Source organism: Arthrobacter sp. EpRS71, assembly GCF_001512285.1.
Taxonomy (GTDB): Bacteria; Actinomycetota; Actinomycetes; order Actinomycetales; family Micrococcaceae; genus Arthrobacter.
Window position 1 is genome coordinate 466,591 of sequence record NZ_LNUV01000003.1, and the last position, 55,768, is coordinate 522,358.

The 55,768-nt window shown below is 62.3% G+C and carries 55 protein-coding genes and 2 pseudogenes (2 of these 57 running past the window's edge); 41 read left to right on the forward strand and 16 right to left on the reverse strand.

What is annotated here, in order from left to right:
- The 3 genes in view from AR689_RS04945 to AR689_RS04955 are tightly spaced (at most 51 nt apart) and all read left to right on the forward strand, a layout consistent with a single transcriptional unit that may run on beyond the window.
- Positions 1–230: the 3' portion of a molybdenum cofactor biosynthesis protein MoaE gene (locus tag AR689_RS04945; RefSeq protein ID WP_062067597.1), read on the forward strand. It extends 226 nt beyond the left edge of the window; only the last 230 of its 456 coding nucleotides appear in the window; its start codon lies beyond the left edge, outside the window; the stop codon is at positions 228–230.
- 51 nt (positions 231–281) lie between these two features.
- A complete protein-coding gene (dapB, locus tag AR689_RS04950; RefSeq protein ID WP_062067600.1) occupies positions 282–1,040 on the forward strand; it encodes a 4-hydroxy-tetrahydrodipicolinate reductase in 759 nt (252 codons plus the stop codon).
- 4 nt (positions 1,041–1,044) lie between these two features.
- Entirely contained in the window at positions 1,045–1,533 is a 489-nt protein-coding gene (locus AR689_RS04955) for a hypothetical protein (RefSeq protein ID WP_062067603.1), read from the forward strand.
- Here AR689_RS04955 and AR689_RS04960 read toward each other — a convergent pair.
- Entirely contained in the window at positions 1,509–2,744 is a 1,236-nt protein-coding gene (locus AR689_RS04960; protein WP_062067616.1) for a heparan-alpha-glucosaminide N-acetyltransferase domain-containing protein, read from the reverse strand. The two genes, AR689_RS04955 and AR689_RS04960, sit on opposite strands and share 25 nt — an antisense overlap.
- A 50-nt stretch (positions 2,745–2,794) precedes the next feature.
- On the opposite strand from AR689_RS04960, the gene AR689_RS04965 reads away from it, so the two are divergent.
- From AR689_RS04965 to AR689_RS05005, 9 genes are all read left to right on the forward strand, one after another.
- On the forward strand, positions 2,795–3,778 hold the full coding sequence (locus tag AR689_RS04965; protein ID WP_062067619.1) for a GDSL-type esterase/lipase family protein: 984 nt from the start codon (positions 2,795–2,797) through the stop codon (positions 3,776–3,778).
- Between the two features lie 58 nt (positions 3,779–3,836).
- Positions 3,837–4,172 (forward strand): hypothetical protein, encoded by a 336-nt coding sequence (locus tag AR689_RS04970; RefSeq protein ID WP_062067622.1) that lies wholly within the window; start codon positions 3,837–3,839, stop codon positions 4,170–4,172.
- Positions 4,173–4,195: 23 nt separating this feature from the next.
- The gene (locus AR689_RS04975; RefSeq protein ID WP_231745441.1) at positions 4,196–5,038 is read left to right on the forward strand and encodes a carbon-nitrogen hydrolase family protein; all 843 of its coding nucleotides are present in this window, start codon (positions 4,196–4,198) and stop codon (positions 5,036–5,038) included.
- Between the two features lie 71 nt (positions 5,039–5,109).
- Positions 5,110–6,042 carry a 4-hydroxy-tetrahydrodipicolinate synthase gene (gene dapA, locus AR689_RS04980; protein ID WP_062067625.1) on the forward strand — a complete coding sequence of 311 codons (933 nt, stop codon included), beginning with the start codon at positions 5,110–5,112 and terminating at the stop codon, positions 6,040–6,042.
- Between the two features lie 6 nt (positions 6,043–6,048).
- Positions 6,049–7,740 carry a ribonuclease J gene (locus AR689_RS04985; RefSeq protein WP_062067628.1) on the forward strand — a complete coding sequence of 564 codons (1,692 nt, stop codon included), beginning with the start codon at positions 6,049–6,051 and terminating at the stop codon, positions 7,738–7,740.
- A 75-nt stretch (positions 7,741–7,815) separates the two neighbouring features.
- Positions 7,816–10,683, forward strand: a complete 2,868-nt coding sequence (locus AR689_RS04990) for an FtsK/SpoIIIE family DNA translocase (RefSeq protein ID WP_062067632.1) — start codon at positions 7,816–7,818, stop codon at positions 10,681–10,683.
- Positions 10,684–10,706: 23 nt separating this feature from the next.
- Entirely contained in the window at positions 10,707–11,309 is a 603-nt protein-coding gene (gene pgsA, locus AR689_RS04995) for a CDP-diacylglycerol--glycerol-3-phosphate 3-phosphatidyltransferase (RefSeq protein ID WP_062067636.1), read from the forward strand.
- A complete protein-coding gene (locus tag AR689_RS05000; protein WP_062067638.1) occupies positions 11,306–11,818 on the forward strand; it encodes a CinA family protein in 513 nt (170 codons plus the stop codon). The genes pgsA and AR689_RS05000 overlap by 4 nt, the downstream gene beginning before the upstream one ends.
- A gap of 137 nt (positions 11,819–11,955) precedes the next feature.
- Positions 11,956–12,390 (forward strand): helix-turn-helix domain-containing protein, encoded by a 435-nt coding sequence (locus AR689_RS05005; protein ID WP_024820363.1) that lies wholly within the window; start codon positions 11,956–11,958, stop codon positions 12,388–12,390.
- A gap of 93 nt (positions 12,391–12,483) precedes the next feature.
- On the opposite strand, the gene AR689_RS05010 is transcribed toward AR689_RS05005, so the two are convergent.
- Positions 12,484–13,023 carry a MarR family winged helix-turn-helix transcriptional regulator gene (locus AR689_RS05010; RefSeq protein ID WP_062068625.1) on the reverse strand — a complete coding sequence of 180 codons (540 nt, stop codon included), beginning with the start codon at positions 13,021–13,023 and terminating at the stop codon, positions 12,484–12,486.
- A gap of 41 nt (positions 13,024–13,064) precedes the next feature.
- Between AR689_RS05010 and AR689_RS05015 the strand changes: the two genes are divergently transcribed.
- From AR689_RS05015 to dapF, 6 genes are all read left to right on the forward strand, one after another.
- Positions 13,065–13,289, forward strand: a complete 225-nt coding sequence (locus tag AR689_RS05015) for a DUF3046 domain-containing protein (RefSeq protein ID WP_082697807.1) — start codon at positions 13,065–13,067, stop codon at positions 13,287–13,289.
- A gap of 259 nt (positions 13,290–13,548) precedes the next feature.
- Complete coding sequence (gene recA, locus AR689_RS05020) at positions 13,549–14,592, forward strand: recombinase RecA (protein WP_062067643.1); 1,044 nt, start codon at positions 13,549–13,551, stop codon at positions 14,590–14,592.
- The gene (locus AR689_RS05025; protein WP_062067645.1) at positions 14,582–15,124 is read left to right on the forward strand and encodes a regulatory protein RecX; all 543 of its coding nucleotides are present in this window, start codon (positions 14,582–14,584) and stop codon (positions 15,122–15,124) included. The genes recA and AR689_RS05025 overlap by 11 nt, the downstream gene beginning before the upstream one ends.
- Positions 15,124–16,671, forward strand: a complete 1,548-nt coding sequence (gene miaB, locus AR689_RS05030) for a tRNA (N6-isopentenyl adenosine(37)-C2)-methylthiotransferase MiaB (protein WP_156424531.1) — start codon at positions 15,124–15,126, stop codon at positions 16,669–16,671. Before AR689_RS05025 ends, miaB begins: the two co-directional genes overlap by 1 nt.
- 17 nt (positions 16,672–16,688) lie before the next feature.
- Positions 16,689–17,615, forward strand: a complete 927-nt coding sequence (gene miaA / locus AR689_RS05035; RefSeq protein WP_062067649.1) for a tRNA (adenosine(37)-N6)-dimethylallyltransferase MiaA — start codon at positions 16,689–16,691, stop codon at positions 17,613–17,615.
- Positions 17,616–17,661: 46 nt separating this feature from the next.
- Positions 17,662–18,630 carry a diaminopimelate epimerase gene (dapF, locus tag AR689_RS05040; protein ID WP_062067651.1) on the forward strand — a complete coding sequence of 323 codons (969 nt, stop codon included), beginning with the start codon at positions 17,662–17,664 and terminating at the stop codon, positions 18,628–18,630.
- Here the strand turns inward: dapF and AR689_RS05045 are convergent.
- Positions 18,611–19,225 carry a class I SAM-dependent methyltransferase gene (locus AR689_RS05045; RefSeq protein ID WP_062067653.1) on the reverse strand — a complete coding sequence of 205 codons (615 nt, stop codon included), beginning with the start codon at positions 19,223–19,225 and terminating at the stop codon, positions 18,611–18,613. The two genes, dapF and AR689_RS05045, sit on opposite strands and share 20 nt — an antisense overlap.
- Before the next feature lie 518 nt (positions 19,226–19,743).
- Here AR689_RS05045 and hflX point away from each other — a divergent pair.
- Entirely contained in the window at positions 19,744–21,306 is a 1,563-nt protein-coding gene (hflX, locus tag AR689_RS05050; RefSeq protein ID WP_062067657.1) for a GTPase HflX, read from the forward strand.
- On the forward strand, positions 21,299–23,359 hold the full coding sequence (locus AR689_RS05055; RefSeq protein ID WP_062067660.1) for an ATP-dependent DNA helicase: 2,061 nt from the start codon (positions 21,299–21,301) through the stop codon (positions 23,357–23,359). Before hflX ends, AR689_RS05055 begins: the two co-directional genes overlap by 8 nt.
- Positions 23,360–23,428: 69 nt before the next feature.
- Here AR689_RS05055 and lexA read toward each other — a convergent pair whose 3' ends face one another.
- A complete protein-coding gene (gene lexA, locus AR689_RS05060; RefSeq protein ID WP_062067662.1) occupies positions 23,429–24,172 on the reverse strand; it encodes a transcriptional repressor LexA in 744 nt (247 codons plus the stop codon).
- A gap of 346 nt (positions 24,173–24,518) precedes the next feature.
- Between lexA and AR689_RS05065 the strand changes: the two genes are divergently transcribed.
- The 8 genes from AR689_RS05065 (at position 24,519) to AR689_RS05095 (ending at position 30,704) form a co-directional block, all read left to right on the forward strand.
- Positions 24,519–24,878, forward strand: coding sequence for a LysM peptidoglycan-binding domain-containing protein (locus AR689_RS05065; protein ID WP_024820374.1), 360 nt, complete (start codon positions 24,519–24,521; stop codon positions 24,876–24,878).
- Positions 24,879–24,956: 78 nt separating this feature from the next.
- Positions 24,957–26,075, forward strand: coding sequence for a histidinol-phosphate transaminase (locus AR689_RS05070; protein WP_062067665.1), 1,119 nt, complete (start codon positions 24,957–24,959; stop codon positions 26,073–26,075).
- Positions 26,076–26,121: 46 nt separating this feature from the next.
- Positions 26,122–26,748, forward strand: coding sequence for an imidazoleglycerol-phosphate dehydratase HisB (gene hisB / locus AR689_RS05075; RefSeq protein ID WP_024820376.1), 627 nt, complete (start codon positions 26,122–26,124; stop codon positions 26,746–26,748).
- A complete protein-coding gene (hisH, locus tag AR689_RS05080) occupies positions 26,745–27,488 on the forward strand; it encodes an imidazole glycerol phosphate synthase subunit HisH (protein WP_062067668.1) in 744 nt (247 codons plus the stop codon). The genes hisB and hisH overlap by 4 nt, the downstream gene beginning before the upstream one ends.
- A complete protein-coding gene (locus tag AR689_RS23285; RefSeq protein ID WP_502686007.1) occupies positions 27,489–27,647 on the forward strand; it encodes a CG2302 family histidine operon protein in 159 nt (52 codons plus the stop codon).
- Between the two features lie 47 nt (positions 27,648–27,694).
- Complete coding sequence (priA, locus tag AR689_RS05085; protein WP_062067671.1) at positions 27,695–28,438, forward strand: bifunctional 1-(5-phosphoribosyl)-5-((5-phosphoribosylamino)methylideneamino)imidazole-4-carboxamide isomerase/phosphoribosylanthranilate isomerase PriA; 744 nt, start codon at positions 27,695–27,697, stop codon at positions 28,436–28,438.
- The gene (locus AR689_RS05090) at positions 28,438–29,349 is read left to right on the forward strand and encodes an SseB family protein (protein ID WP_062067674.1); all 912 of its coding nucleotides are present in this window, start codon (positions 28,438–28,440) and stop codon (positions 29,347–29,349) included. Before priA ends, AR689_RS05090 begins: the two co-directional genes overlap by 1 nt.
- 50 nt (positions 29,350–29,399) lie before the next feature.
- On the forward strand, positions 29,400–30,704 hold the full coding sequence (locus AR689_RS05095; protein WP_062067676.1) for an MFS transporter: 1,305 nt from the start codon (positions 29,400–29,402) through the stop codon (positions 30,702–30,704).
- A 76-nt stretch (positions 30,705–30,780) separates the two neighbouring features.
- Here AR689_RS05095 and AR689_RS05100 read toward each other — a convergent pair whose 3' ends face one another.
- Entirely contained in the window at positions 30,781–31,179 is a 399-nt protein-coding gene (locus tag AR689_RS05100; protein WP_062067679.1) for a DUF1844 domain-containing protein, read from the reverse strand.
- Positions 31,180–31,572: 393 nt separating this feature from the next.
- Here AR689_RS05100 and infC point away from each other — a divergent pair, with 393 nt between their 5' ends.
- The 5 genes and pseudogenes from infC to AR689_RS23845 all read left to right on the forward strand — a co-directional run.
- Positions 31,573–32,589 carry a translation initiation factor IF-3 gene (gene infC / locus AR689_RS05105; protein WP_062067682.1) on the forward strand — a complete coding sequence of 339 codons (1,017 nt, stop codon included), beginning with the start codon at positions 31,573–31,575 and terminating at the stop codon, positions 32,587–32,589.
- A 117-nt stretch (positions 32,590–32,706) separates the two neighbouring features.
- A complete protein-coding gene (gene rpmI / locus AR689_RS05110; protein WP_011774324.1) occupies positions 32,707–32,901 on the forward strand; it encodes a 50S ribosomal protein L35 in 195 nt (64 codons plus the stop codon).
- Between the two features lie 119 nt (positions 32,902–33,020).
- Positions 33,021–33,707 carry a 50S ribosomal protein L20, sunset domain variant gene (rplT, locus tag AR689_RS05115; RefSeq protein ID WP_062067685.1) on the forward strand — a complete coding sequence of 229 codons (687 nt, stop codon included), beginning with the start codon at positions 33,021–33,023 and terminating at the stop codon, positions 33,705–33,707.
- A gap of 26 nt (positions 33,708–33,733) precedes the next feature.
- Positions 33,734–34,645: a TrmH family RNA methyltransferase gene (locus AR689_RS05120; RefSeq protein ID WP_062067688.1), complete on the forward strand. Its 912-nt coding sequence runs from the start codon at positions 33,734–33,736 to the stop codon at positions 34,643–34,645.
- 96 nt (positions 34,646–34,741) lie between these two features.
- A pseudogene (locus AR689_RS23845) lies at positions 34,742–34,846 on the forward strand (cation diffusion facilitator family transporter); the annotation flags it as partial.
- A gap of 88 nt (positions 34,847–34,934) precedes the next feature.
- Here the strand turns inward: AR689_RS23845 and AR689_RS05125 are convergent.
- Positions 34,935–36,143, reverse strand: coding sequence for an MFS transporter (locus tag AR689_RS05125; protein WP_062067691.1), 1,209 nt, complete (start codon positions 36,141–36,143; stop codon positions 34,935–34,937).
- 134 nt (positions 36,144–36,277) lie between these two features.
- Between AR689_RS05125 and AR689_RS05130 the strand changes: the two genes are divergently transcribed.
- Positions 36,278–36,712, forward strand: a complete 435-nt coding sequence (locus AR689_RS05130) for a (deoxy)nucleoside triphosphate pyrophosphohydrolase (protein ID WP_062067694.1) — start codon at positions 36,278–36,280, stop codon at positions 36,710–36,712.
- Between the two features lie 9 nt (positions 36,713–36,721).
- On the opposite strand, the gene AR689_RS05135 is transcribed toward AR689_RS05130, so the two are convergent.
- Positions 36,722–37,813 (reverse strand): Rv2578c family radical SAM protein, encoded by a 1,092-nt coding sequence (locus AR689_RS05135; protein WP_062068626.1) that lies wholly within the window; start codon positions 37,811–37,813, stop codon positions 36,722–36,724.
- A 90-nt stretch (positions 37,814–37,903) separates the two neighbouring features.
- On the opposite strand from AR689_RS05135, the gene pcp reads away from it, so the two are divergent.
- On the forward strand, positions 37,904–38,545 hold the full coding sequence (pcp, locus tag AR689_RS05140; RefSeq protein ID WP_062067697.1) for a pyroglutamyl-peptidase I: 642 nt from the start codon (positions 37,904–37,906) through the stop codon (positions 38,543–38,545).
- Here pcp and AR689_RS05145 read toward each other — a convergent pair.
- The gene (locus tag AR689_RS05145; protein ID WP_062067700.1) at positions 38,542–39,171 is read right to left on the reverse strand and encodes an SIMPL domain-containing protein; all 630 of its coding nucleotides are present in this window, start codon (positions 39,169–39,171) and stop codon (positions 38,542–38,544) included. The genes pcp and AR689_RS05145 overlap by 4 nt on opposite strands.
- The gene (locus AR689_RS05150; RefSeq protein ID WP_062067703.1) at positions 39,168–39,620 is read right to left on the reverse strand and encodes a hypothetical protein; all 453 of its coding nucleotides are present in this window, start codon (positions 39,618–39,620) and stop codon (positions 39,168–39,170) included. Before AR689_RS05150 ends, AR689_RS05145 begins: the two co-directional genes overlap by 4 nt.
- Positions 39,621–39,721: 101 nt before the next feature.
- Here AR689_RS05150 and AR689_RS05155 point away from each other — a divergent pair, with 101 nt between their 5' ends.
- From AR689_RS05155 to AR689_RS05170, 4 genes are all read left to right on the forward strand, one after another.
- Positions 39,722–40,675 carry an LppM family (lipo)protein gene (locus AR689_RS05155; RefSeq protein WP_062067706.1) on the forward strand — a complete coding sequence of 318 codons (954 nt, stop codon included), beginning with the start codon at positions 39,722–39,724 and terminating at the stop codon, positions 40,673–40,675.
- A gap of 204 nt (positions 40,676–40,879) precedes the next feature.
- A complete protein-coding gene (gene pheS / locus AR689_RS05160) occupies positions 40,880–41,941 on the forward strand; it encodes a phenylalanine--tRNA ligase subunit alpha (RefSeq protein WP_062067709.1) in 1,062 nt (353 codons plus the stop codon).
- Positions 41,942–41,943: 2 nt separating this feature from the next.
- Positions 41,944–44,487 (forward strand): phenylalanine--tRNA ligase subunit beta, encoded by a 2,544-nt coding sequence (pheT, locus tag AR689_RS05165; RefSeq protein ID WP_062067712.1) that lies wholly within the window; start codon positions 41,944–41,946, stop codon positions 44,485–44,487.
- Between the two features lie 183 nt (positions 44,488–44,670).
- Positions 44,671–45,537: a trypsin-like serine peptidase gene (locus AR689_RS05170; protein WP_062067715.1), complete on the forward strand. Its 867-nt coding sequence runs from the start codon at positions 44,671–44,673 to the stop codon at positions 45,535–45,537.
- A 564-nt stretch (positions 45,538–46,101) separates the two neighbouring features.
- Here AR689_RS05170 and AR689_RS05175 read toward each other — a convergent pair.
- Positions 46,102–46,620, reverse strand: a complete 519-nt coding sequence (locus AR689_RS05175) for a hypothetical protein (protein WP_062067718.1) — start codon at positions 46,618–46,620, stop codon at positions 46,102–46,104.
- Positions 46,617–48,638 carry an alpha/beta hydrolase gene (locus AR689_RS05180; RefSeq protein WP_062067721.1) on the reverse strand — a complete coding sequence of 674 codons (2,022 nt, stop codon included), beginning with the start codon at positions 48,636–48,638 and terminating at the stop codon, positions 46,617–46,619. Before AR689_RS05180 ends, AR689_RS05175 begins: the two co-directional genes overlap by 4 nt.
- A 126-nt stretch (positions 48,639–48,764) precedes the next feature.
- On the opposite strand from AR689_RS05180, the gene AR689_RS22625 reads away from it, so the two are divergent.
- Positions 48,765–48,914 (forward strand): helix-turn-helix domain-containing protein, encoded by a 150-nt coding sequence (locus AR689_RS22625; RefSeq protein WP_082697809.1) that lies wholly within the window; start codon positions 48,765–48,767, stop codon positions 48,912–48,914.
- 58 nt (positions 48,915–48,972) lie between these two features.
- Here AR689_RS22625 and AR689_RS23850 read toward each other — a convergent pair.
- Positions 48,973–49,026, reverse strand: a pseudogene (locus tag AR689_RS23850) (hypothetical protein); the annotation flags it as partial.
- Positions 49,027–49,132: 106 nt separating this feature from the next.
- Entirely contained in the window at positions 49,133–49,285 is a 153-nt protein-coding gene (locus AR689_RS22635) for an ankyrin repeat domain-containing protein (RefSeq protein ID WP_082697810.1), read from the reverse strand.
- A gap of 364 nt (positions 49,286–49,649) precedes the next feature.
- Between AR689_RS22635 and AR689_RS05190 the strand changes: the two genes are divergently transcribed.
- Positions 49,650–50,288, forward strand: coding sequence for a 4'-phosphopantetheinyl transferase family protein (locus AR689_RS05190; protein ID WP_062068627.1), 639 nt, complete (start codon positions 49,650–49,652; stop codon positions 50,286–50,288).
- Here AR689_RS05190 and AR689_RS05195 read toward each other — a convergent pair.
- The 3 genes from AR689_RS05195 to AR689_RS05205 form a co-directional block, all read right to left on the reverse strand.
- The gene (locus AR689_RS05195; protein WP_062067724.1) at positions 50,285–51,628 is read right to left on the reverse strand and encodes a M1 family metallopeptidase; all 1,344 of its coding nucleotides are present in this window, start codon (positions 51,626–51,628) and stop codon (positions 50,285–50,287) included. The two genes, AR689_RS05190 and AR689_RS05195, sit on opposite strands and share 4 nt — an antisense overlap.
- Positions 51,629–51,639: 11 nt before the next feature.
- Positions 51,640–55,551 carry a Pls/PosA family non-ribosomal peptide synthetase gene (locus tag AR689_RS05200; RefSeq protein ID WP_062067727.1) on the reverse strand — a complete coding sequence of 1,304 codons (3,912 nt, stop codon included), beginning with the start codon at positions 55,549–55,551 and terminating at the stop codon, positions 51,640–51,642.
- A 155-nt stretch (positions 55,552–55,706) separates the two neighbouring features.
- On the reverse strand, positions 55,707–55,768 hold the end of the coding sequence (locus AR689_RS05205; RefSeq protein WP_062067730.1) for a quinone oxidoreductase family protein. The gene runs 904 nt beyond the window's last position; the window shows 62 of its 966 coding nt (coding positions 905–966); the start codon falls outside the window, past its right edge; the stop codon is at positions 55,707–55,709.

The window sequence follows — 55,768 nt, forward strand, 5'->3', positions numbered from 1 at the left end:
CCGAGCACTCCGGAGAAGCTGCCCAACCTGTGCGGATCTGGGCAGCGCACCGGATCGGCATGCTGGAGATCGGGGACCCCGCCCTGGTGTGTGCGGTTGCTGCTGCCCACCGCGGTCAGGCGTTTGCTGTGTGCGCCGAGCTCGTGGACCGGGTCAAAGAGCAGGTCCCCATTTGGAAGGAACAGTTCTTCACGGACGGCACTGTGGAATGGGTGGGAGCAGGGGAGTAGGCCGGAGTAACGGTTCCTGCCGGGCTCCGGCCCGGCGGTAGGGTTAACGGCATGACCGAACAACTTGCTGTTGCAGTGCTGGGCGCCCACGGGCGCATGGGAATGGAAGCCGTTAAGGCTGTTGACGCAGCCGAAGACATGAAGCTGGTGGCCGCTTTGGGTCGCGGCGATTCCTTGGAGAAACTGCTCGACGCCGGTGCACAGTACGTTGTTGACCTGACCGTTCCGGACACCACCGAAACCAACGTCCGGTTCGCCGTCGAGCACGGGATCCACGCCGTGGTAGGTACCACTGGCTGGGATGCCCAACGCCTTGAATCCTTGCGTAGCCTCCTGGAGCAGAATCCGGCCACCGGTGTCCTGATCGCGCCGAACTTCGCCCTTGGTTCCGTGCTCGCGTCCGCCTTCGCGGCGAAGGCTTCGCAATACTTCGAGTCCGTGGAAATCATCGAACTGCACCACCCCAACAAGGTTGATGCTCCCTCCGGCACCGCTGTGCGCACAGCGCAGCTGATCGCCGAAGCCCGCCAGGATGCCGGCGTCCCGGCGAGCCCGGATGCCACTGAAACATCCTTGGACGGTGCCCGGGGCTGCGATGTGGACGGTGTCCGTGTACACAGTGTTCGCCTCCGTGGCCTGGTGGCCCACCAGGAGGTGCTTTTCGGTGGCCCCGGCGAGCAGCTGACGTTGCGGCACGACTCCTTCGACCGCGCCTCCTTCATGCCGGGTGTCCTCCTGGGGCTCCGCAAAGTTGCGGCCAACCCCGGCCTCACCGTGGGCTTGGATGGCTACCTGGACTTGGGGCTCTAAGACCATGGGTAATTTCTGGACGTCGCTCAAGAAGAACCGCACCAAAATCTGGGTAGGGGCCATTACCTTGCTGTTGGTGCTGTACCTGGTGGTTTCCGTACAGCGCTCGTTCCTTTTGCTTGGCGACCCCAATCTGGTTGCCAAGGGGATCGGGGCGGCCTATTTGGTCCTGCCCGTGGTTGGTGCGTGGGCGCTCATCCGTGAGCTGCTCTTTGGCGCCCGGACCGAGCAAATGGCCAAGGTCCTGGAGGCCGAGGGCGGCTTGCCGGTGGACGACCTTCCACGCACTCCGGGCGGCCGCATAGTCCGCGCGGCAGCTGACGCCGAGTTTGAGAAGTACCGCGTCGAGGCCGAGGCTGCTCCCGGGGATTGGCGCTCCTGGTTCCGTCTGAGCTGCGCCTATGATGCCTCAGGGGACCGCAAGCGTGCCCGCGCTGCCATGCGTGACGCCGTGAAACTTTTCCGTTCTCAGCCCACCGCCGCAGGCCGGTGACCGGCCAGGCGTGATGCAGTGTGGGCTACCCATTCCAGGGGGCCACGGCGACGGAGCACTGCAAAGAGTACCCCGATGGCAACGGCAGTGAGTGCTTGGGCCCAGTACATGCCTTCGTCAGTCCACCCGGAAGGCAGGGGCTGGTTGGTGAAGCCGGACACCACCCAGACGTGGGCTGAGTAGAGGCTTAAGGTCATGGCTCCCGGCCCGCTCAACAGGACCAGGAAATTGACCTTGATCCGTTCCGCCAGGGAGCCCAGCAGCAAGAACAAACCCACTACCGCCGCAGCAACGCCGCCGCTGTGCAGCAGGTCCAAGGTGGTCCCGGCGTGCGGGGCTGCCGTGGCCAGCCACCACCAGGAGCCCGTTTGTTCCAAGCCGGTGACGTTCACCTGAAGCATGCTTTCCAACGGATATCCGCGGGTGCCCGGGAGGACTGACAACGCGGTCCGTCCGCCCCACACCTCCATGGCCAGGATCCCGACCACTTTTGCGAGGCCGGCTACGGCAATCCCGCAACTCACCAGCAGCAGCTGAACTCTCGCCGTCGTCAGCGCCATACGGCCGATGACCAGTCCGATCAGCAGGTACGAGATCCACTGGAGCACGGGGTAATAGCCGGTGAAGAAGAGGTCGCCGAGGAGGCGGGCCGGGGTCCCTAGATCCTCCCAGTTGGGGTTGTGGCCCAACGCCAGCGGAGGGGTGGCATCCAGCAGGAGGGGGCGGACAAGGTAGGCCAACAACGGGGATAGCAGGACCCACCCGAGCGCCCAGAAGCAGAGTGCCTTGAGTCGGAGGCCGAGGAACGGCAGGATGCACAGGAACAGGACTGCGTAGTGAACCAGGATGATGGCAACGTTGACGTCAAGGCCTCCCAGCATCAGCCCGACGACGGCAATCACAAGGGCGCGCATGGCAACTCCACGCCGGGCAGCCCACAGGTCCGCGCCGCTGCGGGGCTCCTGCTTGCCTGTGCTGAGCGCCAGTCCGATGCCGGCCAGCACCGCGAAGAGGGCTGCCGAACGGCCTGAGAAGACCAGCCCTACAAACGTTGGTTCCCACTGCGGGGAAGGGCCGAACGTCGGCATCAAGTGGGTGGACATCATTCCCAGTAATGCCGCACCCCTGGCCGCATCGATTCCAGTGAGCCGAGAAGAGACCGTGTGTTCGCCGGAGGCTTTCCGCGGAGGCACAGTCCCTTGCGAAGTCATGCAGCGATCGTCTCATAATCAACCCCGTGCTGACGGTAGAGTTCCATGACATGGAATCTGTGAACGCCCAGTGGGCCGGTGCTTTCGAGGTGGTCCACGACTCCGATGGCTGGCAGCAGTTCAGGCGCCTTGACCCGGCGCTGTTCATGCCACCAGCCACAGATGGGCTGGAGGAGCGTGCCAGGATGTGCGCCGGGATCCACGCGACATGGACGGCAACATCGGGGCGTGTGGTGATCGAAGCCGAAGGCCCGGAGGATGGATCTCCCTTCGACGTCCTGGTGAACGGAGTCCTCCGGCATCGGGTCCCTGGGGCCGGACGCGTCAGCCATGATCTTGACCTTGGTGATATGCCGCCTCACTCCAGAGTCCAGGTGTGGCTGCCGCACTATGGCTTCCTGAGGGTGCTGGAGGTTTCCGTAAAAGGCCAAGACGTGAAGGTTGCCGCGGAAACCGGTAAGAGGTGGATCGCCTACGGAAGTTCCATCACCCAGTGCCGCACAGCACATGGTCCCTCTGAGGCGTGGCCGGCGTTGGTGGCCAGGGAACTCGGCTGGCGATTACAGTCGCTGGGCTTCGGCGGAGAATGCCAACTGGACCCTGCCGCCGAGAGCACCATCTCCCAACTCCCGGCAGATGTTATTTCCCTGTGCCTGGGCATCAACAGTTACAACGTCGCCGCCTTCTCGGGAAGGACGTTCGCGAGCCAGGTCCTTGGCTTTATCACCACTGTCCGCCGGGCACACCCGGGCGTGCCTATCGCGGTCATTTCTCCCGTGGTGTCAGTTCCCCGGGAAGATGTGCCCAACTCTGCGGGCTGGACACTCGCTGACTACAGGAAAGCAGTATCCGACGTCGTCCGGACGGTCCGCGAACGCGGGGATGCAGACGTTCACCTGCTCGATGGTGCCAGCGTCTTCACGCCGGAGGAGGCCGCTGCTTTGATGCCCGATACGTTGCACCCCAACAACGAGGGCTACCGGCTGATGGCTGAGAGGCTGGGGCCGCGCCTGGCAGCGGTAGCCACCGGCTGACCCGCTTGCTGGAGAACCAGCCCTTGTCTTCGAATATATGTTCGAATAGCATTGCTGCATGAGCGATGATCCCAAGCCGCCTGAAGGCCTCCAAGGACCCATGAAGGCGATGAGCCCCGGCGTGGTCGATTTCCTTTTCAGGCAACTCGTCGCCGGCGAGCCTCCGGAAGACACCCAGTGGCACCGCGAAGGTACTGCACTCGCTGACCAGGTGCCGGGTGCCGAACTCGCCCGCCGGTTATCGGAAACAGACGTGGCATCGCTGACACCCCTGGAACTCTTTGAGTATGTTCGCGCTTCCCAGCGCCTGGTGGCATGGGCGGAGCAACTCAAGGAGCGGGCCGTTGCGCACTATTGTGCGGAGGAGCCGGTGCGGGCACCCAAACCAGCGTGAGGGTCGCCGAATAGGATGGCAGCGTGACCTACGCATCGCAAGCGCCGCAAAGCCGCTTCCACACACCATCGGGCGAAGAAAGGCGGACTCCGGCCGATCTGCTGGCCGCCGTCGTGCAATACGAAGCGCTACCTGCTGAATGCGTGGGGGAGGCTGTCGCAGCAAACGTCGCAGCCCACGTTGGGTTAGTGGAGCGTGCCCGGGCTGAAGGGGCGCGCTTCGTGCTGTTTCCCGAGCTCTCGCTGACAGGCTATGAACTGAGCGCGCTTGCCGCAGCCGAATCGCCAGATCATCCAAGTCCCTGGCTGACGGAACATGATGCCAGGTTGCAGCCTCTTCGGGACGCTTGCGCCCGAACCGAAACAACAGCAGTCGTGGGTGCGCCGTGGCGGGAGGCAGACCACACGCCCCGGTTGGCTTCTCTCGTCATCGGGCCTGACGGGACAATTCGTGCCGTTTTCAAGACCCACCTGCACGGAGCCGAAGGCGAGCTGTTCGTTGCCGGCGCGGGACCCAGCATGATCACTGTTGACGGCTGGAGGACAGCGCTCGCAGTCTGCGCCGACGCCGCGTATCCCTCACACGCTGCCGCCGCGGCGCAGGCCCAAGCGGACGTGTACGCAGTTTCCGCCCTGTACACGCAGGGTGAGGAGCTCCGCCTTGGTCTTCATCTGGGTGCCCGATCAATGGACCACAGGCTGTTCGGGCTCCTGGCAAACCTGGGTGGAAAAACTCCGCTGGGCACCTCGTGCGGGCTCAGCGGCGCATGGGCCCCGGATGGGGCATCGATGGTCCAAGGGAAAGGCATCGGAACGGAAATTGTCATGGCAAAGTTGGAGTGGTCACGCCTCGATCACTACAGATAGCCGCGGTGAGTGAGGACCATCAGGCGGGACCCATTATTCCAACAAGCCTGTCACAGGGTAACGTTTTTCATATGTCTGACTTGCGCGCTAACGTTCCCGCCCTTGGTACCCTCCTGACCGCCATGGTCACCCCGTTCACTGAGGACGGCAAGGTGGACTATGACCAAGCCGCAGCGCTGGCAGAAAAGCTCGTACAAGATGGTTGCGATGGACTCGTGGTCACCGGTACCACTGGAGAGACCTCAACCCTGACGGACGACGAAAACCTTGGTATGTTCCGGGCAGTCAAAGAGGCTGTTGGCGGCAAGGCCGCCATCATTGCCGGGACCGGCACCAACGACACCGCCCACTCCGTGCACCTCTCGCAGCGCGCGGCGGAAGTCGGCGTTGATGGCCTCCTCATCGTCACCCCTTACTACAACAAGCCCAGCCAAGCGGGCGTTCGTGCACACTTTGAGACGATTGCGTCGGCCACGGATCTGCCCGTCATGCTCTACGACATTCCGGGCCGATCCTCCATTGCCATCGCTCCCGAAACCATGATTGCGCTGGCGAAGCACCAGAACATCGTGGCGGTGAAAGATGCCAAAGCGGACTTTGCAGCTGCAACGCGCGTGATGGCTGAGACGGACCTGGTCTTCTACTCCGGTGATGACGGATTGACCCTGCAGTGGATGGCGCTCGGCGCCGTCGGCCTGGTGGGCGTCACCACCCACGTCGCCACGCGCCGCTTCCGTGAGCTGATCGACGCCGTCAACGCCAGCGACCTCGCCACGGCCAGGGCCATCAATTTTGAACTGGAACCCGTCATTCGTGCAACCATGACGCGGGTCCAAGGCGCAGTAGCCGCCAAGCAGATTCTCAAGTGGCAGGGAGTCCTGCCCAACTCGGTTGTCCGTTTGCCCCTCGTGGAGCCGGACGCGACCGAGATCGAAATCATCCGCGGGGATTTGGCGGAAGCCGGAATGGACTTCGACGTCCAGGACGGTTCCGCCGGAAAGTAGCAAAACATGACCCAAACCGCCCTTCCCGGACTGGTTACTCCGCCGAAACTGCCCAAAGGCACGCTGCGGATTGTCCCGCTCGGTGGACTGGGAGAGATTGGCCGCAACATGGCGGTCTTCGAAATCGACGGCAAACTGCTGGTGGTTGACTGTGGTGTGCTCTTCCCCGAAGAGACCCAGCCCGGCGTCGACTTGATCCTGCCTGATTTCTCCTACATCGAGGACCGGCTGCAGGACATCGTAGGCGTCGTCCTGACCCATGGTCACGAGGACCATATTGGTGCGGTTCCCTACCTCCTCCGCCTCAAGGCTGACATCCCCCTGATTGGATCCCAGCTGACTCTTGCCCTGGTGGAGGCCAAGCTTCAGGAACACCGGATCAAGCCGTACACGCTGACCGTCACGGAGGGGCAGGTGGAGCAGTTCGGCCCGTTCGAGTGCGAGTTCGTGGCAGTCAACCACTCCATTCCCGATGCCCTGGCAGTATTCATCCGCACTGAAGGCGGAAATGTCCTTCACACGGGTGACTTCAAGATGGATCAGCTGCCCTTGGATGGCCGTATCACGGACCTCCGGCACTTCGCCCGTTTGGGCGAAGAGGGCGTGGACCTGTTCATGGCAGACTCCACCAACGCTGACGTGCCTGGATTCACCACAGCCGAGAAAGAAATCGGCCCCACCCTGGACCGGTTGTTCGGCCAAGCCAGGAAGCGCATCATCGTGGCTTCGTTCTCGTCCCACGTCCACCGTGTCCAGCAGGTGCTCGATGCCGCTGCCAAGCACCAGCGCAAGGTGGCCTTCGTAGGCCGTTCGATGGTCCGCAACATGGCCATCGCTGCCAAGCTCGGGTACCTGGATGTTCCGGAGGGCATCCTGGTGGACATCAAAAACATCGACAACATGCCGGACGACCGCGTAGTCCTCATGTCCACCGGTTCGCAGGGTGAGCCGATGGCAGCGCTCTCCCGGATGGCCAACGGTGACCACCGTGTGATCGTGGGCAAGGGCGATACCGTCATCCTGGCCTCCAGCCTGATCCCGGGCAATGAGAATGCCGTTTTCCGCATCATCAACGGCCTCCTGAAACTCGGCGCAGACGTGATCCACAAGGGCACTGCGAAAGTCCATGTGTCCGGACACGCGGCCGCTGGTGAACTGCTGTACTGCTACAACATCCTCGAGCCCCTCAATGCCATGCCTGTCCACGGCGAAACGCGCCACCTGATTGCCAATGGCAACATTGCGCTTGAATCCGGCGTTCCGTCCGAGGGCATCATCCTGAGCGATAACGGCACAGTCATCGACCTCAAGGATCACAAGGCAAAAGTGGTGGGTCAGGTGGAAGTGGGCTTTGTCTACGTGGACGGTTCCAGCGTGGGCGAGATCACCGACGCCGACCTCAAGGACCGTCGTGTCCTGGGGGACGAGGGCTTCATTTCCATTATCACGGTCATCAGCCGTACCACCGGCAAGATCGTGTCCGGCCCGGAGATCCACGCCCGTGGTGTAGCCGAGGATGATTCGGTGTTTGACGAGATCATCCCCAAGATCAACGCAGCGCTCGAAGAAGCTGTGCTTAATCACGCAGACCACACCAACCACCAGCTCCAGCAGGTGGTTCGCAGGATCATTGGCACGTGGGTCAACCGCAAGCTGCGGCGCCGTCCGATGATCATTCCGGTGGTCTTGGAGGCGTAGCCGCCCAGCAACATGAATGCCCGAGGGGGCCCGAAATCCGCGGATTTCGGGCCCCTTTGCGGTAGCGTGGCACTTATGGCGACCCGTACTACCTCCACGCCACGAGGCAGCTCCAGCACTAAATCCGGCGGCACAGGCCGGGGCTCGGCCGCGTCCAAAAGCAGCGCAGCCACTGCCAAAAGCGGTAGGGGCAGCGCTGCCCGCACCAAGCAAGCGGCCGCCGTCGAAACCCAAGCGCCGCTGCCGCTGCGCATGCTGTCAGGTTTCTGGCAGGGGATCGGCCATGTAGTAGGCGCCGGTGTCCGGCGAATCGGCTACGACGTCAGCGACCTCGACCCCGCCGACCGCCGGGATGGTGCGGCCCTGTTCAATTTGGTGCTGGGCATCGCGATCGCCACCTTTGCCTGGTGGGGTTGGACCGGCTGGCTGCCGGACATGGTTTACAGCGTCGTCAATGGCACGTTCGGTTGGATGTCCCTCGTGCTGCCGTTCATGCTGTTCGTCTGCGCTTTCCGTCTCTTCCGCAAGCCACAGGACGGCCGGGGCAACAACCGGGTAGGCATCGGCTTCATGATCATGACCCTGGCTGGCTCCGGACTGGCCCACGTCATCGGAGGTCTGCCCACGGTAGCGGACGGCTTCGATGGCTTGCGCAAGGCGGGCGGAATGCTCGGCTTCCTCGCGGCCGCTCCTTTGGCTGCAATCCACGCCGCTGTTCCGGTTGTTCTCTACGGATTGCTGGCTTTTGTCTCCCTGTTGATCGTTACCGCCACGCCCTTTGGCGCCATCCCTTCCCGCATCCGGGGCGCCTACGAGCACCTCATGGGCGTGGACCTCATGGACGAGTCCGGCAAGGACGCCCACGACCGCAGCTACCTCTACGAAAACGAGGCCGCCACCAAGCCCAAGAAGAAGAAGCGCATGCGCTTCTTCGGCAAGGACGAGGAAACTGACACCGGCTTGGAAGGCTACGTCGGGGACGAGGCCTTCGAGCACGCAATAGTGGACGACGACGAAAATCCGGATCAGTCTGCACCGCGGGTTCCGCCGGGGGTGCGTCGTCCGACGCAGGCGGAAATCGCCGTCGGGAAGATCAAGGCCGCCCAAGGCCTGGGCGCCACCCCGGGAATCGAGAACCCCACAGAAGCCATCCCGATCCTTACCCCGGAGATGCCGGCACCGGCAGCTCCCGTTGCGCAGGTTCCGGCGAAGCCTGCTGGAGCGCCGCTCCCGCAGACGCCCATCCCGCAACGCACAGAGCAGCTGTCCTTGGCGGGCGACGTCACCTACACCTTGCCGGCCTCGGACTACCTGACGCCAGGCTCCATCCCGAAGGAGCGGACGGAAGCAAATGACGCCGTCGTTGCCGCCCTGACGGACACCCTCACGCAGTTCAACGTGGAAGCCGCTGTGACGGGCTTCAGCCGTGGTCCTACTGTGACGCGCTATGAGATCGAACTGTCACCGGGAACCAAGGTGGAGCGCGTCACCGCCCTGTCCAAGAACATCTCCTATGCCGTGGCGTCGAGTGACGTGCGGATCCTGAGCCCCATCCCCGGCAAATCAGCCATTGGTATCGAGATCCCCAACACTGACCGCGAAACCGTGTCGCTTGGCGATGTTCTCCGGAGCCAGAATGCGCGGCGGACGGACCACCCCATGGTCATGGGTGTGGGCAAGGACGTCGAGGGTGGCTACGTTGTAGCCAACCTCGCCAAGATGCCCCACTTGCTCGTAGCCGGTGCCACTGGTGCTGGTAAGTCCAGCTTTGTGAACTCCATGATCACCTCCATCCTCATGCGCGCCACGCCGGACGAGGTGCGGATGGTCATGGTGGATCCCAAACGTGTGGAACTCACGGCCTACGAGGGCGTCCCGCACCTCATTACGCCCATCATCACCAACCCCAAGAAGGCCGCCGAGGCCCTCCAATGGGTGGTTCGTGAGATGGACGCCCGTTACGACGACCTCGCCAACTACGGCTACAAGCACATTGACGATTTCAACAAAGCGGTCAGGGCCGGCAAGGTTGTGCCGCCGGTGGACTCCAAGCGCATCATCAAGCCCTACCCGTACCTGCTGGTGATCGTGGACGAGCTCGCCGACCTCATGATGGTTGCACCACGCGACGTCGAAGACTCGATTGTCCGTATCACCCAGCTCGCACGTGCCGCCGGTATCCACTTGGTGCTGGCAACGCAGCGCCCATCCGTGGACGTTGTCACAGGCCTGATCAAAGCGAACGTTCCGTCCCGTATGGCGTTTGCTACCTCGTCCGTCACGGACTCCCGTGTGGTGTTGGACCAGCCGGGCGCTGAAAAGCTGATCGGACAAGGCGACGCGCTGTTCCTTCCGATGGGTGCTTCCAAAGCCATGCGTGTTCAGGGTGCCTGGGTCACGGAATCCGAGATCCACAAGGTGGTGGAGCACGTCAAGGGGCAGCTGCAGGCCGTCTACCGCGACGACGTCGCTGCCGAGGCTCCCAAAAAGCAGATCGACGACGACATCGGAGACGACCTCGAGGTCCTGCTCCAGGCAACGGAGCTGGTGGTGACCACACAGTTCGGTTCAACGTCCATGCTGCAGCGAAAGCTGCGCGTGGGCTTTGCCAAGGCCGGCCGTCTCATGGACCTGTTGGAGTCCCGCGGAGTCGTGGGCCCTTCGGAGGGTTCCAAGGCCCGCGATGTCCTGGTCAAGCCTGATGACCTCGCTGCCGTTTTGGCCGCGATGAAGGGCCAGGAGTCACCCGCTGCGCCTGACGCCCACACCGCGGCCTTGAGCGACAACGCGAACTCCAACATCGCCGTCGGCGGTTATGCCGAAGACCTTGTCCAGGCGGACCTGGACAACCGGACGCAGGCCATCGAATATTACGACGGCGCTGACAGCCCGAATGATGACGAAGAGGGCGGCGAAGACGCTTGGTCGCTCACGGGAAGGTAGCCCAAAGAGGGTAGCCTTGTGGGGTGACTACAGCCGAGGGTGATAACGCGACTTCCAGCAGCTCCGACGTCTGGAACCTGCCCAACATCCTCACCATGCTCCGGATCGCCCTGGTTCCGTTCTTCGTTTGGTTCCTGGTGGCCGACGACGGCGAGTACGGGATCTGGCGCTGGGCGGCCGTCGCGGCCTTCGCCGTTGCCATCTACACGGACAAGCTCGACGGCGACATCGCCAGGGCGCGAGGCCTGATCACCAACTTCGGCAAGATCGCTGATCCGATTGCCGACAAGCTGCTGATCGGTTCCGCGCTGGTTCTCCTGTCCATCCTGGGGGAGTTGCCGTGGTGGGTGACCATCCTCATTCTCGTGCGGGAGTGGGGGATTACCGCCCTTCGGTTCGTCGTTATCAGATACGGCGTCATGCCGGCCTCCAGGGGCGGCAAGCTGAAGACGGTAGTCCAAACGGTGGCCATTTTCCTCTACCTGCTTCCGCTGAAGGCGATCGCTCCCTGGCTGGGTGACCTCGCATTCTGGGTCATGATGGCGGCCCTAGCCATCACTCTGTGGACCGGAGTGGAATATGTGGTCCAGGCGCTGAAGCTTCGTGCGGCAGGGCGGCGTGCATGACGCCCCGTGAAGGCGCATCCGCCGCAGCACAGACAGCCACGGCCGCGGTGGCCATGGCCATCGGGAACAAACTCACTGTCGCCACGGCTGAGTCCCTCACAGCCGGAATGGTGGCCGCTACGCTGGCCAACACGCCGGGCGCTTCCGGGATGCTGCAGGGCGGAGTGGTCGCCTACCAGAACTCGGTGAAGTCCGGCGTCCTGGGTGTTTCGCAGGAACTGCTGGCGGCGGTGGGTTCCGTTGACGGACACGTGGCTGAGGCAATGGCCGACGGCGCCCGCCGGGCCTGCGGGGCCGACCTCGGGATTTCCACCACTGGTGTGGCGGGGCCCGAGCCGCACGACGGCAAAGCCGTAGGCACGGTGTTCATCGGATTTGCCGATAAATCCGGAACGGGGTCGTTTGAATACAGTTTTTCGGGGGACAGGCATTCCATCAGGGAACAAGCCTGTGAGGCCGCCTTGGCGCGTCTGCTTGCTGCTCTGAGTGACGTTGGTTACCGTTCGTAAAGTAGTCGGGAACAAAAACTGATTGCCAATAGTTGTGTCATTGTGTCGCTTCGGAAGAGCCGGGGCGCCTAGGATGTAGAAACCAACCCGGTCCGCCAGCCAGCGAACCGGACGAATGAGGGAGCAAGGCGATACAGATGGTAAAGCAGCCCGTATCCGTAAACGGCGTTGTCCGCTGGAAGGATGTGGGCTTGGCTGATCAGACACAGAGCGAACAGAAGGAGCGCAAAATGGTTGTACTACGCCACGAGATCGGTGATGTACTGCGCGATGTCCGCCAGCGTCAGGGCCGTACCCTCCGCGAGGTTTCGCACAGCGCCCGCGTTTCACTCGGTTACTTGAGTGAAGTTGAACGCGGCCAAAAGGAGGCTTCTTCCGAGCTCCTGTCTTCTATCTGCACAGCCCTGGATGTTCCGCTGTCCCACATGCTTCGCGAAGTCAGCGATCGCGTGGCCGTTGCAGAAGGTGTTGCAGTTCCGGACACTGTTCCGCAGGAATTCTCACAGCGTTATGGTCGGGATCTGGACCTCACGGACGACTTCCCGCAGGGAATGCTCTCCGGAGCCCGGTAACCGTTCCACCCGAATCATGGAAGAGGTCCCCAGCCTGAGGCTGGGGACCTTTTTCGTGGACTGCGCGGAATCTCGGTTTGGGGCGGGTGCTGCTCAACCGGCCTCGGTTTTATCCTCGACGTCGAGTCCTGGTTCCTTAACGCTGAGGACGCCATCACCGTAAATGGCGTTAAGGCGGCCCATGTAGTCAGCCAGTGTTTGGACGTCTTCCAGCGGCCATTCGCCGAGGCGTTCACGGAATACCTGCCTCCGTGCGTCCTGGACCTGGTGCATCTTCTCCTCGCCCTTGTCCGTCAACCGGATGGATTGGGCCCGGCCGTCCTGCGGATCCGCTTCCTTGTAGACCAGGCCGATGCTCTCCAGGAAGGCGATCTGACGACTCACGGACGGCTTGCCCACCCCAATGCAGGTGGCGAGGTCCGTGAGTCGGATTGGCCCTTCCCTGCGGATGACGGTAAGGAGCCCGTAGGCGGCAGGTTCCATGTCCGGATGGACCTGGCGTGACAGTTGGTGGGAGATCGAACGGGCGCGGCGCCAGAGCAGGCTCAGCTGGTGTTCCACCTGCTGGAGGGCGTCGTCCACGGCGTCGCCTGGCACGGCCGGACTGGGCGTGCTCTGGAGAGGATTGCTCATGGCAACCATTCTAGAGTCCGGCGCCATGAGAGACTCTATCGGTGAGGGCAAGTGACTTTTGGCGATTAATGGACGACGAATTCGGGGCAGGCTACTCCCGGGTCCTGGCCAACACCCTGGTACTGGCCGGTGTGGGTGGACGGACTGCCGTCGAGGCGTTGGCCTTCGGCTACCACCCCCGTGAGGTGTGGTTGGCGGTGTGCGAGGTTCAGGATGTTCCTCCCGAGCGCAGGCTGGGCAAGGACATCAAGCCGGCCTCCAACTGACCACTTGTGTCTCACTGGGGCATAGGGCCCTGAAAGACACACCGTGCCCGTTATTCGAATATCTGTTCGGATGGGGATATGCTCCTGAAAGAGGAAAATTGATCCTGAACGACGCGTCCGGGGCATGCCAACAGGCCTGTTTATCCACATAACAGGGGTCGGCTTGTAAAAATGTCGGGGCGCCGTAATAGCGTCTGACATGACAGGAAAGCGGCCTTTCAGGCCACTCCACAGCGAGAAAGCATCAGAGGTGTGAACCATGGCGGCAGCCCCGGATCGTGAGAAGGCGCTCGAAGCAGCGCTTGCCCAGATCGACAAGCAGTTCGGTAAAGGCTCTATCATGCGCCTGGGTGATGACACCCGGGCACCCATTGAGGTCATTCCCACCGGCTCCATTGCACTGGATGTCGCCCTTGGCATAGGTGGCCTGCCCCGTGGCCGCGTCGTGGAAATCTACGGTCCGGAATCCTCGGGTAAAACCACCGTGGCACTTCACGCCGTAGCTAATGCACAGCGCGCAGGCGGCATCGCGGCCTTCATCGACGCCGAACACGCACTCGATCCGGACTACGCCGCCAAGCTTGGCGTGGACACGGACGCACTCCTGGTCTCCCAGCCGGATACCGGCGAGCAAGCCCTCGAAATCATGGACATGCTGGTGGGCTCCGGCTCGCTGGACATCGTGGTCATCGACTCCGTGGCAGCCTTGGTACCCCGCGCTGAAATCGAAGGCGAAATGGGCGACTCCCACGTTGGCCTCCAAGCCAGGCTCATGAGCCAGGCACTGCGTAAGATCACCGGTCGTTTGAGCCAGACCAAGACCACCGCCATTTTCATCAACCAGTTGCGTGAGAAGATCGGCGTGTTCTTTGGATCCCCGGAAACCACTACGGGTGGTAAGGCGCTGAAGTTCTATGCGTCAGTCCGAATCGACGTTCGCCGTATTCAGACCCTGAAGGAGGGTGCGGACTCCGTAGGTAACCGCACCAAGGCAAAGATCGTCAAGAACAAGATGGCTCCGCCCTTCAAGATCGCCGAGTTCGACATCATCTACGGTCAGGGCATCTCCCGCGAGGGCGGCATCATTGACATGGGTGTGGAACACGGCATCATCAAGAAATCCGGTTCGTGGTTCACCTACGATGGCGATCAACTGGGCCAGGGCATGGAGAACTCGCGTCGCTTCCTGCGGGACAACCCCGAGCTCGCGCAGGAACTGGAGCGCCTGATCAAGGAAAAGCTCGGCGTGGGCGTTGCCAAAGTTGAGGAAGACTCCCCGAAGCTGAAGGCCGTTGACGGCTAGAAGAGGGCCGGATCCGGATTCTTCCGTAGCGGCTGATCCAGAACCTGATCCCGAATCCGTGGCGCGTGCCATCGTCTTGAGGCAATTGACGATGGCGCCGCGGAGCCGGTTGCAGTTGTCCCGCAAGCTCGCGGAGCGCAATGTTCCCGAGGACGTGGCTGAGGCGGTCTTGGATCGCTTCGAAGAAGTTCAGCTGATCGATGATGTCGAGTTTGCCAGAATGTGGGTCCGAAGCCGCTCGCAAAGTAAAAAGCTTGCAAAGGGCGCCATCCGTCGAGAGCTGGCAGACAAAGGCATCGAGCTGGACGCGGCTGAAGATGCACTCTCGCAGCTTAGCGACCAAGATGAGGAATCGGCTGCTCGGGAGCTGGTTCAGCGGAAGCTGAGGCCCGGCATGGATCTCAACGACCGGGCAGAGCGGGACAAGTACACCCGCCGGTTGGCCTCGATGCTTGCACGCAAAGGCTACGCCCCTTCCATGGCCTTCAGAATCGTCGGTGAGGTGCTGGCTGAAGCCGGTACCCTTGAGTAGTGAGTTTGACCATTCCTTCCCCATCAGCTGCCATCACTCCTTTTGTGGAGCCCAGTACTGGTACAGAGCCCAGGACCTATCAGGTCCGGACTTTCGGCTGCCAGATGAACGTCCATGATTCAGAGCGCATGGCGGGACTTCTCGAAGAAGCCGGTTACGTGCCCGCTGACGGCGAGGTGGCGGATGTAGTGGTCTTCAACACCTGTGCTGTCCGTGAGAACGCAGACAATAAGCTCTACGGGAACCTCGGCCAGCTGCGGCAGGTCAAAGAGGCAAACCCCTCCATGCAGATTGCTGTTGGCGGATGCCTGGCCCAGAAGGACCGCGAAACCATCGTGAAGAAGGCGCCGTGGGTTGACGCCGTGTTTGGTACCCACAACGTGGGGGCATTGCCGGCCCTGCTCAAGCGTGCACGGCACAATAATGAGGCACAGCTGGAGATTCTCGAGTCTTTGGACGTGTTTCCGTCAACACTGCCTACCAAACGCGACTCCGTGTATGCCGGGTGGGTTTCCATTTCCGTGGGGTGCAACAACACCTGCACCTTCTGCATTGTGCCGTCTCTCCGCGGCAAGGAGAAGGACCGGCGCCCAGGGGAAATCCTGGCCGAGATCCAGGCACTCGTCGATGACGGGGCGGTTGAAGTCACCTTGCTCGGGCAGAACGTGAACTCGTACGGTGTGGAATTTGGAGACCGCCAGGCATTCTCCAAACTCCTGCGTGCCTGCGGTGAAATAGAAGGGTTGGAGCGAGTTCGTTTCACCAGCCCACATCCCGCAGCATTCACCGACGATGTCATCGATGCCATGGCTGAGACACATAACGCCATGCCTCAACTGCATATGCCGCTGCAATCCGGCTCGGACAAGGTGCTGAAGGACATGCGCCGTTCCTACCGTTCGAGCAAATTCCTGGGCATCCTGGACAAGGTGCGTGAACGCATCCCCCACGCCGCCATCACCACGGATATCATCGTTGGTTTCCCGGGCGAAACCGAGGAGGACTTCCAGGCGACCCTGGATGTGGTGGAGAAGTCGCGGTTTGCTTCCGCCTTCACGTTCCAGTACTCAAAGCGGCCAGGCACGCCCGCCGCTGACCTTCCGGAGCAACTTCCCAAGGCTGTGGTGCAGGAGCGCTACGAGCGCCTCACGGCCGTGCAGGACCGTATAGCTGCTGAGGAGAACGCCAAGCAGTTAGGCCGCCAAGTGGAGGTCCTGGTCACGGCACAGTCAGGACGTAAAGCGGGCGAGACACATCGGCTGTCCGGTCGATCCAAGGACCAAAGGCTGGTGCACTTCTCAGTGCCTGCGGGTGCCGGGACGCCGCGTCCGGGTGACTTCGTCACGGTGACCATTACAGAGGCCGCCGCGTTTCACCTCGTCGCTGATCCGGCGGGTCCGGAGGATTACCTCCTGCGCCGCTCCCGTGCAGGCGACGCTTGGGATCGTTCACAGGCCGACTCCTGCGGAGTCCCCGCAGCAGGAGCGGCGAAAGGCAAGACGGGCGTGTCGTTGGGCATGCCGTCGCTGCCTGTTCGGCGCGCGTAGGCGGACCACAGGATTGTATGTCGTTCTCCAGCCAGGAACTTCCGCAGCCTGTCATTGCAGTTGTCGGTCCCACGGGTTCAGGTAAGTCGGATCTGGGAGTCGACCTGGCGTTGGCCTTGAACGGTGAAGTCATCAATGCCGATGCCTTGCAGTTCTACCGTGGCATGGACATTGGAACCGCCAAGATCACCATGGATGAGCGCAGGGGTGTTCCGCACCATTTGCTGGACATCATGGAGGTCACTCAGGAAGCGAGCGTGGCGGACTTCCAACGTGAATGCCGCTCCGCCATAAGTGATATTCACTCGCGGGGGAAGCGTGCCATCCTTGTAGGCGGCTCCGGCCTGTATGTGCGCGGCGCCCTGGACGTCCTGGAGTTCCCCGGCACAGATCCCGAACTCCGAAGGCGCCTGGAAGAAGAGTTCGAAGCGCAAGGGCTTGCGCCGTTGCGTGCCCGGCTCGAGGAAGTGGATCCTGTGTCCGCGGCCCGCCTTGGCGACGCCCGGCGAGTGATCCGGGCGCTGGAGGTGCACGGTCTCACCGGCCGTCCCTTCAGCTCGTTCATGCCTCAGCGCCAGTATTTCCAGCCCGCTGTACAGATCGGGCTGGAGGTGGATCGTGAGCAACTGAGGCAACGCCTGGCACTGAGGGTGCACCGCATGGTGGAGTGCGGACTCCAAGAGGAAGTTCAACGGCTCGACGCCCGTGGCTTGCGAAGGGGCAAGACGGCTTCGCGGGCTTTGGGGTACGCCCAGTTCCTGAAAGTCCTGGACGGCGGGATGACGGTCGCTGCTGCCGCCGAGGAAACCATCGTGGCAACCCGGCAGTTCGCGAGGCGTCAGCTGACGTGGTTCAGGGCAGACCCTCGGATCACTTGGCTCGATTGGCAGGATCCGGCGCTCGTGGCCAAGGCGGTCGAAGCAGCACTGGCGGCCGGAAAGTAGCCCACGCAATTTCTGGCCGACCACGCGTGGCGGGTAGCCTAGGTCCATGGATGAAACCGTCGCAGTTCCCGCCCGGCAGCCCGCAACTGCGGATGCTCCGGTGACACTTTCCAGCCTTGCCGGTCTGGCGTTCTCGAAGGGCCACGGAACGGGCAACGACTTTGTCCTGATTGCTGATCCAGGTGACGCCCATGAAATAACCGCCGAGCACGTGGCACAGTTGTGCGACCGCCATGTGGGCATCGGTGGGGACGGCCTCATCCGGGCGGTGCCGTCCCGTTTTCTCCCTGAAGGCCGCGTTGCCTTGGAACAGGATCCCGAGGCTGAGTGGTTCATGGACTACCGCAACGGTGACGGTTCACTCTCGGAAATGTGTGGCAACGGAGTGCGTGTGTTCGTCCATTTCCTCATTGCCGAGGGTTTGGTGGACCTGGGCCCCGGGCAGACACTCGCCATCGGCACCCGCGGTGGAGTCAAGAAGGTGGTGCGCACAGCCAACGGATACGCCGTGGATATGGGGCCATGGGAGTTTATCTTCCCGGACGAGGCCAAGAGCAAGGCCATGGACGCGCTGGTCAGCGCGGACGGCTTGGAAGTGGCCAGGCCCGGCCTCTCCGTCAGCATGGGCAATCCTCACACGGTGGTTGCACTCGCCGAACTCAGCGAGCTCGCTGCCACGCAGCTTTTCAAAGTCCCCGTGGTGGATCCCAAGCCCGTCAACGGAACCAACGTCGAGTTTGTGGTTCCCTCTGAGCCACTGGTGGCGGACGGCGTCGGAACCATCACCATGCGCGTTCATGAGCGCGGTGTGGGGGAGACGCAGTCCTGTGGCACCGGCGCGTGCGCCGCGGCCGTCGCCATTCGTCACTGGGCCGGTGACTCGGCTCCCAACGACTGGCACGTCAACGTACCGGGCGGCGTCGTGGCCGTGAAGTTCATCCCCGGTGCAGGCGGACGCGAGCATGTGGAACTCAGTGGTCCCGCAGTCATCGTGGCTACAGGGACGCTTTCCTGACCCGGATGATCCTGAACGTTTTGGAGGTACTTTCGCGGGAGACCGTGTAAGTACTGTCCAGCTCGGTAGCGAGCCACCGTTGGAGCGAGTCCGAGCCCAGGTTCTTCTGAACGACCAACCAGGCACTGCCACCTGCCGCCAGCCGGGGAAGCCACGTCAGCAGCAGCGAGTGAAGTTCGTCCTTGCCGATGCGGATGGGTGGGTTGGACCAGATGGTATCGAATTCGACGGCGGGATCCACCTCGTGCGGGAGGCTGGCGGTGACGTTGTTCAGGCCGAGCGCCGCAGCGTTCTCGTTGGTCAACGTGATGCATCGCTCATTGACGTCAACGGCATGAACATGGGCATGGGGTGCCATCAAGCCCAAAGTGAGGGCAATCGGACCCCATCCGCAGCCGATGTCCAGCAAGTGCCCCTTCGGTGACGGCGGGGGAACTTCGGCGAAGAGAACCGCGGTACCTTTGTCCACGCCGTCCGGGCTGAAGATACCCGACGAGGTCTGCAGCCGGCGCGTTGCTCCAGCAAGTTCCACTGTCAGTGGCTTGCGGGTGAACGGTCCGGCCGGTTGGGCGGTGAAATAATGTGCAGACTCCATAATTTGCCAGATTAGTTGGCTATCGTCAGCAAGGGAAACCGCCTCCTTCCGCTGCCTGTTTGACAGCGGCTGCTAAAGTTGAGCCCATGTTCTTGATCTTTGAGTAATCAGCCGAAATGCCTGAGTCATCAGGCGTTTACTGGCACCGCCCGCGACGCAGGCCCGGTTTGGCATACCGCCCGGCCCCGCCCTTCCGCCCGGCAGGTCCCCAAGGCTAGGTCCGTAGTTCCTCTTCGTGGAGCTGGACCCTCTGAAGATCCCCACCGCTCCTTCGCAGTGAACCGCCATGGTGTACGTGGCCCCTGCGTTGTCACCGGAACAGCATCCTCACCTTGGCCCAAGGACCCTCCCGCGGATTCCAACACGACATCGTCTACAGCAGCCGCCTCCCTGACGAGAGGTTGCCGTTCATTCCATAGGAGGCCCTTTTGGCCGATGCCCGTCAGCCCAGCGCGAATAGCGCCCCACCGAGCACCAAACAGCACTATTCTGGAATTGCCGAACAGTCTAAGGAGACCATGACCACCCAGAAGCACACCGGATCCGATTCCGACGCCCAGGACATGAGTCCTGAACAAATCCAGGCCGTCATCGACCGGATTCTTTCCAAGGATGTACCTGCGCAGGCATCCGACGACAACGACGCCAATGGCGTGTTCGGCAAGGCGCAGGCGATTTCCACGCTGGACCAGGAACACAGCATTTACGACGGCGACCAGGAAGACCTGGCTGAACGCCGCGCCCTCCGGCGTACCGCGGGACTGTCCACCGAGCTTGAGGACGTCACAGAGGTCGAATACAGGCAGCTGCGCCTTGAGCGCGTTGTGCTGGCGGGCCTGTGGACCGAGGGGACCCTGGCTGACGCGGAGAACTCCCTCCGTGAGCTCGCCGCACTTGCCGAGACGGCTGGATCCGAGGTGCTCGACGGCCTGGTTCAGCGGCGGCAGAAGCCGGACCCCGGGACGTTCCTTGGTTCCGGTAAGGCCCAGGAGCTCAAGGACATCGTCGCCGCCACCGGAGCAGACACCGTGGTGGTTGACACCGAGCTCGCGCCCTCTCAGCGACGTGGACTTGAGGACATCGTGAAGGTCAAGGTAGTTGACCGCACCACGCTGATCCTTGACATCTTTGCCCAGCATGCCAAGAGCCGTGAAGGTAAAGCACAGGTTGAGCTCGCGCAGCTCGAGTACCTGCTGCCGAGGCTTCGTGGTTGGGGTGACTCCATGTCCCGCCAGGCTGGTGGCCAGGTGGGTGGCGCAGGCGCTGGTATGGGCTCCCGTGGTCCCGGTGAAACCAAGATCGAACTTGATCGGCGGCGGATCCGAACCCGTATGGCAAAGCTGCGTCGCGAAATCGCCGCAATGAAGCCTGCGCGGGAGACCAAGCGGGCCAACCGCCGTCGTAACGCTGTTCCCTCAGTTGCTATTGCCGGGTACACGAACGCTGGCAAGTCGTCCCTCCTGAACCGCCTCACTGACGCCGGTGTCCTGGTGGAGAACGCCCTGTTCGCCACCCTCGATCCCACGGTCCGTAAGGCGCAAACGCCGGACGGCATCGGGTACACCCTCGCAGACACTGTCGGCTTCGTTCGCTCGTTGCCGACCCAACTGATTGAGGCCTTCCGGTCAACGTTGGAAGAAGTTGCGGATGCGGACCTGATCCTTCACGTCGTGGATGCATCGCATCCCGATCCTGAGGGCCAGATTGCAGCGGTCAGGTCCGTTTTCACCGAAGTGGATGCCCGTAAGGTCCCAGAGATCATCGTCCTCAACAAGGTCGATGTAGCTGATCCCTTTGTGGTGGAGCGTCTTAAGCAGAAAGAACCCCGCCATGCAGTGGTGTCCACCCGAACGGGCCAGGGCATCGCGGAACTGCTCGAAGACATCAGCAGGTCCATTCCCCGGCCTGGGGTGCGCCTTGAACTGCTCATTCCCTACGAGCGCGGGGAAATGATCAACAAGTTGCACAACTCCGACTCGGAAATCCTCAGCCTTGAGCATGAGGAAAACGGGACCCGGGTAGTTGTCATGGTGCGCGAAGGCCTGGCCGCCGAGCTGGAGTCATTCGTCAGTAATGGTTGAGAAGGTGGCGGCGGACGCCGTCAAGTCGGAGGGGGAGAAAGCCACCCTCGAGTTGTTGGACCGGGCTGTTGCCGGCATGGGCGGACAAAGCCGTGCCGGCCAGCACGAAATGGCCAAGCATGTCACCCGTGCAATCGAGACCGGGGAACATCTGCTGGTCCAAGCGGGAACCGGAACGGGTAAGTCCTTGGCCTACCTGATTCCCTTGATCGCTCATTCCATGGACAGCAACAAACCGACCCTGGTGTCCACCGCCACCTTGGCACTCCAAACCCAGATTGTGGGCAGGGACCTTCCCCGCCTGCTGAAGACCATCAACCCTGCCCTTGAGCGCCCGGTGAATGTGGCGCTGGTCAAAGGCCGGGCCAATTACGTGTGCCTGCAGAAACTCGAAGGCGGGTTCCCCAGCGAGGAGCCCTCCGAAGGACAGTTGTTCTCCTTGGGGGAGGACACCAGCGTCCCTCACTTCGCCGCGTCCATGGGCGGACCACAATCGCAGCTGGGTAAGGAAGTGGTACGTCTCCGGGAATGGGCGGAAAAGACCACCACCGGAGACCGCGACGAGCTCATGCCTGGCGTGACGGACAGAGCCTGGCGGCAAGTATCCGTGACGTCCATGGAGTGCCTGGGTGCCCAGAAGTGCCCCGTGGCGGAAGAATGCTTCAGCGAGCTGGCCCGCTCAAGGGCCGGCGAGGCCGACGTCGTGGTCACCAACCACGCCATGCTGGCCGTCAGTGCCTTCGAAGGCCTGGCTGTATTGCCCGAGTATGACGTGGTGGTGGTTGATGAGGCGCACGAGCTTCAAGATCGGGTCACCGGTGCCGTTTCAGGGCAGTTGTCAGTGGCCATGGTCCACGCGGCAGCATCCAGTGCCCGCAAACACACAGCCATCACTGTGGACGCCCTCAACGCCGCTGCGGACAGCTTGGACATGGCAATAGCCGGAGTGCCCAACGGTTTGTTGCCCAACGGACTCACCGACGAACAGCTCGATTGCCTGGACCAATTGCGGGACGCCACACGCGCGGCGCTTTCGGATTCGAAGACCGATTCCTCCAATGCCGTGGACGGCGGACGCCAGCTTGCCCGTTCACGGCTCATGCTCATTCTGGAACTGTGCGAGCGGATGCTGGCCGCCAAGGAGAACCGCGAAGTGGTCTGGTTCTCGCGGAACAGCACGTTCGACCCCCAGCAGGGCTACTCGCCACCGGACGAGACGGCTCCGGCCCTGATCAACATCGCCCCGCTGAGTGTTGCAGGCCGCCTTCGTGAGGGACTCTTTGCCGGACACACCGTAGTGCTGACCTCCGCCACGCTGGCCATCGGCTCGGCCTTCGAGCCCGCCGCAGGTGGTCTGGGCCTGATTGGAGACGGCGCGCCGAGCTGGACGGGCATTGATGTGGGATCGCCCTTCGACTATCCCAAACAGGGTGTTCTGTACGTGGCAAAGCACTTGCCCAAACCGGGCCGCGGAACTTCGCCGGAGGCGCTGGACGAGTTGGAAGACCTCATCCGGGCGTCCGGGGGCGGAGCGCTCTGCCTGTTCTCTTCACGGCGTGCAGCAGAAGAAGCCGCCGATGCCATGCGGCTCCGGCTGGACGTGGATATCCTCTGCCAAGGCGAATCCACCATGGCGGCCCTGGTGAAGCAATTCGCGGACGAACCTGACACGTGCCTCTTCGGAACAATGTCACTATGGCAAGGCGTCGACGTACCGGGTGGCTCCTGTCGCCTGGTGGTCATTGACCGCATACCCTTCCCACGTCCTGATGATCCCCTGATGACCGCCCGTTCCCGGGCAGTGGCCCAATCGGGCGGTAACGGGTTCATGGCCGTGTCAGCCACCCACGCTGCCATTCGATTGGCTCAAGGTGCAGGCCGGCTGATCCGCTCTACAGGAGACAAAGGAGTTGTGGCCGTACTGGATTCCCGGCTGTCAACAGAGCGCTATGGGGGCTTCCTGCGGGCCGCCCTGCCGCCATTTTGGGCTACGACGGACAGGACAGTAGTGCGTGGTGTCCTGGAGCGTCTGGGGTCAACCAAAGCGCCCTAGGAGGGGTAGCAGTGAAGCCCCGCAGGGAAACCCGCGGGGAAAGTTCTGAGGCGAAGCCCCGTAGGGCGCCTAGAGGGAACGCAGTACGGAAACGACTTTGCCCATGATGGTGGCCTGATCTCCGAGGATGGGCTCGTACTGGGTATTTTGCGGGAGAAGCCACGTGTGGCCATCCCGCTGGCGGAAGGTCTTCACCGTTGCTTCGTCATCCAACAAGGCGGCAACGATGTCGCCGTTGATGGCATCGTTCTGGCGCCGGACCACTACCCAGTCGCCATCACAGATAGCGGCATCAATCATGGAATCGCCGGCCACCTTCAGCATGAACAGTTCGCCATGCCCCACAAGTTGGCGGGGGAGTGCAAGCACGTCTTCAACCGTCTGGTCAGCCAGGATGGGGCCACCGGCCGCGATGCGCCCCACCAAGGGGACCATGGCGGTATCACTGGCGCTGGCGAGTTCGGTAACGGCAAGACCGCCCGCGCTGCGAAGGGTAGCAGGAGCTTCCACTCCGGGAATGGATCCGCCATCAAGGGTCAAGGGCATCAGTACTTCCATGGCGCGTGGACGCTTGGGATCCCTGCGGAGGTACCCAAGCTTCTCCAGCTGGGACAACTGATGCGTGACGCTGGACAAACTGGCTAGACCCACGGTGTCGCCGATTTCACGCATGCTGGGGGGGTAGCCGTTGTCATTGACCGATCGCTGGATGGTCTCCAGGATCTTTTTCTGCCGGACTGTCAGGCTTTTGGGACTCTTTTGAGGCTGTTGGCTCCGCAGGGGTGCCCCGCCGCCTGTGGCTTTCGCTGCCATGTTCGCCAATGCCTTTCATTCCGCCCGGATGAGTGCCCGGGGTTGTCGGGTCTGCAAAAAATGTCAGACCCTCCTGTTCCACTGAAACAGTGCTGTTTCTTCCCTCAAACGTAGGGCAGGCACAGGCGTTTATCAAACATTTGTTCTAGCGAGTCTCGACACCGTTCGTTGATAAGTGCTAAAAATGTCATAGCAAGGTTCGAATATGTGTTCTATAAACCTGATGCTGAAGTCCGATGTTCGAACAAAGCGTTCGAACATTGGGGTCAGGGTAGGGGAACACCAAGAATTGGCAGCCAAGCACCGGTACTCCGGAGCCTGGCAATAGCTCAGAAGGGCTCAGCTCATGTCCGCAGTCACTACGTTCGCTGATTTTCGTACTACTCAGGCGCCTGCCCGCCTGCGTCTCACCCGGCGGGGACGGATCGTCTTCTTCGGCATCCCGGCCATGCTGTTGGTGGCGGCGTTGCTGAGTCTCGCCGGTTTCATCAACTCCCCGGCGAAGGCCGCGGACTCGCAGTCCCAACTTCGTCCGCCTGTTGCGGTCACTGTTACGGTCCAGCCGGGCCAGTCACTGTGGGGCATCGCCGGTGCAGCTGCTCCGGAGCGGGACCCCCGTGATGTCATCGCCGAGATCATCCAGCTGAACGACCTCCGGGGCGGCCGCATTCTGCCCGGCCAGCAGCTGTTCGTCCCCGCAAACTGATCCGTTCAGCATCCGCGAAAGCCGATGGTCGGGCGTCACAGTTAGTTGCCAGTCCCGGCCGCCCCTTAAACTGGGTTGGTGAGTGACCAGCTTGAGCGACTTGACCGACTTCCCCTTCGGACCAACCTGCGTGGATTGAGCCCCTACGGCGCACCGCAGCTTGATGTCCCCATCCTGCTCAACGTCAACGAGAACACTCATGGTGTCCCTGCCGATGTCCAGGCCGCTATTACGGAGGCCGTGGCCGCCGCAGCCACGGGACTGAACCGCTACCCGGATCGAGAGTTCACTGAACTCCGTCAAGCCCTTGCCGAGTACCTGGGCCACGGGCTTTCTCCGGATAACATCTGGGCCGCCAACGGCTCCAACGAAGTTCTGCAGCAGATCCTCCAGGCTTTTGGTGGACCAGGCCGCAAAGCCCTGGGTTTCCCACCCACGTACTCCATGTACCCACTGCTCGCCAGTGGCACTGACACCGAGTATGTCCGCGGAGTCCGCGCAGACGACTACGGGCTGGACGCCGAATCGGCCGCTGCTCAGGTGCGGGAAACGGGCGCCAACATTGTTTTCCTGTGCTCGCCCAACAACCCCACAGGTACGGGCTTGGGATTGGACGTCGTCGAGGCTGTTTACGAGGCCGGCGAAGCCAGCCAGGCCATTGTGATCGTGGACGAGGCTTATCACGAGTTTGCGCACGACAATACTCCAAGCGCGCTGACCCTGCTGCCCGGCCGTGAGCGGCTGATTGTCTCGCGCACCATGAGCAAGGCTTTCGCCCTTGCCGGTGCCAGGCTCGGGTACATGGCGGCGGCTCCTGAAGTTACCGACGCCATCCGGTTGGTTCGCCTTCCGTACCACCTGTCTGCTGTTACTCAGGCAACAGCCCTTGCTGCGCTGAACCACCGCGAAGCCCTCATGGCCGACGTCGAAGACATCAAGGTCCAACGCGACCGGATTGTGACTGAACTGCTCCGCATGGGCCTCAAGCCTGCTGCTTCAGACTCCAACTACGTATTCTTCGGCGGGCTGGAGGAGCCGCACGCCATATGGCAGGGCCTGCTGGACGCCGGTGTGCTGATTCGTGATGTCGGTATCCCCGGGCACTTGCGTGTCACTGCAGGAACCGAGCCGGAAACCACTGCCTTCCTGGAAGCTTTGGAAACCCTGCTGGACGGCACCGCGCCACACCGCGCCTAAACTTGTTCCTAGACCCAACCCACCCTTCGTGTATAAGGACGTCCCAATGAGCGAAACCGGCGCTACGCCGACCGCTGCCCGCACCGCGCGCATGGAGCGCACCACCAGTGAATCGTCGGTTCTGGTGGAGATTAACCTGGACGGTTCAGGTGTCTCGGATATCAGCACCTCGGTTCCGTTCTATGACCACATGCTGACGGCCCTGTGCAAGCACTCCCTGATTGACATGACCGTCAAGGCCACTGGCGATACCCACATTGACGCGCACCACACCGTGGAAGACGTTGCCATCACGTTTGGCGAGGTCCTGCGCACGGCACTGGGCAACAAAGCAGGCATTCGTCGCTTCGGTGAAGCAACGGTTCCTTTGGACGAAGCCTTGGCGCACGCCGTCGTGGATGTCTCCGGACGTCCCTACCTGGTACACGGTGGCGAGCCGGCCGGACAGGAATACCACCTGATCGGCGGACACTTCACGGGATCGTTGACGCGCCACGTCTTTGAAGCCATTACGCTGCACGCCGGAATCTGTCTCCACATGAACGTGCTGGCCGGCCGCGACCCCCACCACATCGTCGAGGCCCAGTTCAAGGCCTTTGCGCGCGCATTGCGTGCAGCTGTTGAGTCCGATCCCCGTGTGGAGGGCATCCCCTCCACCAAAGGCGCACTATGAGCGGCCAGATTCTGAATAACGGGGCTGTGGCTGACGCCATAGCGTCCGTCAAGCCGGAGTCGCCTGAAGGCAAGCCCACAGTCACGGTGCTGGACTATGGTTCGGGCAACGTCAGGTCCGCTGTTCGTGCCCTTGAACGTGCCGGTGCCCACGTGGTGCTGAGTTCCAAGCCCGAAGACGTCCTGAATGCTGATGGTCTGGTGGTGCCCGGAGTCGGCGCTTACGAGACTGTGATGAAGGAACTTAAGTCCGTTGATGCCATCCGTATGATCGGACGCAGGGTGGCCGGTGGTCGTCCTGTGCTGGCCATCTGCGTGGGCTTGCAGGTTCTCTTCGAGGCCGGCGTTGAGCATGGCACCGAATCCGAAGGCATGGCCGAGTGGCCCGGCAAGGTTGAGCTCCTTCCCGCGCCCGTGGTTCCGCACATGGGCTGGAACACAGTGGACGTCCCGGAAGGCTCCAAGCTTTTTGCCGGGGTGGAACAGGAACGCTTCTACTTTGTGCACTCCTACGGGGTTCAAGAGTGGAATTTCGACGTCGTTCAGCCCCGCATGGCCCCTCCCATGGTGACGTGGTCCGAGCACGGCGCACGCTTCATTGCCGCAGTGGAGAACGGCCCCCTCTGCGCTACGCAGTTCCACCCGGAGAAGTCCGGCGATGCCGGAGCCCGGCTTTTGCGGAATTGGGTGGACAGTCTCCGGAAGCCCGCCGCGGAAGCATCCGGAAGCGGTGCCGCGTAGATGTGGTGGTCGGTGATACTGATGGGCCTTGCCGGCCTGCTGGTGGGTGGGGGTATCTCCTTCCACCAACAGAAGAAGCCCCGGTGGGTCTCCATTTCTTTCTATGTGCTGGCCGGGATGTCCCTGCTGGCCGCTTATCTCTTGACGCTGGGTAGCTGAACCAGTAGTTCTGCGCACCGCGTCACCTTCGAACTCCAAGGACACACATGACCTCCTCCGCCCAGTCCGTTCTGGAACTCCTGCCTGCCGTTGACATTGTTGACGGCCAGGCGGTCCGCCTCCTGCAGGGAGAAGCCGGCTCGGAAACCAGCTACGGGACACCTCTGGAAGCAGCAGTGAACTGGCAGAACGCCGGTGCCGAATGGGTTCATATGGTGGACCTCGACGCTGCATTTGGCCGGGGGGACAACGCCGCGCTCATCAGCGAGGTGGTATCGCAGCTCAACGTCAAGGTGGAGCTCTCCGGCGGACTGCGGGATGACGAGTCTCTTGAGCGTGCACTGGAATTGGGTGTTGCCCGCGTGAACCTTGGCACGGCAGCGTTGGAGAATCCAGAGTGGACCCGGCGTGCGATTGAGCGCTTCGGTGACAAGATCGCCGTCGGCCTTGATGTCCGCGGCACAACGCTTGCTGGACGTGGTTGGACCAAAGAAGGCGGCGACCTCTGGGAGGTTCTGGCACGCCTTGAGGATGCGGGTTGTGCCCGCTACGTCGTCACCGACGTGACCAAGGACGGAACGCTTCAGGGCCCGAACGTGGAACTCCTCCGCCAGATGGTGGAGAAGACCGGCAAGCCGGTGGTCGCCTCCGGCGGTATCTCCAGCTTGGAAGATCTCCGTGTTCTCCGCGAATTGGTACCGCTGGGTGTTGAAGGCGCGATCGTAGGCAAGGCTCTCTACGCCGGCGCCTTTACGCTGCCCGAAGCGCTGGACGTTGCCGGCCGCCGCTGATGCACCACGACGGAGGTCATCAGCACGAGGATCAAGGCCATGTCCGGCGTGAGCTTCCCGGCCATATCGCGGCCGCATTGGCCGGTGCCGGGGGAGCCACTGACTCTGCCGGCCAGCCGTGGTCCGGTAGGAGCCTGAGTGGTGATGACGCGAAGATCCATAACTTCGAAGACGACGACGGTTCTGCGGATCCTGGCTATGTTGCTGCCATTGCGGCGTTGATCGAGGGGACGGGCAGTGAGGCTGACGTTGTGGCCTCCCTGGCTACGGCACGGGTTTTCGTTCCCGTCGTTGCCCAGCTGGCTGAGGAAGCCGAAGGCGTAGATGGCCTGCACGCTGACAAACAAGCCGATATGGCATTGGTCACACTCAAGGCTCCTGACGGTCGCACCGCCATGCCGGTCTTTACCTCCGCTGCCGCCCTTGAGGCATGGCATGCGCAGGCGCGTCCTGTGGCTGTTTACGCCGCGCGCGCGGCCCTGTCCGCGGTTTCGGAGGGCGCGCAGCTGTTGGTCATGGACCCTGGCTCCGACTTCGCCTTCGTGGTGCGGCGCCCTGCCATGTGGGCCCTCGCCCAACAGAAGAACTGGACGCCGTCATACCTTGATGATCAACTGGAGGCAGCTCTCGCTTCAACGGTCTCGGCATTTCGGACGGTCCGTCGCCTTGAGACGCAGCCCGGTGGCGGCGTTGCGTCGCTGACGGCTGACGGCCGCCGCGTTTCCGGGGGCGGTGCAGGGCCGGAACTGCGTGTGGTGCTCTTCCTCGAAGATGGACTCGACGCCGTGGCTGTGCAGACCCTCGTTGCTCAACTGAACGAGGCTTGGGCACGGATGGATTCCTTTGCCGAAGGCGTTGATTCCATGGAAGTAAAACTGCAGCGCGCCGCACAGGAGCCCGCGCGGCAATAATGGCGGTGCCGGTTCCCGGGGCTGCCCTGGGGAACTAGAGGAATTTGCCAGTGAACTTTGCTCTCTACAAAGAGATGCTGTCCATACGCCCTGTCCGGCGTCTGCTCGTCGTGGGCATGATTGCCCGTATTCCACACTCGGCGGCAGGCGTGCTCCTCACCCTGCACATCGTGTTGACCCTCGGCCAGGGATACGCGGCCGCGGGCGCAGCAGCTGCCGTCATGACCATTGGCATTGCGCTGGGCGCCCCGTGGCGTGGCCGCCGGGTGGACATGGTGGGCCTGCGTAAGGCACTGATCCCTTCAGTTGTCTCGGAGACCGTCATCTGGTCCATAGTCCCGCACGTTTCGTATGAGTGGCTGTTGCCGCTGGTGTTCGTTGGCGGCCTTTTCACGCTGCCGATCTTCAGTGTTGTCCGCCAGTCACTGGGCGTTATGGTCGACGGCGAGCAGCGGCGTTCGGCGTTCGCCCTGGACTCCATCGCCACCGAGCTGGTCTTCATGATTGGGCCGGCTGTTGGGGCAATCGTCGCCACCAGCGGTTTCTCGGCGATTGGACTCACGGCCGTTGGCGTTTCCGTCTCTGTGGCCGGGCTGTTCCTGATGTGGTTCAACCCGCCTACCCGCAGCGAAGTGGTGTGCACCCCGCAGGAGTCCGCGGACCGCGCGGCAGCCGATCTCGCTGCTGCTGAGGCTGCCATGGTGGCGTCAGCACCGGCCCATGTTCAGGAAGCGGCGTCGGAAATGGCGTCCTCGACGTCCAGAACAGCCGCTCTGCGGAGTCGCGTCGCCAGGAACTTCACGTGGTTCACGGTCTCTGTTGCGGCACTTTTTGCGGTGGCCGCTGGATCCGGCATGGTTCTGAGCGGTTCCGATGTCAGCATTGTGGGGCTCTTGGAACGTGGTGGGCACGAGAATGAAATTGGCATCGTGTTCTTCTTCTGGTGCGCATCGTCAGTGGTGGGCGGCCTCATCTACGGGTCAATGAAGCGGTCCGTCTCGCCCATGCTCCTGCTGCTGGGTATGGCCGCTCTCACCATCCCGATGGGCTTTGCCCAGGACACCTGGACACTGGCGTTCCTCTCACTCCTGCCGGGCCTGCTGTGCGCCCCCGTTCTGTCTGCATCTTCCGAGAAGGTAGCCGACCTCGTGGAGGAGGAGCGCCGGGGTGAAGCCATGGGCTGGTACGGCTCCGCACTGACAGCTGGAGTCGCGCTCGGCGCACCTCTGGCCGGGGTCTTCATCGACACCGTGGGTCCTTCCGGTGGTTTCGCTGCCATCGGAATTGCCGGCGTCGTGCTCTGCGCGGCCGGACTGATCCTGACGTCCCTGCGCCGCCGGGCAGCGCGGGTCTGAAAAGCTCACCGAACGACGACGGCGGGTCGACCATCTGTGGTCGACCCGCCGTCGTTGGTTCTTACCGTAGTTGGGGCTAGTTCACCGGTCCGGTGAACTTTTCGCCCGGACCCTTGCCCGGAGCGTCGGGAATAAGTGAAGCTTCGCGGAAAGCCAGCTGCAGGGAGCGCAGGCCATCGCGCAACGGGCCTGCATGCTGGGAGCCGATTTCCGGGGCTGCTGCGGACACCAGTCCGGCGAGGGCCGTGATCAGCTTGCGGGCTTCGTCCAAGTCTTTGAGGTCCTCGGCATTGGGGTCATCGGCCAGTCCGACTTTGACGGCTGCCGCACTCATGAGGTGAACGGCGCCGGTGGTAATGACTTCCACAGCCGGTACTTCAGCGATGTCGCGGATCTGCTGGGACACCCCGGCATCGGCGGCAGGGGAGGCGTTTTCGCTGTAGGAGTTGCGGGAATTGCTGTCTTCAGTGCTCATACTGGTAAGCTTGTCACAGACCGACTGGAAGTCGTTATTCAGGGTTAATATCCGCAGTCAACGTTCCCGCCTTCCGCAATGTGCGCTTGGCGGGATGTTTCTGTAGAATTGTCTTTCAGTTTGCAAGCGGAGTTCTCTCCCACCCGCGTCAGCCGTTCCCTCAGGGGACAGGATCCCTTTTGGGACAAGAGGTTGCCGGGTACCTGGTCGGACACTTGTGGAAGCATGGCTTCCGGAAGTGCGTGCTTCCTTGATGGAAGTGCAGCCGATCTTCGAGGCCTTCGATTGCACCAGCAATTGGGGGCCTTCTCTATTTGCCGGTGACATCACCACAACCACAGGAGCTTTAACATTAGCGAGCCAAGAATCAATGAGCGTATCCGCGTCCCCGAGGTGCGGTTGGTCGGTCCTGCCGGCGAACAGGTAGGAATTGTCCGCATCGAGGACGCCCTGCGTCTTGCTGCCGAGTCCGATCTCGATCTCGTTGAAGTTGCCCCGCAGGCTAAGCCTCCTGTTTGCAAGTTGATGGACTTCGGCAAGTACAAGTACGAAGCCGCAGTGAAGGCCCGCGAGGCCCGCAAGAACCAGACAAATACGGTTCTCAAGGAAATCCGCTTCCGCCTTAAGATCGACAAGCACGACTACGAAACCAAGCGCGGACACGCGCTTCGGTTCTTGGGTGCCGGCGACAAAGTCAAGGCCATGATCCAGTTCCGTGGCCGTGAGCAGCAGCGTCCCGAGATGGGCATCCGCTTGCTGCAGCGTTTCGCTGAAGACGTTGCCGAGGTTGGCATCATCGAGTCCAGCCCGCGCATCGATGGCCGCAACATGGTCATGGTGATCGGCCCGCTGAAGAACAAGGCTGAAGCCAAGGCCGAGGCCCGCCGCGCTACGCAGCGTGCTGAAGCCAAGGCACAGAACGAGGCCAAGGCATCCGGACGCGTTGACACCACGGGCGAGCAGGCTCCGTTGACTCAGAGCCTTGCTGATCTTCTTCCCGAGGGTTTCAAGGTCTCTGAAGAGGAGACCAAGCAGGAAACTGCTGAAGCCCCCGAGGCACAGGCACCGGTTGCTGAGGAAGCTCCGGTTGCTGAGGAATCCGCACCCGTTGCTGAAGAGGCTCCGGTTGTTGAGGGAGCTCCGGTTGTGGAAGAGGCTCCCGTTGTTGAGGAAGCCCCCGTGGTCGCAGCTCCTGTTGCCAAGGCAGCACCGGCTCCGGCGAAGGCTGCACCGGCCGCCAAGGCAGCACCCGCAGAGGCAGCTCCGAAACCAGCTGTTCCGGCCGCAGCCCCGAAGCCTGCAGTTCCTTCGGCTCCGAAGCCCGTCGCCAAGCCGGCAGCTCCCAAGCCGGCAGCTCGGCCCGCGGCCCCCAAGGCTGCACCGAAGCCTGCATCACGCAAGACCAACTAGTTCAACGCCGCGGAGGCCTCGCTTCCATCGGCAAGCAACCAGCATGCCGGCCCTTGTAGGCCGGCTGCACGAAAGAATCGCGGACTTGTCCGTGGATACGTAAGGAGATCGGTTCCCATGCCGAAGATGAAGACCCACAGCGGTGCTAAGAAGCGCTTCAAGCTGACCGGTACCGGCAAGCTGAAGCGTCAGCAGGCCAACCGCCGCCACTACCTGGAGCACAAGTCCTCCAGGCTGACCCGTCGCCTCGCCGGCGACAAGCTCGTCTTCAAGGGCGATGCCAAGGTCATCAAGAAGATGCTCGGCGTCTAAGTTCCAAGTTCTTTGGTCACTGCCATCCGGCAGGGACCGACTACACCAAAAGCCTTCTCAGGCCGGCCGGGTTTCCGGCAGTAGCAGCTTGGGATAAAGATTTCTGAAGGAGTACGCACGTGGCACGTGTGAAGCGGGCGGTAAACGCCCACAAGAAGCGCCGGGTTGTCCTTGAACGCGCAAAGGGTTACCGCGGACAGCGTTCGCGCCTGTACCGCAAGGCCAAAGAGCAGCTGCTGCACTCGTTTGTGTACAGCTACGGTGACCGTCGCAAGAAGAAGGGTGACTTCCGTCGCCTCTGGATCCAGCGTATCAACGCTGCATCCCGCGCCAATGGCCTCACCTACAACCGTCTGATCCAGGGCCTCAAGGCCGCTGAGGTTGAGGTTGACCGCCGCATGCTGGCCGAGCTGGCCGTTTCCGACGCCAACGCTTTCGCCGCTCTGGTGAACATTGCCAAGGCTGCACTTCCGGCTGACACCTCCGCTCCGGCTGCGGCTGCTGCAGCTCCCAAGGCTGCCGCTCCCAAGGCTGCCAAGGTTGCTCCGGCTGCTGCCACCGCAACGGCTGTCAAGGCTGCAGTTTCCGAGAAGCCGGCTATCGACGGCGCAGTTGCTGCTGATGGCGACGAAGCTCCGGAAGGCTACGCCATCAAGGGCAACGCTGAGTCCAAGAAGTACCACGTTCCGGGTTCCACCTGGTACAACACCACCGCTGCTGAGTACTGGTTCTCCACCGTTGAGGCTGCAAAGGCTGCCGGCTTTGAGCCTGCAGGTGGCGAAGCCCGCCAGCAGATCAAGAACTAGTCGCAACTGCCACTAAAGTTCTTTATATGAACGAAACCGGGCGCCCGCAAGACTTTCCGATGACCAACCCCCGAGCTGATCGGGTGAGGGACGTCGCCAAGCTTGCCGGGCGCCCGGCCCGTTTAAAGCGCGGACGCTTTCTTGCAGAGGGTCCGCAGGCGGTCCGTGAGGCGTTGACCCTGCACCGTGAGCGCATGGCGGCGGGAGGTTCCGCCGTCGTACATGAAGTTTTTGCCAGCGAAGCGTGCCTGGAGCGTCTTCCTGAGCTTGCCGACCTCGCGCGGGCAACGTTGCTCCGGTTAGCCAGTGACGAAGTCCTTGCCGCCATGGCCGACACCGTGAATCCGCAGGGGATCGTGGCCGTGTGTAGCTTCTTGGACGTCAGCCTGGATTCGGTGCTGGACTCCAGTCCCCGCCTGATAGCGGTCATGTGCCAGGTGCGCGACCCCGGTAATGCCGGGACGGTACTGCGCGCGGCGGACGCCGCAGGTGCTGATGCGGTCGTCCTCACCGGCTCGAGCGTGGACATCTACAACCCTAAAGCTGTCCGTTCCACGGCCGGTTCCCTCTTCCACCTGCCGGTTGTGCTGGGTGCCGATGTTGAGGAGCTTGTTGGGTACTGCCGGGAGCGAGGCATCGGCATCCTGGCTGCGGACGGTTACGGGACCGTCAACCTGGACACACTGCAGGATGAGAACGCCGCGCGGAGACTGGGGAATGAGTCGGTGACCTCGGACTATGCCCTGGAGTCTCCCACTGCGTGGCTGTTCGGCAATGAGGCGCAGGGGTTGTCTGAAGCTGAGCTTGCGTTGGCTGACCACAGGGTGGCCGTGCCGGTCTACGGGGCAGCCGAGAGCCTGAACCTGGGCACCGCAGCTACTGTGTGCCTCTACGCCAGTGCGCGTTCCCAACAGGGCGCCAGGGTGGGGAAAGCGTAAACAGCACGTCCGCAGGTACGGTATTGCTTGCAAGATCAGCCGAGGACGACTCTTCTTGGTAAGTTCCAGACTTTCCCAAACTGAAGAGGTGAAGCTTCTTTGCTGTTGGGGGAGTCTGCAACGAAGGAAGACGTCCAGCGCATTACAGCCGCCCTGGAAGCTGACGGAACGCGCATCATCCACCTCAAGACCCTGCACTTGTCATCTACCTCGAACCAGACATCGAGCGCGTTCAGGCGCCGCAGCTTTAGGTTGCTGCGGCGCAGCTGTTTCGTGATGCCGGTGGCGATCAGGTGGCCAGCGGCTTTTTGCGTTCCAGCAGGCCGCTGAGCAAAGCTACTCCGAGGCCCAGGATAGCCAGCACCGCGCCTACCAAGGCAGGAGCCACATAGCCCCAACCCCAGGCAATCACGGTGCCGCCGAGGAAGGCTCCGAGCGCGTTTGCGATGTTGAGGGCTGAGTGATTCAGCGAGGATGCCAGCGAGGCAGCGCCCGGTGCAGCGTCCAGGAGCCGGGTTTGCAGTGCAGGGGTCAACATGGAGCCCACTCCGCCCACCACGAACGCCATGATGAATGCAGCCCACGCCCAGTGCGCGGCAATTGCGTAGACCACCAGGGCCACCGCGATTCCGGGCATGACCCAGTAGATGGTGCCCATCACGGACTTATCAGCAAGGCGTCCACCAAAGATGTTGCCAACCACCATTCCCAGTCCGTAGAGGGCCACCACGGCGGGGATCAGGTTCTCCGGTATGCCGGCTACAGAGGTCATGGTGTGCGCGATGTAGGTGTAGACGGCGAAGAAGCCACCGAATCCAATGATGCCGATCAGAAGCGCCAGCCACACCTGGAGCCGCTTGAGGGCACCCAGTTCGCGCCGGATACTCGCCTCGGGGTGGGCCGCTTCGAAGGGAACGAACTTCCACACCATGGCAACGGTGAGTAAGCCGATGGCTCCCACGATCACGAAGAGGAGGCGCCACCCGAAGGTCTGGCCCACCCACGTGGCTGCCGGGACGCCGATGACGTTGGAAACGGTCAGGCCCGCCATCACCATGGAGATCGCCCAGCCCCTTTTGGTGGGGGCTACGAGGCTGGCGGCTATGACGGCTGCCACGCCGAAGAATGCACCGTGCGGCAGGCCTGAAGCAAAGCGTGAAAGCAGCATGAACCCGTAGTCGGGGGCGATGAAGGATGTCAGGTTTGCCACGCTCAGGAACAGCATGAGGCCCAGGGCCAGGTGTTTTCTTGGCAGCTTTGCCCCGAAAGCGGCGAAGACCGGGGCTCCGATAACAACACCCAGGGCATATGCGGAGATGAGGTTCCCGGCCTCAGGAGTGCTGATGGCCAGCCCTTCTTCGATTTCCTTCAGCAGGCCCATCATGGCGAACTCGGTGGTGCCGATGGCGAATCCGCCCATGGCCAACGCCAGTATGGCCAGGCCAAGGTGCTTCTTGGCTGCTTTGGCAGTGGCGGAGGGGGACACGGTGGTAGTCATAAGCCTGCTTCTTGAAGGTGCCTTGTGGGCCGGGGAGGTGCGGAGAAAATCCGATAACAAGCTTAGTCCCGCGCTGGCGTCTTGACGCCGGTTTGTGACGATGCCCATTGCCCGGACCGCCATAGACTGGTGCGGTGACTGCACTGATTAACGTCGTGGGCGCCGCCGTCGTGGACTCCCTGGAAGCCCCCACCCGCCTGCTGGCCGCTCGCCGCACAGCACCACCCCAATTTGCGGGGATGTGGGAATTTCCGGGCGGCAAGGTGGAAACGGGAGAAACTGCGGAGGCCGCCCTGCACCGTGAACTCGCCGAAGAACTGGGAGTTCACGTGGGCCTGGGGCCGGAGCTTGAGTCCGGTAACGCCGCCGGGTGGACGCTCAATGAGCGCGCGTCCATGCGGGTATGGTTTGCCGAACTGACCGCGGGGGAGCCACGGCCCCTTGAAGATCACGACGAACTGCGCTGGGTGTCGTTGGCTGACCACGACCAGGTTTTAGGCCTTCGGTGGATTCCGGCGGACCTGCCGATAGTCCGGGCACTACTGGAACGGGTAGCCGCTCCAGCGTGACAACGGAAACTAGAAGAGCGGCTGCTGCCCCGGGAGGGGAGCGGAGGCGGCTTCAGGGGCCGCTGCGGGTCCCGTAACGGTGCGGGCATTCCGATGGCTGAATCCGGACGTACCGGTAAAGCCATACTTCGCCTTGAAAAAGGTAATCCTTCCGGTGAGCCACGTGCGGTACTCCTTGGAAGCATAGGATCCTTGGCCATAGAGCCGCCGGTACTTGCCCACCAGTTCCGGGTGCTGTGCAGCCAGCCATTGCATGTACCACTCGCGTGTTCCGGGCTTGAGGTACAAAGCGCCGGCGGTGACTCCTGTGGCGCCCGCCTTGGTCAGTTCAGTGAAGAGGGAATCGAGAGCTTCGTCCGAGTCCGTGAGCCACGGCAGGATCGGCATGGCCATGACCCCGCACCCTAATCCGGCAGCACGCAGCCGTGCAATGAGCTTGAGCCGGGCCTTGGGGGATGGAGTTCCAGGTTCAATGAGCTCCGCAAGATCCTGATTGGTCATGGCCAGCGAGATGCCAAGGTCCACAGGAACCTGGGCAGCGGCGTGCTTGAGCAACGGGATATCACGGGCCAGCAGTGTGCCTTTGGTCAAGATGGAGAACGGTGTTCCGGAATCGGCGAGGGCCCGGATGATTCCGGGCATGAGGGCGTAGCGACCCTCTGCGCGCTGATAGGGATCGGTGTTGGTGCCGAGGGCAACTTGGGGCCGTTCCCACGATGGCTTGGCCAGCTCTTTGCGGAGAACCTCCGCTGCGTTGATCTTGACCACCACTTGCGAGTCGAAGTCTCGTCCGGCGTCGAATTCCAGGTAAGTGTGGCTCTTGCGGGCAAAGCAGTACACGCAGGCATGGCTGCATCCGCGATACGGATTGACTGTCCACTCAAAGGGCATGGCGGAACCGGAAGGCACCTTGTTGAGCACTGACTTTGCGGTGACCTCATGGAAGGTGACTCCGGAGAATTCGGGTGTCGAGATGGAACGCACAAGTCCGGCAAGCGGCAGCAAGGCATCCAAAGCCGGGGCAGGGCCCGGAACCTTGATTCCACTGGTCTCTGACGCCGGTCCACGCGTTGGTGAAAGTGCTTGTGCGTCCCATCTCATGGACTCCATTCGAAGGTATGTTCGAATAAATGTCAAGGCCGTCCTTAGAAGTCCGGTGATTGAGGAGCCGGGCGTTGCTAAGGTTGGCCCATGATTCTGCTGACAGGCTTCGAACCGTTTGGCGAGGACACTGTGAATCCTTCGTGGCTGGCAGTCCGGCGGGCGAGCGAGCTGCTCAACGCGCAAGGCATTGCTGTTGAAGCCGTGGAGCTGCCGTGCGTTTTTGGTGAGTCGGCAACAGCTCTCAGCGATGCCATGACCCGCCTGAATCCGGACATTGTGGTCTGTACCGGCTTGGCCGGAGGCCGTGGACGGATCTCCCTGGAACGTGTCGCCATCAATTGCGATGACGCCCGAATACCGGATAACAAGGGTCAGCGTCCCATCGATGAGGAGGTCGTCCCCGGCGGGCCTGCGGCGTACTTTTCCAGCTTGCCCATCAAGGCTGCGCTCCGGAACCTCCAGATCGCGGGAATCAAGGGAGAAGTCTCTCAATCTGCGGGCACCTACGTGTGCAATCACATCTTCTATGCGCTGATGCACTCCTTGGCAGCAAAGCCCGGCATCCGCGGCGGATTCGTCCACGTTCCCTACCTGCCGGAACAGCTTCCGGAAGGCACCGCAGTGCCGTCCATGCCCTTGGAGACCATGGCGGAAGGAATCGCCGATATTGTCAGGACTGCCCTGCACGCGCAGGCCGACGTGAAATTTTCGGCCGGGGCTATCCGCTAAACCAGCTCCCATTCAACCCGGATGCTCGCTGAAACTGAGGACTCTCCTGCTTCCACGGGCATGGCCTCCGCGGAGAAGGACGCCCGCACCATCCCACCCAAGGGGAGGGGGCTGCCGTGCAGCGGCTCTTGGGAGATGGAAACCACCTTCCCAAGCCGGGAGGAAGCCAGCGCAGCGTACTGTTCGGCTCGGGCCACAGCATCCTGCCACGCAGCCTCCTGCGCTTGGGCGGTGACAGAGGAAGAGTCAGCAAAGCCCTGTTCGATCCCGTTGATCCGGATGTCGTCTCCGCCGGCTGCCACTGCCGCAGCAATCGCAGCCGGAGCGTCCGCCTGGGAACGGATGCCCACCTGCAGATTGGTGGACGCCACATAGGCTGTTACTTTCTGACCTTGCCCCTCCACCCAGACCAGATCGGCGCGAAGGTTCAACCCGCTCGTTCGAAGATCTCCGGCGGAAACACCGGCAGCCCGCAAACTGCTTGCAACAGCGTTGGCCGCTTTGCCGGCGTCGTCATAGGCCTCGGCGGCTGTCCCTCGGCGCGTTTCCACCCCGAGCGTTAAGGTCACCAGGTCCGGAACAGCCTTTGCGCTGGCGGTCCCGGTAACAGTGATGGTTCGGTTCATGAAGAGGCCTCGATTCGCGGGTCCGCAGGACTGCCCTGCCGGCGGTGGTGAGTGTCAACGTAGCCGCCGGCCACCAGGCCGGCCTGCCGTTCAAAGAAATTCCTCGACGCCGGATTCCCGCTTCGAAGCATGGACCAACCGGCGGCGATGCCGTAGAGGGCGAGGAAAGGAAGGCCCAGGCAGTACGCGTACTGGGTACTGTGCCGCTCCTCATGCCCCAAAAGCACTGTGTTCGTGCCGGCCACGCCCTGCGGCGCCCGGTGCAGGATGACATTTCCCAGGGTGAAGGCGCCGGCGTGGGGGAGTGTCCAGTGGTAGCCGGACGCAATCAGAAGCCCGCGGGGGCCGTGGGCTACGGCGCACCCCGATGCGGCTGCCACCACCAATCCCAGCGGCGTGGACAGGTTGAGGACGTTTGCGATCTGCCGTAGGCGTTGCGCGGGAGTCATGAAGCAATGCTAGCCCCGTGGCGTATGGCGCGGCACGGGTGGCGGGGATACGCTGATCGGGCACCCGTCGGTGCCGCACTCACATTGGGGGAAGAAGGAAAATGAACGCGAAACGCGCCTTGGGCGTCGTCGGTGTACTGCTCGCACTCATGCTGGCTTTGACAGGTTGCGTCAAGCTCAACATGTCCGTGAAGGTCAACAATGAAAAGAGCGTTGACTACGAGGTGGTCTACGCAATCCAAAAATCCGTGCTGGGAGACAAGTCCTTCGACGAATTCATGGAGTCGAACGGTACCGGAAGCCAGGGGATGGACATCCCGGACGGTGCCACAGTGGTGGATTACGAGGACGAGAAGTACAAAGGCAAGCGGATCACCGCTGCCAACCTGGACCCAGCCAAGCTGGCGGAGTCCTCCAGCTCCGAGAGTCCGTTCGAACTGAAAAGGGACGGCGACTTCTACGTCATCTCCATGGGTGGAGTGACCGGCAGTGAAAGCGGCGACGCCTCATCATCTGCCATGGCGAAGTCCATGTTCGACGAAGCCTCCGTCACGTTCACTTTCCCCGGCAAAGTGGTGGAAGCCAACGGCGCCACCGTGGACGGTAACAAAGCCACTTTCGACATGTTGTCCGTCAAGGACACGGTGGTCCAAGCCAAGGCCGAGGCCAACGCCGGAATTCCCCTGTGGATCATCTGGATCCTCGTAGGAGTTCTCGTCATTGCCGCCGCGCTGGTCCTGCTGTTCGTCCTGTTGCGCAAGAGGTCGTCCCAGCAGCAGCCGGCGCTCGCCGGTGCAGCTCCGTATGGACAGCCGGGTTATGCAACCCAGCCGGGCCAGGAGGGCTACCAGTCCCAGCCCCAACCGCCGGCCCAGCGCCCCCAGCAAGACTGGGCAGGGCAAGGTTACACGCCGGGTGCGCCGGCTCAGCAGCCCACCCAAAGCCCGGGAACCCAACAGCAGCCCACCCAACCGCCAAGCCAACCGCCAGTCCAAGGGCACGACGACGGCCCGGTACCTCCGCCGCCGTCGGCACCGCCCGCTTCCGGCGCCTAGGCGCTGCCGGATTTCCGGGACAGCTACTGCCCCCTCAGCGGTTCCCGCCGGGTCATGGGCTGTACAAATACACGGCGGTTAAATCCCGACTGTGAGGTTCAACTAGACTGAAGGGTAGTGCCTGCCGTCCGCGGCGAGCACTACCCTTTCGTTTTGCAGGCCTGCCTTGCCGGGCCGTTCCCTACTCGTAGCTAAGAACAGTAGATGACTGACACTTTGCCAGGCGCTGCCATCCCGAATCCGCTGGATGAAGCCGCCATCACCGCCGCCGTCGAGGACGCCATTGCTGCTATTGCGGCTGCGTCCTCCCTTGAAGAACTCAAGGCTGTCCGCCTCGCCCACACCGGTGAGAAGTCGCCGCTGAGCTTGGCCAACCGTGAAATCGGTGGCCTCGCCAAGGAACACAAGGCTGCCGCCGGCAAGCTCATGGGTTCATCCCGTGGCCGGGTCAACCAGGCGCTCGCAGCCCGGACCCAGGTTCTCGAAGCCGAGAACGACGCCCGCATTCTGGTGGAGGAAACCGTGGATGTCACGGCGGGTCCGCGTCGCCGGCGTGCCGGTGCACGGCACCCTCTGTCCACGCTGCAGGACCGCGTCTCAGACATCTTTGTTGGCATGGGTTGGGAAATCGCCGAAGGCCCCGAAGTGGAGTCCGAGTGGTTCAACTTTGATGCCCTGAACTTCAAGCCGGACCACCCGGCGCGCGAAATGCAGGACACGTTCTTCGTGGAGCCGCCCGAAGCCCACCTGCTGATGCGCACGCACACCTCGCCGGTGCAGGTTCGTTCCATGCTGGAACGCGAAGTGCCCATCTACGTTTTGTGCCCGGGCAAGGTGTTCCGCACCGATGAACTCGATGCCACGCACACGCCTGTCTTCCACCAGTTCGAAGGGCTGGCGATCGACAAGAACCTGAGCATGGCGGACCTCCGTGGAACGCTGGAGCACTTCGCCCGCCAGATGTTCGGCGACGAAGCCTCCATCCGCCTGCGGCCCAACTACTTCCCGTTCACCGAGCCGTCCGCGGAGCTCGACATTTGGCACCCGGGTGCCAAGGGCGGTCCGCGGTGGATCGAGTGGGGCGGCTGCGGCATGGTCAACCCCAACGTCCTCCGGGCAGCCGGCATCGATCCGGACATCTATTCAGGTTTTGCCTTCGGTATGGGCATTGAGCGCACGCTCATGTTCCGCAACGAGGTCGGCGATATGCGCGACATGATCGAAGGCGACGTACGTTTCAGCGAGCACTTCGGGATGGAGATCTAACAGTGCGTATCCCACTTTCCTGGCTGCGTGAATTCGCGCAGGTTCCGGCCGATGCAACGGCCGAAGACGTCATGGCTGATCTGGTCAAGGTTGGTTTTGAAGAAGAAGAAGTTCACCGTCCCACGGATGAGCTGACGGGTCCCGTTGTGGTTGGCCAGGTTCTGAGCCTGGTCAAGGAGCCGCAGACCAATGGCAAAACCATCAACTGGTGCCAGGTCCGCGTGGTTCCTGAGGGCCAGGAACAGACCCTGACCGGCGAGGGCATTGATCCTTCCGGCGTGCAGGGCATCATTTGCGGTGCCCACAACTTTGTGGAGGGCGACAAAGTGGTTGTCACCCTGCCGGGCGCTGTTCTGCCCGGAAACTTCCAGATCTCGGCGCGCAAGACCTACGGTCACCTGTCCGCGGGCATGATCGCTTCCGTCCGTGAGCTGGGTATCGGCGATGACCACGACGGCATCCTGGTACTCTCGCGCATCGGACTGGACCCGGAAATCGGCTCAGACGCGATGGAACTGCTTGGTCTGTACGACCAAGCAGCCGAAATCAACGTCACCCCGGACCGCGGTTATGCCTTCTCCATCCGCGGTGTGGCCCGCGAGTACGCCCACGCTACAGGAACGTCGTTCACGGATCCCGCGTCCAAGGTCAACGCACCGGCTTCCCTGCAGGGCGGCTACGGCGTCAAGCTCAACGACGACGCGCCCATCTACGGCAAGCCCGGATGCGACCGCTTCGTGGCCCGCACGGTCCGTGGCGTGGATGCTTCCCAACCCACGCCACCGTGGATGTCCTCCCGCCTTCGCCTGGCCGGCGTCCGCTCCATTTCGCTGCCGGTAGATATCTCCAACTACGTCATGCTGGAGCTTGGTCAGCCGAATCACTGCTATGACCTCGATAAGCTTGCCGGCGACATCGTGGTTCGCCGTGCAGTGGCAGGGGAGAAGATCACCACCCTCGATGACAAAGAGCGCACACTTGACGTCGAAGATCTCCTGATCACGGATGACTCGGGTGCCATTGGCATTGCAGGCGTGATGGGCGGTGCGCACACCGAGGTGTCCGATTCCACCACGAACATCCTGGTGGAGGCCGCACACTTCGATGAGGTCTCCATCGCCCGGTCCCGTCGCCGGCACAAGCTGCCGTCCGAAGCGTCCAAGCGCTTCGAGCGCGGGGTTGATTGGCACGTTGCCAACATCGCTGCGCAGCGCGTCGTTGACCTCTTGGTGGAACTTGCCGGGGGTACGGCAGACGAGGCCGGGACCGACGTCGGAACCGCCCCTGAGGCTGTCACCATTGAACTGCCCGCCGAGTTCGCCGCCGCCCGGATCGGCATCGATTTCACCGAAGAGCAGATCACCACGTCCCTGGTGGACCTGGGTGCAACTGTGGAGAAGACGTCGTCGGGTTACGTTGTGACCGCTCCGAGCTGGCGCAATGACCTCGAAACCAAGGAAGACCTCTCCGAGGAAATCGCGCGGCTGGTGGGCTACGACAACATCCCCTCCACACTTCCGGTGGCGCCTCCCGGCCGGGGCCTCAGCCGCAGCCAGCAGCAGAAGCGCCGTGTGGTCCAGGCTTTGGCTGATGCAGGTCTTACCGAGGTGCTGTCCTACCCGTTCGTCTCCAAGGCAGCCAACGACACCTTCGGCGTGGCTGCTGAAGGCGAAGCACGTCCTGCGTTGAAGCTGGCGAATCCGATCAGCGAGGAACAGGGATTCCTCCGGACTTCCATCCTGCCGGGTCTGATCGAGGTTGCCCGCCGCAATCTCTCACGCGGTTTCCGCGATTTGGCGGTGTACGAGGCCGGTTCGGTCTTCCTCCCGGGCGAAACGCTGGGCACGGATTCCATCCCGCCGCTGGGCGTCAAGCCTGCCGATGAGGTACTGGATGCACTGTACGACGGCGTCCCTCACCAGCCGCTGCACATCGCCGCAGTCCTAACCGGACATGATTCACCGGCCGCTGCGACGCACACGCCTCGGGCGTGGGATTGGGCAGACGCTCTTGACGTGGCACGCCTGATTGCCGATGTTCTGGGCGTGGAATTGGTTGTCAGCCAGGGAAGCCACCAGGCGTTCCACCCTGGCCGTGCAGCTCAGCTCGCGCTGCGCAACGGCGACGTAGTGGGCTACGCCGGCGAGCTCCACCCGAAGTTGCTGGCTGCGCACGACATGCCGGCCCGCTCCGTGGCGCTTGAAGTCAATGTGGAAGCGTTGTTCGAAGCTGCTGCTGACGTGATCGTGGCCAAGCACATCTCCGGATTCCCGGTTGCGACGCAGGACGTTGCCTTGGTTGTCCCGCAGGACGTGCCGGCGGACCAGGTTCTGGCAGCGCTGCGTGAAGGTGCGGGCGAGCTCCTCGAAGACGTCGCGCTGTTCGATGTCTACTCGGGTCCCGGAATCGACGAAGGTAAGAAGTCACTGGCTTTCGGCCTCCGCTTCCGTGCTGACGACCGCACGCTGACCGCGGATGAGGCTTCTGAAGCCCGTGCCGCAGCTGTTGCTGTTGCAGCCGAGCGCTTCGGAGCTGTCCAGCGCTGACACTGCTCGCGATTGATCATCCCCGGAACCATCTGGTTCCGGGGATTTTCTTTTATTGAGATTGAGCTCCCAGCATCTTGACAGACTATTCACATGTGTATGACAGTTTTGTCATGCGCATGTGAAACATGTGTATCACATCCCTCGCACGGTTCCATAAGAGCCGTCCTTTGAAAGGTACCCATGAAGAAGCAGAATGTTGCTTTGCTTGTCGGGGCAGCAGTAATGGCCCTGACCTCCTCTTTTGGTGGAGCTGCAGTGGCGTCAGAGTCGACGCCCCAAGTAGTCGCTGCCGAGGTTCAGCCCGTAGGGCACACGGTGGACAAGACGCAGACGTCGGGCTCGGCCGCATCCCCTCTGGCCGACAAGTACACCATTGCCGCACCCACCAAGAGTGGCGGCGCTTCCACGGACTCGGTCATCGGCGCCGATGGCAGGGTAAGAATCACCAACACCACGGCAGCCCCCAATCGCTCCATCGTGCAGATTGAGTTCAATGGCGGCTACATCTGCTCCGGCGCACTGATCTCCGATGACACCGTGCTGACGGCTGGACACTGCGTCCATGAGGGCGGCACCGGCTCCGAGGCCGACTACTCCTGGGGCGTCAAAGTAGCCCCGGGCCGCAATGGTTCAACCGACCCCTACGGTACGTGCGGTGCAACGGAGATCTTCACGGACCAGCGCTGGATCGACTCGGCGAACACCAACGCCGACTGGGGCGTCATCAAGCTCGACTGCACCATCGGCAACACCACCGGCTGGCTCAATTACACCGGTACCACCGCCAGCCTGAATGGAACCAGCACCACAGTGCGCGGCTATCCGGGAGACAAGGCATTCGGCACCATGTGGTCCATGACCGGACCCATCGAGAGCACGCAGGCGGAGAAGGTGTTCTACAAGATGGACACCTATGGTGGCCAGAGTGGCGCCCCCGTCTACAACAGCTCCAACACCATCGTTGCCATCCACACCAACGGTGGCAGCTCCAACTCCGGCACCCGCATCACTCCCACCCTGGCAAACTACCTGACGTCGGTGAAGTAGCCCGGCTGGGTTAATCCGGACAGCAGTGTTCCCCGCGGCGTGTTCTGGCTGCGGGGAACACTTGCGTCCAAGGAGATACGTCAGACACAAGCTACAGTTTGCATGCGCGAACGACGCGATTTGTGAGGTGGGTTGTGCCTGGGTGCGATTTCTGACTCTGTACGCGTTGAAGCTGGTATACGAATCACTCAATCGTCGGGTGGGCCGGAAAACTCGAAATGATCAACAAGACCTTCGCGCCCGATAGCCAAGGACTCCATGTGAGGAGCGACAGCCATACGTTCCATGCGCTTCGAAGTTGGATTGCCCATTCCGGACAGTATTACAACACCCGCCAGGACCTCCACGGTTGAGCAGGTCCGGAGTCCCCACATGAATGAGACGGATATACCCATCTTGCGGCACAAATTGGAGACCTTGGGCGGCCACTCTAAGCTCTCATGAGGAGTTCGATGGGCGGACGACCGAGGTCAATGGGCGAACAGTACGACTACTGCAACAAACGTGAAGTACCGTGGCGGGAAGGGCACGCCAGTAATGGCGGCGTCTCGGGGTCATTGTTTCCTACCGGAATTTGCCTTCCGGGTCGGAAAAACAACGGGTGTTCCCTCCGAGGGCGATGCCGTATTTGCCTGTGGTGAGTCCCATGACGAACTTATCGGGGCCAAACACGTCGGTTCTTCTGACAAAGTTTTCGCCTCCGTCGGTGTGTTGCGTGACGGTGAACCCTGTGGTTTCGAACTCAGCCTTGACCTTGTCGTGGAGAGCGTCCATTTCTTCCCGGCTCAGCGGGCTTCGGGTGGCATCGAAAGAGACTTGGGTGCCTTCAGTGCCGAGAGGGCCATCACAGACCCCTCCGGGTTTGTCTGGCGTGACCTTTGTCCAGTCGCCCGGGGCGTGGGCTTGAATCTTGGTGAAGAGATCGAGATATTCCTTGCGGGCTTGTTCTGATCCCATGGTCTGCTCCGCGGTGCTGGTAGGAGGATTGGTGGTCGTCGTGGTCCCGCACCCTGCAAGGGTGAGAAGAATGATGGCTGCCGCGGGAAGGACACGTCTGTAAACGGGGTGGAGTTTGGGGGTCATCGTTTCGCATTCGTGAGTTGATCGTGCAGACCGAGAGAGATCTTGGCTTGGTTAATGCTTGACTCGGTTCTCCTGTCGAAGTATCCGTAGATGCCGTTCTCGCCTCCAGTTTGTCCATCATGGGTCTTCGTGGGGTGCTCGATGGTGCCATCCGGTGCTGTGGCGCCGTCTGTGCCGAAGGTGACGGCCCCGAACCCTGGGTCGGTGGTGTATTTGCGGTACGAGCCAGCACCATGCCCGATCACTGCTGTGTAGTCCACGGTGTAAGTTCCCCGGTAAACGGTGCCGCCGGGGTTCAGATGGAGATCTTTCACAGAGGTCACGTTATCAGGGGCTCCAACGTCACCGACGAGAACGACGTTATCGACAGGCAGCTCTTTTTTTGCTGCTTCCATTACCCCGAGAGATCCCATGGAGTGCCCGATAGCTGTTGTCATGGCAGTGTTGTCGAGGCTTTCATGAACAGCGTTGAACCCTGTCACGTCGTTGCGAAGGGCAGCTCCCACGACTTTTGCCTGGTCGTTGCTGAACACACCGAGGTCCTTGGCTGGTTCAGCGCCAATCCAGGCAACGACGGCAAGACGGTCCGGGTCAATTCCATGAGGGACAGCAAGTTCACGTTGATCGGCTCTTTGATCCTTGGCCCGCTTGGTTTTGGAGGACATGTCATGGCCAACGGTGGTATTCAGCCCGGGGACCTGGTAAGTGACGTGCTTGGCGGCGTCGAGGTCCCCGACGGAAATCGACGCGCCATATCCGGTCTCTGATCCTTGCCGCAGTCCAAAGGGAACGAAGCTTACGAGTTGAAAAGCCGATGACTCGTCATCGGCGTCGGCAACTTTGGGGTCGCCATTGGTGTCGTAGAGCGTGTCCCAGATTTTGTTGACCATGCCTTCCTGGGAGCCTTCATCAACTTCTCCGCCGTGCTCTTGGCGGTATTTCTTCCAGTGGTCGTGCATTTGCAGCAACTTTTGGCGGTTGGCAAGGTCCCTGGCAGTCGCGGTGACACCGTTCAGGTTACCTATGACGTCCGGAAGAGCTTCGATCAGAAGGTGCTGTGCTTCACTGACGATGACTTTCCCGGTGGCAGGCTCGACGGTGTGGCCGAGACCAGACCACCACGTGGCAGTCGCTACGGGGTCCAGTCCTGGTCGGATCAGGAGTTCCCGCAGCCTGGCCGTGCCACCATTACCGAGCCAAACCTTCAGTTGCGCGGCACTCATGGTTCCGAGGTCGTTCAAGCCCACTTGGTTTGGAGCTGCGTACTGGATGAAGAGCCCATTGAGCATGCTGTCGGCTACGGCGCCACTGCCTGCTGTTTCGAATGCGGTGGCGACCTGCTCTATCCAATCGGCATCTGCTGCGTTGGCGGCGAGCAGTCGCTCAAAACCAGTAACAAACGACTCAGTCTCGATGTTCACCCAGGAACACGATGCTGTGAAGCTGCTCCAGGCGTTCCGAACTGCGGCAAAGTGTGTGTTCAGGGTGTTCGTGGCGCTCCGGGACACCGACGCGAAGCCGCGCAACTTGCCCGGATCAGCTGAGGTGGTTCCGGTTCCCGGCCCGCCGGCGAACCGGGGCCGTTCCCGCGCCGAAAACGCAGCTGAAACTGTAGGCGCAGCAACCGGTGTACTCTCGGGCATTGGGTCCAGGACCATGGTGGCGACTGTTGCGGATGCTCTCGCGATGTCACCGGAGAGCAGTTGCTGTTTGCGGAGATTGTCGCGTTGCTGCCAGGCTTCCATGTTCTTTTGCCGGGCCTTTTCATGCTGGGCCCTGTGCTTGGCCTCACCGACGTCCTCGGCCAGAGCCGCGAGGACACCAGAGAGCTTGCCGCGATCATCGGACCTGATGCCGAAGGCGTCCTTGAACAGACGCCCGTAGCCGCCGTTGAAGTCCTGCACTGCCTGCTCCACGGCCCCGTACAGGAAGCCTCCCTCGGCACGCAGAACCTCGTCGGCGGAGTTCGCGGCGCTGATCAGCGCGTCGGCTGCGCCGTCATCAAAAGCAATTCCCATGCCAGGCCCCCAAGCAGAACAATAAATCCAACGACTAGCATAACTACTGTTTGCGCAATAGGAAGGATAGTGGTGTTGGACGAACTTAGGACGGTGTAGGCCAGAGGATGCAAGAAGCACCGCTTCCTGGCCACGGAACAGGCTGCCGAGAAACTGAATGTGTCAGTGAACCAGATCCGGGCGCTGCCCAAGTCTGGTGATCTGCAGGGTATCCAGATCGGTGGCCGGAACGTCTGGCGCATCGCTGCAACCGACGTCGAGAGTTACATCCGGTGAAGTACTGCGCGACGTCGTAACTGCCGATCAGCCGCGCCAGCCCCACGGGATTCTGTCCATTTCCGTTGACGCTGTGTGGATCAGCGCCGTGCGATCGGAGGAGTTCGATCATTTCGCCACGGCCGCTGGAATTGAAGACCGCAGTAAAGAGCGTAGGGTTACCCCAGCCGTTTGAAGATCAACGGTGGCGCCGGCACCAAGCAAAGCAGAAGCTGCTTCTACTGAGTATTCCTGCGCAGCAAATGTAGGGGCGTGAAACCGGCCTTGTCCTGGGCATCGGGAGAAGCGCCGTCGCCAAGAAGTTGCTCTATGGCGGCAACATCGTTGTCCAGGGTTGCGTGGTGGAGCGCTGTACGGTTCATTCCGTCCATACGTGCAGCCTTCCATATCTGTGCCGCAAGACAGCGCACGCCGGCAGGATCGCCTAGGGTCTTCTCAGGAGTTGTTTATGGTTCCGGGGATGTGAGTTGTTGAGGGCTCAGTTGCTGCAAATTCACGCAGCTGGCGGGGGCGGAATGGTTTGATCAAGTATGCGGTGGCTCCGGCTGCGATGCCATGAAGTTCATCATCACGCTCAGCGAAAGCTGTGATTCTGTCATTGTAGAGGTTGCATAAGTCGAAACTTATTTCGAGGTTTCCAGATAAAGTAGCGCAAGAATCGCCAATCAACCGCAGAAATTCCACTCATTCCTGTTGCGACATTTCGCAGGAGCCAAAGCTGTGAAAGGCGTCGTGATGGACAGTCCGGTGCTTGACCTACGGCAGCTCCATGACCCCCGCATTCCTGACACCAGCCTTGAGGCACTCGGGAAACCTGCCGAACGACGCGCCCTCCGCTACGCCAACCCCGCAGACCGTGAAGAGTTCATGGCAGGGCGGGTGGCCTTGCTGTACTTTGCCGCTTCGCTTCTCGATGTCGATCCCACTCGCCTCGTTCCTGACTATCGCTGCCCGCGGTGCGGCCCCGGCCAAGACCACGGCCGCCCAGGGTTCATGCTCGACGGCGGCCCCGCACCTCTGGCGCTCAGTGCATCCCGGGCGTCGGGCTGGGTACTGCTGGCCGGCGTCGTGCATGCTCCCGAAGAATTACGGCTGGGAGTGGATCTTGAATCGACTGGCAAAGCAACCTTCGAAGGCTTCGACGGCGTCGCCTTGACCGCAGCCGAGAAACGCTTCCTGTCCAGCATCCCGGATCAGGAGCGAGATAGTCAGCGCGCGCGCCTGTGGGCACGCAAAGAGGCGTGGCTGAAGATGACGGGCGAGGGCCTGAGGCGCAACCCCGCAGGGCTGGATGTGCTGGACCTGCCCGGCCTGCGGGATGTCACGGAAAGGGCACTGCCTGACGGTTTGGTAGCCGCCCTGGCACTGGGCTAGCGCGCTGAAGGCAGCGGCGGAAGCGCAGCCTCGTAGAGCCATGGTCCAAGAATCGACGCAGCATCAAAGCCTGGAATGAACGAGTCTACGGCGTCAATGAACGCGCCCGTAGACACCGAACCGTGCCGGTTGGTGGCCGTCCAATGCTGCAGGAAACCGAAGAACGCCTCATCCCCGGCAGCCATCCGCACAGCGTGAACGGCCAGGGCGCCGCGCTTGTAGACGCGGTCGTCGAACATCAGCTCAGGGCCGGGATCGCCCACCAGCAGGTCCTGCGGCCCGGCGTCGAGCCTCTTCCAAGCAGCCGTTGCCCGCGCGGCAACAGTCATGGTCCTGGATTCTTCGGACCACAACCACTCGGCATAACAGGCAAAGCCTTCGTGCAGCCAGATGTCCTTCCAGGTGCTGACCGTCAGCGAGTTCCCGAACCACTGGTGGGAAAGCTCGTGGGCGATCAGTCGCTGCGAATCCCAAGCATCCCGCATGTGGTTGCGGCCGAAAATGGAGACTGTCTGGGCTTCCAGCGGAATCTCCAGCTCGTCCTCCGTGACCACCGAGGTGTACTCGGCGAACGGGTACGGGCCGAAACAATCCTCGAAGGTGCGCATCATGTCGGGCTGGCGCCGCAGGCCTTGAAGAGCATCCACGGCCATCTCGGGAGTGACTGCGACGAACTGGGGGACCCGGTGATGAGTATCGTCCACGTGCAGCGGAACCCTGGCATACCGCCCGATCTGCACCGTGGCGAGGTACGTCGCCATGGGCTCAACCTGTTCGTAGACCCAGGTTTCCCGGCTGGACTTGCGGGAGTGGGCCACCAACTTGCCGTTGCACACAGGCCGGTAATTATCGTCAGTGGTCACGGAGATGAGGAAGCTGGATTTGTAGCGGGGGTGGTCGTTACAGGGGAACCAGGACGCCGCGCCGTTTGGTTGTCCGGCCACCAGGACGCCGTCGTTCAGTTCCTCCCAGCCCACATCGCCCCACAGGCCACGGCGCGGCTGGGGGTTGCCGTCATAGCGGATCTCCAGCGAGAACTGCTGGCCGGGCTTGAGTGCCGACGCCGGGTTCAGCACGAGGTGCTCTGCCCTGTGACTGAACTTCTGGACCTTCTTGCCGTCCAGCTGAACTTTCGAGGCCCGCAGCCCTACAAGGTCCAGAACAATCTGGGCCGAGGGCTCCAAAGCTGTGCAGCGCAGGACCGCCTTGCCGATCAGCTTGTTGCTGCCCAGCCTGACGTCGAGGTCCAACTCGTACCTGTCCACGCGGTAGGCGCTGCTGCCGTGGTTCAAGGCGTAGGGGTCGGCTTCGGTAAGGGGAGTATTGATTGGAGCGGCCATATCCGTCCAATCTACTTGAGGCGCGGCGCTTGTGAGGACGGACCCACCCATGGGCTCACAGGGTTGCCCATCCAGTACGTCCCGGCCGGGACGGTTTCGCCACGCATCACCAACGACGCCGGCCCCACAGTTCCGCCGTCGCCGATGCTCGCGGCGGGGAGTATGACCCCGTGCGGGCCCATGGTGGCGCCGTTGCCAAGTGTCACGGTGTCAAGGCTCATGACACGGTCGTGGAAAAGGTGTGTCTGGACTACGCAGCCGCGGTTGACCGTGGAGTTTTCGCCCAGGGTCACGAGATCGGCTTCGGGGAGCCAATAGCTTTCGCACCACGTTCCGCGTCCGATCTTCGCTCCGAGTCCGCGCAGCCACCACACCAAGGCGGGAGTTCCTGCAGCCGAGCGTGCAAACCACGGCGCGCTCACCATCTCTATGAAGGTGTCCACAACCTCGTTGCGCCAAATGAACGAGCTCCACAACGGGTGTTCACCGGAGCGGATGGTCCCCACAAGCACCCATTTGGCCACGATGGAACTGAGGGCGGCCACAGCCCCAGCTGCCAACATGACCACGCCTCCCAGAACCGCAGCTATCCAGTAACCCCATCCGCGGGCGATCCAGTCCAGCACCAGCATCACGGCCACGGCGATGGTTACTGTGAGGATGACCGGTATCAGACGGCACAGTTCCCACAACGCCCGTGCCACCTTCAGTTTGAGGGCCGGGCGGAAAGTTCGGGTTTGGTCAGCGTCGACGGCGGTGCGGCGCAACCTGACGGGGGGACTGCCCAGCCACGACGTGCCCGATTTCGCCTTGAGGGGCGTCGCCGAGAGCACCGCGACAAGGGAATTCTTGGGCACGTTCCGTCCTGCGGCCGTCATCCCCGAGTTGCCAAGGAAGGAGCGCTTTCCAATCTTGGCCGGAGCGATTTTCATCCATCCGCCGCCCAACTCGTAGGAGGCCACCATGGTGTCGTCGGCCAGGAAAGCTCCATCACCGATGGTGGTCATTTTTGGAACCAGCAGCACCGTTGAGGCTTCCACGTTCTTCCCCACCGTCGCTCCGAGGAGCCGAAGCCAGAGGGGCGTGAACAAGCTCGCGTAGACGGGGAAGAGGAGATCCCGAGCCATGTCCAAGAGGCGTTCCGTGGCCCAAACCTGCCAACCGATGCGGCTGCGCACCCGGTAGTAGCCTTCTTTGAGGCCCAAACCGAGGAGCCTCGCAACAATCAGAATCAACACCAGGTTGCCGAAGAACCACACCAAAGCGGCAAGTGGCAGGGCCAGGGCGATCTGCGGAAGCGCCGTTTGCAACGACTCGTGCCCTTGGATGAAAGCCAAGACCACCAGCGCGCCGGCGAATGCCGAGACGTAGGGGATGAGTGCCAGCAACGCCGAAGCGCTGGCGAAAGCGGAAAACCAGAGTCGATCAACCACGGGCCGCCGGCTGACTGTTTCCGGCCACTCGTGCTTCGCCTTGCCACGGCGTTCGGCGGGGGATCCTGCAACGAGGTGCCCGGCTTTCACCTTGCCCAGCACGGCCGATCCAGCATCGACGTGGGCACCGGCCCCAATGGTCGCTCCGGGCATCAGGGTGCTTCGTGCTCCCACAACGGCACCCGCTCCCACATGGATTTGTCCGATGTGGATGGAATCCCCGTCCACCCACCAGCCGGAAAGGTCCACTTCGGGCTCGATGTTGGCTCCGCTGCCCAGAGACAGCAGGCCGGTGACCGGCGGCAAAGAGTGGAGGTGGACGTCCTTGCCGATCTTTGCACCAAGAGCGCGTGCGTAGTAGGGGACAAAGGGTGCACTGGCCAGGCCAATGGCACCGGAAAGGTCTTGAATTTGCTCGGCCAGCCACAAACGGAGGTGGGTCTTGCCGGAACGCGGGTAGGTGCCGGGTTGGATCCTGCCAAGCAGCACTTTGGCCGCAACCACTGAGATCGCCATCCGGCCCAAGGGGCTGACAAAGATCAGCCATGATGCCGCAATCCACCACCACGACACAACGGGTGCGGCGGCAAAGCCAGCCACATCAGCCAGCAGCCTGTTCGCAGCCATGAGGTAGGTCAGCCAGCGCATCCCCACGAGTATGTGGAGCGGGGCGCCCATGAGGACCTGGAAAATTTGAGACTTCAAGGCCGTAGGGCGGACGGTTCGCTCAGTAGCGGGACCCGGCAAGCCGCCGTCGGGGAGTGATTGCCGGGCGGCGTCGATCAGGGCGCCGACGCGGGGCGTGGCATAGATATCAGCCACCGTGATGGTGGGATAGCGGACACGAAGGGCGGAAACGAGTTGGGCCGCAGCCAAAGATCCGCCGCCATAGGCGAAGAAATCGGCGTCAAGCGAACTGACGGGGCTTCCCAGTACCGCCTCCCACTGCTCCACCACCCAGCGGGCGTCATCGGGCAGATTCAGTGGTGCGTTGCCGGCCTCAGTGGCGCCGGCCCCCGCGAGCGGCCACGGGAGCGCATGACGGTCCACCTTGCCGCTGGTCTTGGTGGGAAGGGAATCCACCACGGTGAGCAAGGGGATCAAAGCAGCCGGGAGACTCTCGCCCAGCAGGCGGCGTGCTTCGTCCATGGATAATTCATAGCCGTCAACGGGGGCCAGATACCCAACAAGGATCTGGTTGCCGGCCGCCGTCGTCTGCACTGCTGCGGCCGCGCCAGCTATGCCGGGCAAGGACTGAAGCGCCGCATCCACTTCGCCCAGTTCGATCCGGCGTCCACCGAGTTTGACCTGTTCATCGGCCCTGCCCACGAAGATCAGGCCCTCTGCTTCGTATCGCACCAAGTCGCCCGAACGGTACGCACGTTCCCATCCCAGCGTGGCCATAGGGGCATACTTCTCGGCGTCCTTGGCCGGATCGAGGTAGCGGGCCAGCCCAACCCCGCCGATGATCAGTTCGCCGATTTCGCCTTCTGCCACCGGAAGGCCCTGAGGATCGACGACGGCCAGGTCCCAACCGTCCAGCGGCAGGCCGATCCTTATGGGGCCGGGTCCGCCCAGGGGAGCGGCACAGGCAACGACGGTAGCCTCCGTTGGCCCGTAGGTGTTCCATACTTCACGGCCGTCCACCGCCAAGCGTTCAGCGAGTTCGGGCGGGCATGCTTCGCCGCCAAAGATCAGGAGACGGACGTTTTCCAACGCTTCGGCAGGCCACAGCGCGGCAAGGGTGGGCACCGTGGAGACAACCGTGATCCCGTGATTGATGAGCCAAGGGCCGAGGTCCATGCCGGTTCGAACAAGGGCCCGTGGCGCGGGCACCAGGCAAGCTCCGTGACGCCAAGCCAGCCACATCTCCTCGCAGGAAGCGTCGAAGGCCACGGAAAGGCCAGCCAGGACCCGGTCATGGGGCCCGATGGGCTCAGCTTGGAGGAAGATCCTCGCTTCGGCGTCAACGAACGCGGCCGAGGAGCGGTGTTGGACGGCAACGCCCTTGGGAGTTCCGGTGGATCCCGAGGTGAAAATGACCCAGGAATCGTCGTCCAAGGCGGGGGTGGAGGGCGTGGCGACGGGTTCCCGTGGATCACCGGACAGTTGGATGTCCAGGCCCGCAGCAATGATGGCACCCACCCTGGCTTCGCCGAACACCAGGCGCGCCCTCTCATCGGGGTCGTCCGCATCCACGGGAACGTAGGCGGCGCCTGCCATCAGGATTCCCAGGATGGCAATATATAGCTCGTTGGTGCCGGACGGGATCCGAACCCCGATTTTGTCTCCCCGGCCAAGTCCGACCGAGTTGAGCCGGGTAGCACATGCGCGCACTGCCTTGAGAAGCTCGGTGTAGCTCAACGACTTTTGCCCGTCGTCAAGCGCCGAGGCCTCCGGGAATGACGATGCAGTCTCTTCCAGGATGTCAACGAGAGTGCGCTCGGCGGGGGCGGAGGGGCCTCCCGGTAGCTGGGGACGGTACGTCATCAGGGCAGGCGTCGTGCCGGCCCCAGCGGGATGTTCTGTGCTCACGTTCGTCAGCTTTCCGCAGAAAGATGAACAACAGGTGTCCGGCGTTTCCTGCACGTCACGCTGCGTTGATCAACAGTTCGCCTTTTGCACATGCTGCGTTCATTCAGGGCTCACGGAACCAAGAGAACTTTGCCGGTGGTACGGCGGCCTTCCAGGTCCCTGTGCGCTTGGG

Excerpts from the sequence above, each read along its gene's own strand:
- AR689_RS05170 (WP_062067715.1), top strand. The coding sequence starts at position 44,671 with ATGAAGAAGCAGAATGTTGCTTTGCTTGTCGGGGCAGCAGTAATGGCC.
- AR689_RS04965 (WP_062067619.1), top strand. The coding sequence starts at position 2,795 with ATGGAATCTGTGAACGCCCAGTGGGCCGGTGCTTTCGAGGTGGTCCAC.
- AR689_RS05175 (WP_062067718.1), bottom strand. The coding sequence starts at position 46,620 with ATGACCCCCAAACTCCACCCCGTTTACAGACGTGTCCTTCCCGCGGCA.
- AR689_RS05065 (WP_024820374.1), top strand. The coding sequence starts at position 24,519 with ATGTCCGCAGTCACTACGTTCGCTGATTTTCGTACTACTCAGGCGCCT.
- AR689_RS04960 (WP_062067616.1), bottom strand. The coding sequence starts at position 2,744 with ATGACTTCGCAAGGGACTGTGCCTCCGCGGAAAGCCTCCGGCGAACAC.
- AR689_RS04990 (WP_062067632.1), top strand. The coding sequence starts at position 7,816 with ATGGCGACCCGTACTACCTCCACGCCACGAGGCAGCTCCAGCACTAAA.
- AR689_RS05150 (WP_062067703.1), bottom strand. The coding sequence starts at position 39,620 with ATGACTCCCGCGCAACGCCTACGGCAGATCGCAAACGTCCTCAACCTG.
- AR689_RS05010 (WP_062068625.1), bottom strand. The coding sequence starts at position 13,023 with ATGAGCAATCCTCTCCAGAGCACGCCCAGTCCGGCCGTGCCAGGCGAC.
- AR689_RS05155 (WP_062067706.1), top strand. The coding sequence starts at position 39,722 with ATGAACGCGAAACGCGCCTTGGGCGTCGTCGGTGTACTGCTCGCACTC.
- AR689_RS05180 (WP_062067721.1), bottom strand. The coding sequence starts at position 48,638 with ATGGGAATTGCTTTTGATGACGGCGCAGCCGACGCGCTGATCAGCGCC.
- AR689_RS23285 (WP_502686007.1), top strand. The coding sequence starts at position 27,489 with ATGTGGTGGTCGGTGATACTGATGGGCCTTGCCGGCCTGCTGGTGGGT.
- AR689_RS05055 (WP_062067660.1), top strand. The coding sequence starts at position 21,299 with ATGGTTGAGAAGGTGGCGGCGGACGCCGTCAAGTCGGAGGGGGAGAAA.
- pheS (WP_062067709.1), top strand. The coding sequence starts at position 40,880 with ATGACTGACACTTTGCCAGGCGCTGCCATCCCGAATCCGCTGGATGAA.
- AR689_RS05120 (WP_062067688.1), top strand. The coding sequence starts at position 33,734 with ATGAACGAAACCGGGCGCCCGCAAGACTTTCCGATGACCAACCCCCGA.
- AR689_RS05125 (WP_062067691.1), bottom strand. The coding sequence starts at position 36,143 with ATGACTACCACCGTGTCCCCCTCCGCCACTGCCAAAGCAGCCAAGAAG.
- lexA (WP_062067662.1), bottom strand. The coding sequence starts at position 24,172 with ATGGCAGCGAAAGCCACAGGCGGCGGGGCACCCCTGCGGAGCCAACAG.
- AR689_RS05000 (WP_062067638.1), top strand. The coding sequence starts at position 11,306 with ATGACGCCCCGTGAAGGCGCATCCGCCGCAGCACAGACAGCCACGGCC.
- miaA (WP_062067649.1), top strand. The coding sequence starts at position 16,689 with ATGTCGTTCTCCAGCCAGGAACTTCCGCAGCCTGTCATTGCAGTTGTC.
- AR689_RS05135 (WP_062068626.1), bottom strand. The coding sequence starts at position 37,813 with ATGAGATGGGACGCACAAGCACTTTCACCAACGCGTGGACCGGCGTCA.
- AR689_RS04970 (WP_062067622.1), top strand. The coding sequence starts at position 3,837 with ATGAGCGATGATCCCAAGCCGCCTGAAGGCCTCCAAGGACCCATGAAG.
- AR689_RS05100 (WP_062067679.1), bottom strand. The coding sequence starts at position 31,179 with ATGAGCACTGAAGACAGCAATTCCCGCAACTCCTACAGCGAAAACGCC.
- recA (WP_062067643.1), top strand. The coding sequence starts at position 13,549 with ATGGCGGCAGCCCCGGATCGTGAGAAGGCGCTCGAAGCAGCGCTTGCC.
- pcp (WP_062067697.1), top strand. The coding sequence starts at position 37,904 with ATGATTCTGCTGACAGGCTTCGAACCGTTTGGCGAGGACACTGTGAAT.
- rpmI (WP_011774324.1), top strand. The coding sequence starts at position 32,707 with ATGCCGAAGATGAAGACCCACAGCGGTGCTAAGAAGCGCTTCAAGCTG.
- AR689_RS05195 (WP_062067724.1), bottom strand. The coding sequence starts at position 51,628 with ATGGCCGCTCCAATCAATACTCCCCTTACCGAAGCCGACCCCTACGCC.
- priA (WP_062067671.1), top strand. The coding sequence starts at position 27,695 with ATGACCTCCTCCGCCCAGTCCGTTCTGGAACTCCTGCCTGCCGTTGAC.
- AR689_RS05045 (WP_062067653.1), bottom strand. The coding sequence starts at position 19,225 with ATGGAGTCTGCACATTATTTCACCGCCCAACCGGCCGGACCGTTCACC.
- AR689_RS05190 (WP_062068627.1), top strand. The coding sequence starts at position 49,650 with ATGGACAGTCCGGTGCTTGACCTACGGCAGCTCCATGACCCCCGCATT.
- hisB (WP_024820376.1), top strand. The coding sequence starts at position 26,122 with ATGAGCGAAACCGGCGCTACGCCGACCGCTGCCCGCACCGCGCGCATG.
- dapB (WP_062067600.1), top strand. The coding sequence starts at position 282 with ATGACCGAACAACTTGCTGTTGCAGTGCTGGGCGCCCACGGGCGCATG.
- AR689_RS05200 (WP_062067727.1), bottom strand. The coding sequence starts at position 55,551 with ATGACGTACCGTCCCCAGCTACCGGGAGGCCCCTCCGCCCCCGCCGAG.
- hisH (WP_062067668.1), top strand. The coding sequence starts at position 26,745 with ATGAGCGGCCAGATTCTGAATAACGGGGCTGTGGCTGACGCCATAGCG.
- AR689_RS05145 (WP_062067700.1), bottom strand. The coding sequence starts at position 39,171 with ATGAACCGAACCATCACTGTTACCGGGACCGCCAGCGCAAAGGCTGTT.
- AR689_RS04955 (WP_062067603.1), top strand. The coding sequence starts at position 1,045 with ATGGGTAATTTCTGGACGTCGCTCAAGAAGAACCGCACCAAAATCTGG.
- hflX (WP_062067657.1), top strand. The coding sequence starts at position 19,744 with ATGACCACCCAGAAGCACACCGGATCCGATTCCGACGCCCAGGACATG.
- AR689_RS05090 (WP_062067674.1), top strand. The coding sequence starts at position 28,438 with ATGCACCACGACGGAGGTCATCAGCACGAGGATCAAGGCCATGTCCGG.
- AR689_RS05005 (WP_024820363.1), top strand. The coding sequence starts at position 11,956 with ATGGTAAAGCAGCCCGTATCCGTAAACGGCGTTGTCCGCTGGAAGGAT.
- AR689_RS04985 (WP_062067628.1), top strand. The coding sequence starts at position 6,049 with ATGACCCAAACCGCCCTTCCCGGACTGGTTACTCCGCCGAAACTGCCC.
- dapA (WP_062067625.1), top strand. The coding sequence starts at position 5,110 with ATGTCTGACTTGCGCGCTAACGTTCCCGCCCTTGGTACCCTCCTGACC.
- AR689_RS22635 (WP_082697810.1), bottom strand. The coding sequence starts at position 49,285 with ATGGACGGAATGAACCGTACAGCGCTCCACCACGCAACCCTGGACAAC.
- dapF (WP_062067651.1), top strand. The coding sequence starts at position 17,662 with ATGGATGAAACCGTCGCAGTTCCCGCCCGGCAGCCCGCAACTGCGGAT.